Below are 57,671 nucleotides of genomic sequence, written 5' to 3'. Positions count from 1 at the left end.
GCGCAAGTTCGACGTGTCGATCGACCTGTTCGAGCAGCTGCCCGCGCCGTACGGGCTGGTCCGCTATGGGGTCGCCCCCGACCACCCCCGCATCAAGGGCATCATCACGGCGCTTCGCGAGGTGCTCGACCGTGGCGACATCCGCATCTTCGGCAACGTCCGCTTCGGCGAGGACATCACCCTCGAAGACCTCAAGCACCACTACAACGCGGTCATCTTCGCCACCGGCGCGATCCGCGACACCGACCTCGACATCCCCGGCATCGACGCCGTCGGATCCTACGGCGCCGCCGACTTCGTGAGCTGGTTCGACGGGCACCCCGATGTGCCGCGCGAGTGGCCGCTGGACGCAGCATCCGTCGCCGTCATCGGCAACGGGAACGTCGCACTCGATGTGTCGCGCATGCTGGCCAAGCACGCGGAGGACCTGCTGCCGACCGAGATCCCCGACAACGTGCACCGGGGCCTGGCAGCCTCGAAGGTCACCGACGTGCACGTGTTCGGCCGTCGCGGCCCCGCGAACGTCAAGTTCACGCCCCTCGAGCTGCGCGAGCTCGGCGAACTCCGTGACGTCGACATGGTCGTCTACGACGAGGACTTCGACTACGACGACGCGGCGCGCGCCGCCATCGCGAGCAACAAGCAGGTCATGGTGATCGACCGTGTGCTGCAGTCCTGGCGAAAGCGCGACTCGGTCAACAACAACGGCGGCACGGCGTCGCGCCGCCTGCACCTGCACTTCTACGCCAAGCCGATCGAGGTGAAGACGGATGCCGAGGGCCGGGTGTGCGCTCTCGTCTACGAGCGCACCCGCCCCGACGGGGAGGGCGGCGTCGTCGGCACGGGCGAGCTGCGCGAGGTGCCGATTCAGGCGCTGTACCGTGCCGTCGGCTACTTCGGATCGCCCCTGCCGGGCGTGCCGTTCGACAAGCGCCACGGCGTCATCCCGAACCGCGAGGGTCAGGTGCTCAGCAAGGACTCGAACCAGCGCGTCAACGGCGTGTACGCCACCGGCTGGATCAAGCGCGGACCCGTGGGCCTCATCGGCCACACCAAGTCCGACGCGATGGAGACCGTCCGTCACCTCATCAACGATCAGGGCACGTGGTGGCAGCCGGCCGATCCGTCGGAAGCCGCCATCCCCGCCCTGCTCGCCGAGCGCGGGGTGGCGTGGACCGACCTCGACGGCTGGCACCGCCTCGACGAGCACGAGATGGCGCTGGGCGCACGCCAGGAGCGGGCGCGCATCAAGGTCGTGCCCCGCGACGAGATGGTGACGATCTCCCGGGGCGAGTGACCGCTCGCCCTTAGGCTGAGGGGCATGGCCGGGCCATCCCTCACATGGGTCCCCGACATCCTCGGGAAGCCGTTCGAGCAGCTGACGCTGCCGCTCGGCGTGGACGGCGAGCACGGGCCGCTGGTCGCGACGCTGGTGCGCAGCATCCCGAATCCTCTCCTGACGCTGTTCGCCCCGCTGCGCGATGTCGACGTGCTGTACGTGCACGGCTGGTCGGACTACTTCTTCCAGCGTGAGCTCGCGCGCTTCTGGACGGGTCGCGGCGCGCGTTTCTACGCCCTCGACTTGCGCCGATACGGCCGGAGCCTGCGTGACGGGCAGGCGCCCGGGTACATCGACTCCCTCGAGGACTATGACGTCGACATCGCGGCGGCACTGCAGGCGATGGGACACGCGGCGGAGCCCGCCGAACAGGGCCTCTCGGCGGAGCCGGACGCGCGCGCGGGCCGCCGCAAGCTCGTGCTGATGGGTCACTCGACGGGCGGTCTCACGCTCACCCTCTGGGCCGACCGTCACCCCGGCCGCGCGCACGCGGTCGTGCTCAACAGCCCATGGCTTGAACTCCAGCTCGGCACCCTCGGCCGCCAGGCGCTGGCACCCCTGGTGGACATGCGGGCGAGGCTGGATCCGCGCGGGACGCAGCCCGCCGTCGACTTCGGGTTCTACACGCGAGCGCAGGACCGGATCGGCTCGCTGCCGCAGGACGAGCACCGCACGCTGTGGCGGCCCGACCGCGGCTTCCCGACCGCTCCGGGATGGCTGTCGGCCGTGATGGATGGGCACCGCCGCGTCGCGGCCGGTGTCGACATCGGATGCCCGGCGCTGGTGCTGCTGTCGGCGGCCTCGACCATGCCGCTGTCGTGGAAGGAGTCCATGATCTCGACGGACTCCGTGCTCGTGGTCGACGACATCGCCCGAGCGTCGACCAGGATCGGCGCGCTCGTCACGATCGCCCGGGTCGACGGCGCCATCCACGACGTCTTCCTCTCACGCCCGGTCTCTCGCGCGATCGCGTACGATGCTCTCGACCGATGGGCTCGCGCGTACGTCGCACCGGACGCGGATGTCCCCCGAAGAGGGGACAGCGCTCTTGTAGACAGTCGGGTTAAGCTGTAGGGGAGATGTCCCCAGCATCTCAGGGAAGGCCCTCCCCAAGAATCCTTCCCATCCGTCGTCACGCGCCGCTAACCGGGGGGTTGGTGATGCGAGAGCAGACGACGACAGGCCCCGGGTGTCCCCAGCACCCGGGGCCTTTATCGTTGCCGGGCCGGGGTCGTCGCCGAGACCCGCGGGTCACTCCGCGCGGCGGGCGAGCGTGCGCATGAGGAGCACGTACGTCGTGAGCGACAGCACGTATCCGAGCAGGTACACGACGAGCTCCTGCGCGAGGAACCGGCTGTAGTCGAGGGCGCCGTCGGTGACCGCCGGCGCGCTCCGACTCATGAGGTACGCCGCGGTCTGGCCCGCGGCGAGGACGGCCAGCAGCGCCAGCACCGTGAGAAGCGCGAGCCAGATGCGGCTGCGCCACACCCGGGCGGTCGCGGCCATCGCCGTCGACGACGTCCAGTCGGGCACCTCGGGGTCGAGCCACCCGTTCACCCTCGGAATCAGGATGATCGCCGCGAGGAACGCGGCATTGAGGATCGCGGTTCCGACTCCGGCGGCGGAGTCCCCCTCGACGTCGCTGCGCACGAGCGAGGGGATCAGCAGGACGATCAGCACCGGCAGGGTCGCGACGACGGCCGACAACACGGCCCGGAGGAAGCGCATGGCCCGAGTGTAGGGTCGGTTTCCACCGCCACCGAGGAGCAACGACGATGCCCATCATCCCGACGCCGGCCGACGCCATGACGACTCTCCGCCGGCGAACGAGCGAGAAGTGGGGCACCCACTCCGACGACGTGCTGCCGATGTTCGTGGCGGAGATGGATTTCCCGCTGGCGCCGGCGATCAACAAGGCCTTGCACGAGGCGATCGACCTCGGCGACACCGGGTACGTCAATCCTTCCGACCCGGGCGCTCGGACGGCGTTTCGCGACTACGCCGCGGCGGCATGGGGATGGGAGCCGGATCCGGAGCGGATGGGCATCACGACCGACGTGAGCGTCGTGATCGTCGAGTCGCTGCGCAGGCTGATCGAACCCGGCGACGGCGTCGTGATCACGCCCCCGGTCTACCCGCCGTTCTACGACCTCATCCCCGAGGCAGGCGGCGTGGTGGTCGAGGCGCCACTGCGCGACGACGGGTCCTCGTACGCGCTCGACCTGGATGGCATCGACCGGGCGCTGGCCGCGGGCGCGAAGGGCGTGCTCCTGTGCAGCCCCCACAACCCCGTCGGCCTGGTCCACGACCGGGCGACCCTCGAACAGCTTTCCCGCATCGTGGCACGGCACGACGGGTTCGTCGTAGCGGACGAGATCCACGCCCCGCTCACCCATCACGGCGTGGAATTCACCCCGTACCTCGCGGTCTCGGACGAGGCCCGGGCACACGGCATCGCCGCCGAGTCGGGGAGCAAGGCCTTCAACCTCGCCGGGCTGAAGACGGCGCTGTTCGTGTCCGAGTCGGACCGCATGACCGATCTCATCCGCTCGCTCCCGGAGGAGGTCACCTTCCGGGCCGGCCAGTTCGGACTGATCGCGACACGGGAGGGATTCGCCCGCAGCCGGGACTGGCTCGACGCAACGGTCGCCTCCGTGCAGAACAACGTCGACCATCTGCAGGCCGAACTCGCTGCGCACCTGCCGGCGGTGCGCCTTCGCCGGCCGTCGGCGAGCTACCTGGCCTGGCTGGACATGTCGGCACTGGGCTGGGGAGACGACCCCGCCGTCATCGCCGAGCAGCAGGCGAGGGTGGCGTTGTCCAGCGGGCCGGCATTCGGCCGGCAGGGCGCGGGATACGCGCGGATGAACCTCGCCTGCTCACCCGACACGATCACCGAGGCCGTGCGGCGGCTCGCCGCGGTGGACCCGAGCGGCGCCCCTCAGCGGTAGTTGACGAACTGGAGGTCGACGTCGAGGTCGGCGGCCTTGAGCAGCCGCTGCACCTCCTGCAGGTCGTCGCGCGACTTCGACTGCACGCGCAGCTCGTCGCCCTGGATCTGCGACTTCACCGACTTGGGGCCCTCGTCGCGGATGATCTTCGAGATCTTCTTGGCGTTCTCGGACGAGATGCCGTCCTTGATCGTGGAGACGATGCGGTACTCCTTGCCGCTCGCGAAGGGCTCGCCCGAGTCGAGGCTCTTGAGCGAGATACCGCGCTTGATGAGCTTCGACTGGAAGACGTCGAGGACGGCGTTCGCGCGATCCTCGGTGCTGGCCTTGATGAGCACGGACTCGCCGCTCCACTCGATGGAGGCCCCGGTGCCCTTGAAGTCGTAGCGCTGCTCGATCTCTTTGCGGGCCTGGTTCAGGGCGTTCTCCGCCTCCTGGTGGTCGACCTTGCTGACGATGTCGAACGAAGAATCTGCCATGGCGGGCAGTCTATCGGCGGGTGCCGGACCACGCGGGAGAACGGATGCTGCTGCAAGCGGTTCCAGTCGATGATCAGCGTGCAAGCGATTCCAAGCAGGAGCTCAAAGTCACGGCGAGATATCGATCCGGAGCCGGTGTTGCCATATGGCGTCTGCTGAGTTACAAATGTAAGCGCTTGCAATCGTGAGCGAGAGTCGAACCCGCACCGTCGCGACCGGCAGTGCGGCCGGACTCACTCAGCACTCCAGAGAGGCACTGCACCGATGAAGGTGAACAAGAAGAGCTGGCTCGCGCTCGGCGGTCTCGCCGTCGCGTCGATCGTCCTCGCGGGCTGCGCGGGGAGCGCGGACGACACCGCTTCGAGCGACGAGGGCGACGCCACGTCGACGCTGACCGTGTGGGTCGACTCCGAGCGCGTCGATGCGCTCAAGGGCGCGGCCGACGCATACAGCGAGAAGACCGGCGTCAAGGTGGACCTGGTGGGCAAGGACACCGGCAAGATCAAGGACGACTTCATCCAGCAGGCCCCGACCGGCAAGGGCCCCGACGTGGTCATGGGCGCGCACGACTGGCTCGGCGAGCTGTCGACCAACGGCGTCGTGGCCCCGATCGAGCTCGGCGACACCGCCGGCGACTACCTCCCGGTCGCGCTGCAGGCCTCGACCTACGAGGGCACGACCTACATGCTTCCGTACGCGGTCGAGAACATCGCCATCCTCCGCAACGCCGACATCATCCCCGAGCCGGCCACGAGCTTCGACGACATGATCGCGAAGGGACAGGCTGCCGGCCTCACCACCCCGTTCGTCGTCCAGCAGGGCGTCGAGGGCGACCCGTACCACCTCTACCCGTTCCAGACCGCGTTCGGCGCCCCCGTGTTCGGCACCGACGCCGAGGGCAACTACGACCCGACCGACCTGCAGATCGGCAACGAGGGCGGCTTCCAGTTCGCCACCTGGCTCGGCGCGCAGGGCGCGGCCGGCAATTTCAACACCGACGTCGACGGCGACATCGCCAAGACGAAGTTCACCGAGGGTGAGGCGGCGTTCTGGCTGACCGGCCCGTGGAACGTCAGCGCCGCGACCGACGCGGGCATCAACGTCGCGATCGACCCGATCCCGAGCCCGACCGACGCCGCCGCTCAGCCGTTCGCCGGCGTCAAGGGCTTCTTCGTGAGCTCCGAGTCCGACAACAAGGTCGCCGCGAACGACTTCCTGGTGAACTACATCGGCACCGAGGACGTCCAGCTCGACCTGTTCAAGGCCGGCAACGTGCTGCCCGCCCTCACCGCCGCTGCCGACACCGCGGCCGCCGACCCGATCATCGCCGGCTTCCAGACCGTCGGTGCCGACGCCGTCCCGATGCCGGCCATCCCGGCCATGGGTGCGGTGTGGCAGTACTGGGGCATCGCCGAGGCCGCGATCATCAACGGCGCCGACCCGACGGCGACCTGGCAGAAGCTCACCGACGACGTGAGCGCCGCCATCAAGTGACACCCTGCGGTCTCGCGACCGCGACAGGCGACCGGGACGGATGCCGAGGCATCCGTCCCGGTCCCGATGATGAGGATGATCGATGACCGATACTCTGTCGACCGCGACTGACGAGAAGGCCCCGCCGCAGACGCCGAGACAGCGCAGCGCCGCCCGCATGGCGGATGCCGCCGGCGGCCGGCTGCGCTGGATCGTGCTCAAGATCGTGATGCTGGCGATCGTGGACGCCGTCGCGCTGTACGCCGTCTTCGTCCTCTTCCTGCACAACGAGTGGCTCGTCCTCACGCTGGTGACGGCCGTGACGATCCTCGTCAACTGGATCTACTTCTCCCGCAAGCAGATCCCCGCGAAGTACCTGACCCCCGGCATCATCCTGCTGGTCGTCTTCCAGATCTTCACCCTGAGCTACACCGCCTACATCGGCCTGACGAACTACGGCACCGGCCACAACGGCTCGAAGGACCAGGCGATCGCCTCACTCATGCGGTCGTCGCTCGTCCGCGTCGAGGACTCGCCGACGTTCGACGTGACCGTCGTCGAGCGCGTCGGGGAGCTCGGCCTCCTGGTGACCGACCCCACCGACGGCGAAGCGTCGCTCGGCACCAACCAGAAGCCGCTCGAGCCGGTCGACGCCACCATGGAGGGCGGCAAGGCCGTCGCCGTCGACGGCTGGACCACGCTCACCTTCGCGGATGTGCTGGAGCGCAGCAACGAGGTGGAAGAGCTCGCGGTGCCGTACACCGACGACCCCAATGACGGGGCGATCCGCACCCAGGACGGCCAGAAGGGGTACCTGTACACCTCCACCCTCGTCTACGACGAGGCCGCCGACACGATGACCGACACCACGACCGGGACGGTCTACACCGACGACGGCGAGGGCGCCTTCACGTCCGCGTCGGGAGAGCAGCTGCTGCCGGGATGGCAGGTCTTCGTCGGCTTCGACAACTTCGTCCGCGCCTTGACCGACACGTCGATCCGCGGGCCGCTGCTGGCGGTCACCGCGTGGACGTTCGTCTTCGCGATCGTCTCGGTGGCCACCACGTTCTTCCTCGGGCTGCTGCTGGCGATGCTCTTCCAGAACAAGCGCATGCGGTTCAAGAACGGGTACCGGATCATGCTGATCCTGCCCTACGCGTTCCCGGCGTTCCTGTCGGCCCTCATCTGGGCGGGCATGATGAACAAGAGCTTCGGCTTCATCAACCAGGTCCTCCTCGGCGGGGCCGAGATCGGCTGGCTCACCGACCCGTGGATCTCGAAGTTCTCGGTGCTGCTGGTCAACCTCTGGCTCGGCTTCCCGTACATGTTCCTCGTGTGCATGGGAGCCCTGCAGGGCATCCCCGAAGAGGTCAATGAAGCCGGCGTGATGGACGGTGCGAGCCCCTGGCAGATCTTCCGCCGCATCAAGCTGCCGCTCCTGCTCGTCACGGTGACGCCGCTCCTGATCGCTTCGTTCGCGTTCAATTTCAATAACTTCAACCTGATCTACATGCTCACCGGCGGCGGGCCGCGGTTCGAGGACACGGCGATACCCGCAGGACACACCGACCTCTTGATCTCGATGGTCTACAAGGTCGCCTTCACGGGGCAGAACCGCGACTACGGTCTCGCCTCGGCGTTCACGATCCTGATCTTCATCGTGGTCGCCGTCATCGCGGTGATCAGTTTCCGCAAGACCAAGGCCCTCGAGGAGCTGAACTGACATGTCGGAATCTCAGGAGCGTCTCGCCCACCCCGGCAAGGCCGTCACGCAGAATGCGACGCTCGCCCTCGCCGGCGGCAGCGCCGCCGAGCAGTTCGAAACCGCCGCTGCGGGCATGGCGCCTTCGCCGCGGGCCGAGCAACCGGCTCGCCGTCGCCGATTCGGCAAGTGGTTCGCCGACACCGGCTGGCGCCACGTCGTCGCGATCGTGGTGTCGGCATTCGCGATCTTCCCGCTGCTGTATGTGCTGTCGGCGTCGCTGAACCCGAGCGGCACCCTCACCGGCACCAACCGGCTGTTCTCCGAGATCGGCATCGACAGCTACGTGCGCATCCTCACGGACCCGCAGATCCCGTACCCGCAGTGGTTCCTGAACACCATGATCGTGGCGCTGATCACCGGGTTCACGATGGTCTTCATCGGCGCGCTGGCCGCATACGCGTTCTCGCGCATGCGCTTCACGGGCCGCCGCGTGGGTCTCATCACGATCGTGGTGGTGCAGATGTTCCCGCAGATGCTCGCGGTCGTCGCGATCTTCCTCATGTTCAGCTCCATCAGCGACTGGTTCCCGGCGATCGGACTCAACACGCTGAGCGGTCTGATCCTGATCTATCTCGGCGGCGCGCTGGGCGTGAACACCTACCTGATGTACGGCTTCTTCAACACGATCCCGAAGGAGCTCGACGAGGCGGCGAAGATCGACGGCGCCGGCCATGCCCGCATCTTCTTCACGATCATCCTGCGCCTGGTCGCGCCGATCCTCGCCGTCGTCGGACTGCTGTCGTTCATCGGCATCGTGAACGAGTACATGATCGCGAGCGTGCTGCTCATCGATCCCGACAAGCAGACGCTCGTCGTCGGTCTCACCAAGCTCGTGTCGAACCCCCGCTACGCGGACTGGTCGGGCTTCGCCGCGGGCGCGGTCATGGCCGCGATTCCGGTCGTCATCGTCTTCCTGCTGCTGCAGAAGTACATCGTGGGCGGCCTGACCGCAGGCGCCACCAAGGGCTGATCGCGCGCAGCCCATCGCAGAGCGGATGCCGCAGCAGTCCTGGTGAGACTGGCGCGGCATCCGCTCTGCGATGATCGAGACGCACCGCCACCGCCCGCCTGACGAAAGGCCGAGCCTTGACGATCCTCCTCCCGCATCACGACGGCTCGCCGCTGTACGTGTCAGATCTCGCTCCCGAGCTCGGCGACGTGGTCACCGTGCGGCTGCGCGTGCCGGCCGGGTACGGCCCGCTGGCCGCGGTGCGCACGCGCTCCAATCCGGATCACGAGCCGGAATGGACGGATGCTGCGCCCCTCGGCGCGTCCGACGGCTGGGAGTGGTGGGAGGCCCCTGTCACGGTGCGCAATCCGCGTCACGGGTACCGCTGGGTGCTGGTGCACGACGACGGGCACGTCGAGTGGCTGAACCAGACCGGCCTTCACTCGATCGAGACGCTCGACGCCGAGGACTTCGCGCTCGTCGCGTATCCGGCGCCGCCCGCGTGGCTCATGGAGTCGGTGATGTACCAGGTGTTCCCGGACCGGTTCGCGCGGTCGGTGCAGGCCGACACGCACCCGACCCCCGACTGGGCGATCCCGGCGAAGTGGGACGACCCCGTCGATCCGGTCGTCCCAGGGCGTTCGCAGCAGTTCTACGGCGGCGACCTCGAGGGCGTCATCGACAAGCTCGACCATCTCGTCTCGCTCGGTGTGAATCTGCTGTATCTCACGCCGATCTTCCCGGCCGCGTCCAACCACCGTTACGACGCGTCGAGCTTCGACCGCGTCGACCCGCTCCTCGGCGGCGACGAGGCCTACATCCGGCTGATCGAGGCGGCGCATGCCCGCGGCATCCGTGTCATCGGCGATCTCACGAGCAACCACTCGGGCGATCGTCACGAGTGGTTCCAGGCGGCGCTCGGCCACCCCGGCGCGCCGGAGGAGGAGTTCTACTACTTCACGGATGACGCGAACACCCGGTACGAAGCGTGGCTCGGCGTGCCGACGCTGCCCAAGTTCAACTGGGCGTCGCAGGAGCTGCGCGACCGGTTCGTCGAGGGTCCCGACTCCGTCGTCGCGAAGTGGCTGAAGCCGCCGTACTCGGCCGACGGCTGGCGCATCGACGTCGCCAACATGACGGGACGCCTCGGGTCCGTGGACCTCAACGCCGAAGTGCGCCGGCTGCTGCGCCGCACGATGATCGAGATCAATCCCGACACGATCCTGCTCGGCGAGTCGACGAACGACGCTGCGAGCGACCTGCAGGGCGACGGCTGGCATGGCGCGATGACGTACCCGTCGTTCACGCGCCCGGTCTGGGGCTGGCTCTCCGAGCCGACCCACGCGCCGTACCTCACGTACGACGGCCGCGAGTCGACCGAGCCGTGGTTCTTCACGCAGCCGATCGGCGGCATCCCTCGCTACACGGCGCGACAGTTCGTCGACGCCGTGGTGCGCTTCACCGCCGGCATCCCGTGGCGCGTGCGCCTGGGCAACATGCAGCCGCTCGACACCCACGACACCGGGCGCTTCGCGACCAACGCGGCGCCCGGTACGGTGCCGGTCGCCGCGGGCCTCATGATGACGCTGCCGGGCATGCCCGTGATCTTCGCGGGCGATGAGTTCGGCCTCGTCGGCGTCGACGGCGAGGCGAGCCGCACGCCGATCCCGTGGGGGAGCGAGGGCGAGCCGGCGGTCGCCGAGCGGCTGGCGCTCTACCGCGAGCTCGTCGCGCTGCGTCACGCGCATCCCGTGCTGTCGACCGGCGGCCTGCGGTGGGTGCACGTCGACGACGAGTCCGTGGTGTTCGTGCGGGAGTCGGCGGAAGAGACGCTGCTGGTGCTCGCTGCGAAGGGCGACACGGATGCCGAGCTCCAGGCCGGCGCCGTGACGGGTGTCGCGAGCGCCGAGGCGCTCATCGGCGACGCGACCCTCGCGGTGGCCGGCGACCGTTCGGTGCTGCTGTCGGCCGACGGCCCGACGTTCGCCGTGTGGCGGCTCGCGGGTGTCGACGTGCCCGCCCCCGAGCCCGCGCCGGTGACTGCGGACGAGGTGTCGCGCGGCGTGGTGTCGGCCGACGAGACGACTCCCGCGGAGCAGGTCGAGTTCGCCTGACGACCCCGACGCCGCGCGTGGCGGGAACACCCGGGGTGGCGGCATCCGTCGTCCTTCGTAGACTGGGCGGGCGAGGAGGTGCCATGCGCCCACTGACCGAAGATGAGTTGCGTTCCGCATTCGTGAACGCCTCCGCCGACGAGCTGCGTCTCGTCACCCTGCCTCATGACTTCGTGCTCACCGACTGGGATCATCTCGACTTCCTGGCGTGGCGCGACCCGCGCACGCGCGGTCGGGGCTATCTGGTCGCCGAGATCGACGGCGAGCCCGCCGGCATCGTGCTGCGCGGCGCCGAGGGCTCGTCCCACGCCCGCGCGGCGCTGTGCAACCTGTGCCACACGATGCAGCCCGCCGACCAGGTCACCATGTACACGGCCCGCAAGGCCGGTGAGGCCGGCGTGCACGGCGACAGCGTGGGCACGTACATCTGCGCCGACCTGTCGTGCCACGAGAACGTGCGCCTGGCGCCGCCGCTCGCGCCGAACGAGGTGCGCGCGAGCGTCGACATGAAGATCGACGGCACGCGCCGGCGCACCGAGGCCTTCGTCGGCCGTGTGCTCGAGACCGCAGGAGTGCCGCGATGACCGTCGTCGTGGTGGGCGACGCGCTCGTCGACGAGCTGCGCGACGACCACGGCGTGAGGGAGTTCGTCGGCGGCGCCGCGCTCAACGTCGCCGTCGGCCTCGCGCGGCTCGGCGTGCCCGCCACCCTCGTCGCGATGCTGGGCGACGACGAGCCCGCGTCGCGCGTGCGGCGCTACCTCGCCGACTTCGGCGTGGGTCTGCTCGCGACGCCGTCGCCACTGGGTACCGCGCGCGCCGTGAGCACGCGCTCCGGCGCCGGCGAGCCGGTGTACGAGTTCAACGAGGCATCGCAGCGACGCCGCATCCGTTTCGGCGAGGCCGAGCGTCAGGCCTTCGCGGACGCCGACCTCGTGGTCGTGAGCTGCTTCGCGTTCGACGATGCCGAGCAGGCGGCCGAACTGGCCGATGCGGTCGCCGGGGCCGGGGCGCCCGCACCGGGCGAGGGACGAGCCGGAGTGTCCGTCGCCGTGGATCCCAACCCCCGCACGGGCATGCTGCACGACAGGGACGAGTTCGTGCGCGGCTTCGAGGCCCTCGCGACGGGTGCCGCGCTCGTGAAGGTCGGTGAGGACGACGCCGCGCTGCTCTACGACGGGCCCCTCGACGCCCTGCGCGCCCGCCTGATCGACCTCGGCGCTCGCGCGGTGCTCGCGACGGAAGGCGCCGCCGGCGCAACGATCGAGGCCGGCGACGTGGTGGTGACCCGGCCGATCTCGAACCTGCCCGGCCGCATCGTCGACACGATGGGTGCCGGCGACGCGGCCTTCGCCGCCGCGATCGCCGCGCTCGTCGGGGGCGCGCCGAGCACCGCCGAGGAGTGGGACACCGTGCTGGTGTCGGCGATGGACGCGGCCGCGGCCACCTGCCGCTTCGAGGGGGCGCTGCTGCGCACTCCGAGCGCGCTGGAGAGCCTGGATCTCGACCGCATCGGCACCTGAATCCGCTCGATTTCTGACCTTGCGGATCTACGCGTAAGATGGTGGATCGCGCCTCCGGTCGTCTGGAAAAGTCGGACGGGTGCGCACCTGGCGAGTTACCCAAGCGGCCAAAGGGATCTGACTGTAAATCAGCCGTCTTAGACTTCGGGGGTTCGAATCCCTCACTCGCCACCATTCGAAAGCGCCCCGCACCGCGGGGCGCTTCGTGGTTTCCGGGCGACTCTCCTGAGGCGAGAGCGCCTGACGCGCGCGGGGGTCGGCGTGTCAGGATGGGCGGTGCAGGCACTCCGCCCGCGTCACGAGAGGAACGCCATGACTGCGCCCGACCCGTATGCGACGCCCGTTCCGAGAGCAGAGGCAGGGCGGACGGATGCCTCGCCCTCGCCGTTGCTGCGAAGCGCCATCTGGGTCGCGATCGGCGCCCTGATCGCGGCGGCGCTGGTCTGCGTCGTCTGGGTGCTCATCGGGGGGCAGAACGGCCTCATCGGCCGGGCGTTCCTGACGATCCTGCTGCTCGCGGGGTTCGCCGGCGTCGCTATCCTCGACGCGCACCTGGCGCCCCGTCGGCCGGGGTGGTTCGCCCTGGCCAGCATGGCGTCCTGGATCATCGCACTCCTCATCGGCGCCATCATGATCTGGATGCCCGACCGCTTCCCGTGGCTCGGATTCTCGCGGGTCATCCAGTTCCTGCTGATCGTGCTCATCCTCCAGCTCGTGCTGCTGCACGTGCGCCTCTACATGAAGGCGTTCCAGCGCCACGACACGCCGTTCACCCGAACGGTGGTAGCCATCACGATCGCGCTCGTGGTCGGGCTCGCGGCCCTGCTGATCGTGCCGCTGGCGTTCTGGGAGTGGCTGTACTTCGCCGACATCTACTGGCGCATCGTGGTCGCCGTCGCGATCCTGGCGGCCGTCGGCACGGCGCTCGTGCCCCTCGTGAACGTGCTGTTCGCCCCGAAGAAGCCGCGTTCCGCCGCGGCGTATCCCGCGCTCGCGGGGCCGGTCGGCCCCGCCGCCCCTGGCGCGCCTTCGGCCCAGGGCACGCAGGAGCTGCTGCCCTGGCCGACGTACGTCGACGCCGTCACGCCCTTGCCGATGCTCCCCGACGGCTCGCCGGACTGGAACGCCTACTACACGGGCTACCCGTCGCCGGGCGCACACGTGTTCACGCGGGTCGATCCGGCGCCTCCCGCTGAGCTGCCCGCGCCGTCTCCCGCTCCCGCGCCTGAGCCGGCTCCCGCTCCCGCCCCTGCCTCCATCGCGCCACAGCCGCCCGCGACCGCGCCCGGGTACGAGGGTTACCCGCCGCCCCCGCCGCTGCCCCCGCGCCCCTGAGCGCCGAGCGGCCCCGACCGGGCGCATCCGTTCACATCGAGAACACGTGAACGGGACGCGCCGGTGTCAGCGCGCGAGGAGTTCGATCGCGGCCATCGCCGCGTTGTGCCCGCCCAGGCCGCTGACCGCGCCGCCGCGGCGCGCGCCCGAGCCGCACAGCAGCACGCTCGGATGCTCTGTCGCCACGCCCCACCGTCGAGCGGCCGTGTCGAGCGGCTCGCCGTCGCCGGCCCACGGCCACGAGAGCGGGCCGTGGAAGATGTCGCCCCCGACCATCCCGAGCGACTGTTCGAGGTCGGCGGTGGTCCGCGCTTCGACGCACGGTGTGCCGTCCGGCGCCTCGTAGACGCAGTCGGCGAGGGGCTCGCCCAGCACCGCGTCGAGCGAGCGCTGTGCCGCATCGAGGAGCGCCCTACGCGCGGCATCCGCCTCCCACCCGTCGAGGAGGCGGTGCGGTACCTGCAGTCCGAAGAGCGTCAGAGTCTGCGCACCCGAGGCGCGCAGCTCGGGGCCGAGGATGGTCGCGTCGGTGAGAGAGTGGCAGTAGATCTCGGCCGGGAGCGGATGAGGGATGCTGCCGCCCGCCGCCGCCCGGTACGCGTCGTCGAGCTGGGTCATCGTCTCGTTCACGTGGAAGGTGCCGGCGAACGCGGCTTCGGGTGCGACGCCGTCGTCGCGCAGGCGGGGGAGCCGCTTCAGCAGCATGTTCACCTTCAGCTGGGCGCCCTCGGGCGCCGGCGAATCGGCCAGCCCGGCACCGGCGCCTCCGGCGGCGAGCAGCCGCGCGAGCACGGCGGGGCCGACGCCGCTCAGCACCAGTCGCGCATGGACGGCAGCACCACCGGCGAGGGTGATCTCGCCGTCCGGCCTCACGGCGGTCACCTCCGTCCGGGTGCGCAGCTCGGCACCCGCCTCGCCCGCAACGCGCGCCAGCTCGGCCGTCACGCGGCCCATCCCTCCGACGGGCACATCCCAGTGGCCGGTCCCGCCACCGATCACGTGATACAGGAAGCAGCGGTTCTGGCGCAGGCTCTCGTCGTCGGCCGAGGCGAAGGTGCCGATGAGGCCGTCGGTGAGCGCGATGCCTCGGGCGATGTCCGTGTCCAACGACGAGCGGAGCACGTCGCCCAGGGGGCGCTGGAAGAGGTCCGACCAGAGCCGGTCGTCGGCGAGCGCGGCCCGCACCTCGTGTTCGTGACGAAGCGGCTGCGTCATGGAAGGGAAGAGGAGCCGCGCGACGGGTGCGATGCGGTCTGAGAGGGCGGCGAGGCGGCTCGCTTCACGGGGGCTTCCGGTGACTCGAGCGAACGAGTCGGCGGTGGCAGCAGCATCCGCCGTATCGATCAGGACCCCGCGCGATGGTCTTGCCGGATCGGGGGTGTAGGAGGAGTAGCGGCGTCGCACGAGACGGATGTCGAGCCCGAGGTCGTCGATGATGCTCTGCGGAAGCAGGCTGACGAGGTACGAGTAGCGCGAGAGCCGGGCGTCGACGCCCACCCACGGTCGCTCCGACACCGCCGCGCCGCCGACGTGGCCGAGGCGCTCGAGGACGACGACCGAGCGACCCGCCCGGGCGAGGTATGCGGCGGCGACGAGCGCGTTGTGGCCGCCGCCCACGACGGCGACGTCGTAGCGGGAGGGACGGGCGGCGGCGACCATGAGCTCCACGCTACCCAGGCAGGCTGCTCGCCTCCGTGATGTGGTCCATCGTTCGCCTGCCGGTTGCCGTCGGGCGTCGCCGCCGCGTTCGTTACCGTGGAGGCATGAGCCTCGAGCACGACCTCGAATCCCTTGCCATCGACATCGCCCGTGAAGCCGGGGAGCTCGCGCGGACGCGCCGCGAGACCGGCGTCGCCATCGCCGCGACCAAGACCGCCCTCGCCGACATCGTGACGGAGGCCGATCGTGAGGTCGAGGCCCTCATCCGGGCCCGGCTCGGCGCAGCGCGGCCCGACGACGGGTTCCTCGGTGAGGAGACCGGCGGCGACCGCGGCGCGAGCGGTGTGACGTGGGTCGTCGACCCGATCGACGGCACCGTCAACTACGCGTACGGCATCCCGTCGTACGCGGTCAGCATCGCGGCCGTGCAGGGCGAGCCGACGCCCGGAACCTGGGAGGCGCTGGCGGGCGTCGTCTACACGCCGGTGCTCGGCGAGATGTTCCACGCCGTCCGCGGCGAGGGCGCATGGCTGGGCGTGAACCGCCTCGCCGTCAACCCCGAGGTCGGCGGTGCCGGTGCGCTGCTCGCAACCGGCTTCGGCTACGACCCGGCGACGCGACCGGGCGACATCGACCTCATCGGCCGCGTCATGCCGGCGGTGCCGGCGCGCGACCTGCGCCGAGGGGGATCAGCGGCGAGCGACCTGGCGTACGTCGCGGCCGGGCGCCTCGACGGATACTTCGAGCGCGGGCTCGCCCCGTGGGACCTCGCGGCCGGCTCCCTCCTCGTCACCGAGGCGGGCGGACGATTCGGCAGGGCGGAGCCTGACGGCGGACCGCGCGCACCCCTCGTCGTGGCCGCGACCCCCGCGATCTTCGACCGACTCGCCGAGGCCGCCGGACTCGCGTGATGACGGCGTTCTCATCGAATCCTCACGAAACGCGCGTCGTGAAATCCAAGCCCCACATGGCATTCCCAGGACGCCCGGGGTAGGGTTTACCCGATCGTTACCTTCGCCACCCGAACGGCGGAGGGGTCCTTTGCCCGAAGACCGCCTCGTCGCGAACACCCCCCTCGCGGCACGACCTGAGAGCCCGCTTCCGCTTTGCCTTTCGACGCCCCCCAGGCCGGATCTGCGCCCACGCGCCGCTCCAGCCGACCCTCCGCAGCGCCTGCTCAGGCGACGTACGAGGCTCCCGGGGCGGGCCGTGCGACCGCACGGCGGCAGGCCGCCAGCACCGCTCCCGATCGCCCGGCGGTCGTGTGGGGTCGTCCGGTCGAGGCGAAGCGGACGGATTCTGCCGCCACTCCCACGGCGCAGGCCGACGCGACGACCTACCTGACGTCGGCCCCTGAGGCGCCGGCACCGCGGGCGGCCGCTCCGGCGGGCGCGGCACCCGTGGCTCCCGTTCCGGCCACGACGCCCGCCCAGCCGGTGGCTCCGGCGCCATCGGCGGTCGGACTCCCGGCCGCGCCCGGCCCGGTCGTGCAGCCCGTCGCTCCCCGTGCCCGTGCGCGTTCCTCCGCTGCTGCCCCGTCCACTGCCGCACCCGTCGAGCAGGTGAGCCGCCGCTCGCGGCGCTCCCAGACGGGTGCGCAGCCCGTCGCGGTCGTGCCGCCGATCGCTCCCGTCGGCCCAGCCGAGCCGGAGCGTCCCGCCGCGGCCTTCGAGGCTGAACTGACGACTCGCGAGGAGCCGGCTCCACTGCTCGACGCCGTGCTCGCACCGGCCGAGCCGTTCGAGCTGCTGGAGCCCGCCGCGACAGCCGTGTCGCCCGCGTCGACCACCCCCGTCCCGGCGCCCGCGTCGACCACCGCCGTCCCGGCGCCCGTGTCGAGTGCGACGCCCGCGGAGCGCGCCTCCACGTGGATGGCCGACAGCTTCGCGAAGCTCCTCGCTGCTGACGCCGCCGAGCCCGTCGCGACGACGGTGCCGGCCGTCGAGGCCGCCCCGCCGCAGCCGACCGCAGCGCCCGTCGAGTCGCCGGCGCCTGCCCAGAAGCAGGCCGAACCGCAGACCACGTCCGCGCCCCGCGCCGCCGCGCCGTCGCAGACCGCGACCACCGCGCCCACCGCGCAGGCTGCTGCCGGGGCGGGCGCCTCCGCGTCCACGGAGCCGCGTGCCTCGCACCCGCGCGCTGAGCGCCCCCGCACGGAGCGGATCGAGCCTCTCACCGGCCCGATCCCCGAGCCCGCAGCATCCGGAATCGACGAGTTCGAAGCCGCCTCCCGCCTGTTCGCCTTCACCGGCGAGACCCCGGTCCAGCAGCCCGCGCCCGAAGCCGAGGCTGAGGCTGCGCCGCACGCGGCGCCCCGCCGCCCGCAGACGCGTCGTGGCTCCGCATTCAAGCGCGTCGCCACCGCGTCGTTCTCGGTGGGCGTCTTCGGCATCGTCGGCCTCATGGCCGTCGGCATGACCACTCCCGCTGAGGCGGTCGCCGCCGTCAACGGGACGGATGCCTCGCTCTCGGTGCTCGCCGCAGGCGACGACTCCGTCCCCGTGATCGACGAGGCCGAGATCCAGGCTTACGTGGCGCCGGGGGACGCGCAGAGCGACACCCTGCAGCGCACCGAGAACTACTCGACGACGACGACGGCTCAGCTGGCGTCGGAGGCGGGCATCCGCAACTTCTCGAACCTGTTCCACAACAACCCGAACTCGAACATCCAATGGCCCTTCGCGGTCGGCGTCACCATGTCGTACGGGTTCGGCATGCGCTCCGGACGCATGCATGAAGGCATCGACTTCACGCCCGGCAACGGCGCGCCGGTGCAGGCGATCGCCGACGGCACCGTCCGCGTGGCCTCGGAGGCCGGCGGCGCGTACGGCGTGCACGTCATCATCGACCACATCGTCGACGGGCAGATGGTCTCGAGCCACTACGCGCACATGCAGTACGGGTCGCTGCAGGTCAGCGCCGGTCAGCACGTCACCGTCGGCACCGTCATCGGCCGCACCGGCAACACGGGTCGCTCTTACGGCGCCCACACGCACTTCGAGATCCTCAAGAACGGCACCACCGCCATCGACCCGTGGCCGTGGCTCCAGCAGTACACCGACGGGACCCACACGGTGGGTTGAGTGGTTCGGAAGGATGCCGCGGCTCTGGTATCCTCTTCTAGTTGCCTGTTTGCAGGCAGCACGCCCCGATAGCTCAGTGGCAGAGCACTTCCATGGTAAGGAAGGGGTCGTCAGTTCAATCCTGACTCGGGGCTCGCAGCATCCATTTCGTGACCGTTGGATGCGTACGGCAGGGTAGCTCAGTTGGTGAGAGCGCACGACTCATAATCGTGAGGTCGCGGGTTCAAGCCCCGCTCCTGCTACAGATCAGAACCCCCGCACCCGCAGAATCACGCGGAAGTTGCGGGGGTTTCTCATGTCGACGGATCAGCACGATCAGCGTCCGTGGTCCACTTTTGGTCCACTTTTGACCTCGTCGGACGATGCTCCCGGAACCTTGGTGCGGTTGCTACGGGACAGGTTCGTCCACGACCCGCTTCGCGCCGCGCATGTGGTGGCCATGAGTGAAGACAACCAGAGTAAGTTCGGTTCCGGGGGAGCGGCCTCACGGCTCCTCACCACGGAGGAGGTCGCTGAGTACCTCCAGATTCCCGCGCGCACCATAGAGGACTGGCGCCACCGTGGCTACGGCCCGAAGTACGCCCGGATGGGCAAGCGGGTTCGCTACCGGCAGGCAGCCGTGGACGCGTGGCTCGCCGAGATTGAGGCCGCCTGATGGCTGGCCGAGATGCGCTGGAACCCGGCGAGCTCGGTTCGGTCGCAATCGAGCAGGTGGGGCCACGCTTCCGAGGTCGTGCGCGCACACGCGATGCCGGTGGAACCCTCCGTCGGCTCTCCGCCACCGCGGACACTGCTGAGGAGGCGGCCATCCAGCTTCGGCGCCGGGCCGACGCCCTCGCATTCACGGTCAATCGAATAACCGCGAACAGCACTGTGGGCCATTTGCTCGAGCGGTGGCTCGACGAGGCCCGGGGGCGCGTCAAGCACCAGACACACCGTGTGTACGCGGACACGATTCGCTGGCTCGTCCCAATGGTCGGTGCGTTGCGTCCAACGGACCTGGACGCGCAACGTCTCCGGGAGGTTCTCAACGTGATCCGGACGACGCGATCCAGTTCGGCCGAGAATCACGCGCGCGTTGCATTGAAGGGAGCACTCGCACTGGCTGTAGAAGTCGGCGTCGTCGGCTTCAATCCGCTCATCGGGCTTCGCAGGAACAAGGAGCGTAGGGCCATGCCAATCGCCCTCAACGTCGACCAGGTCGCCGCCCTGCGGGCGGCGATCCACCGTCGGGAGGAGCAGATCCGGCACAACGCGGGACCGACCGCCGGCAACCTGCGGTGGGCGTTCGAGGTTCAGATCGGGCTCGGACTCAGACTCGGAGAGGTGCTGGGCTTGCGCAACATGGACGTGGACTTCGGTTCCGGCCGCGTCTCGGTCAACGGCACACTCGTCGACGATGTGGGCTGGCAGGTCGTCCGGCAGGCTGAGCTGAAATCTCGGGACCAGGCGCGCATCATCCAAGCGCCCCGATTCGTTCTGGCGGCGCTGGCCGAGGCCCGTGCGGTCCGGGACAGCGTCACCGGGCGCCTCCCGAACGCTCCGGCGTTGCAGAGCCGTGCCGGGACGTGGATCGCTCCCCGCAACCTCCGGCGCGCTTTTCGTGAACTACGTGACGACCCCGAACTCGTCGATGCACTCGAAGCGACGGGCATCGAGCCCCGGGCGCTGACACACCATGTCCTTCGACGCACGGCAGCCACTCTGCTCGCCAAGCACGACGGCAATCTGCGCGGAGCGCAGGACATGTTGGGGCACTCCGACATTCGGACGACGAGAGACTCCTATGCAGGAGAGGCGTACCGAGTCGTGGGCGACGCCACGGTTCTGGACGAGATCCTCGGGGACGGGAATGCAGCTTAGCGTCCGGTCGCCTGTGCTGTGCAGGGGCCTTGCGCGGCGTCGGCGAGCCGTCTCTCGAGCATCAGGGCTCCGGAAGGTCGGGTGCCGCCGCGGGCAAGATCTGGGAAACTTCGACTGCAAGAATACGAGCGACCGTGACCAAAGTCCTGAGGGTCGGGTTGGCCGGAGCTCCCGGCCGTGCGATACCGGACTCAAGCTTCTGATATGTGTATCGGCTCAGATGTGACCGATACGCGACTTGTTCCTGGCTGAGCCCCGAACTGATTCGCGCACGCTGCAGGTTTCGCCCCAGTTCGGACACATACTCGTCCCACGTGGGCGAGGGCGACGGCTTGTTGGCCACCCCTCAACGTTCGAGTGAGGGCTAGCTTTAATTGACCTCTTATAGGTGGCAACTTTGCTCGGTTGCAGCAGCGGGTACATCGACCGACACCCTGTCCGGTCCCGGAGCCCGCGGCCGCTTGCGTTGAGGACGACTGCCGCCCGGTAGACGATGGCGTGCTCGTCGTCCGGGGTGGGTATATCGGGGAGGACTCGAGATTGGAGTCGACACCGCCAGCCAACCGCCCTCAGCATAGAAATACACATGACGTGTATATTTCTATGTACTAACCGAGAAGGTGGCGATGGCAGAGGATGTGGAACTGCTCCGTGCTGTCGAGCGTGCACCGCTGCGCACACTCCGCTTGAAGGATCTCGACGGCTACACCGCGCACCCGTGGCGGGTCGTGAACCAGCTTGTCGAGCGGGGTGCGCTCACGCGGCTCGCGCACGGCATCTACACTGCGCCTCCCGACGGCCGTGACGGCCGCACGTGGAAGCCGCCGCTCGAACCTGCCGGACTCGCTGTGGCGGCAGCGCGATTCGGTCATAGGAACGTCGCACTGACCGGGATCGGGGCTGCGCGTCATTGGGCAGCGATCCCGCGTGCGATCGGCGTCACGACGGTGGCGGTTCAAGGCCGTAGCTACGTGCCGGTCGGCCTCGACGCCGGCGGCACCGTCTTCTTGCTCGGGCGAGATCTTGAGCGCGTCGACCTCGTCCTCGAGCGGACGGTCCTGGGGCAGGGCCTGGTCACCACGCCGGCGCAGACGCTGTACGACCTCTTGACGCGGCCGGGCCAAGGAGGGATGCCGGCTGAAGCTGGCGCGGCCGCCACGAATCTCGCCGCCCGCGTCGGCGCACACGAGCTCGAGCGGGTAGCCGAAGCTGCCGGGCGCGCCAATGCCGCCGTGCGAGAATCGATCGACCATCTGAGAGAGCGCGATGCCCGAACGCAATGACGGAAGGCGCGACCGACCGGCTCCCGGGGTGCTCGACGCAGGCGAGCGGCAGGAGATCGAGCGCAGATTCGGCGTCGACTCCGAGCAGGTTGTCCGCGACCACGTCATCTCCCACGCGCTTGCGGCTATCTCGAGTGTCGGAACCGATGACATCGTCTTCTTCGGCGGGACCGCGCTGTCACGAACCCACCTCACCGAGCTGCGACTGTCGGAGGATATCGACCTCATCGCGCTCAGCGATCGACAGACGCTCGGCGATCGAATCGAGTCGGCTATCGCGGGGCAACTGCAGCGGACGCTCGGGGCGGTGACTTTCGTGCCGCGACTGCGGGACACGCGCCATCCTGAGCCGAGCGTGATGCAGGTCGGCGATACTCGCGTCCAGATCCAGCTGCTCACGTCCGCTGGATACCCGGCGTGGCCGACGGAGGTAACCGAGGTCGAGCAACGTTACAGCGATGCCGCGCCCGCAAAGTTGCGCGTCCCCACCTCTGCAGCGTTCGTCGCAGCGAAGCTGTCCGCGTGGAACGATCGCCAGGCCCCTCGCGATCTCTACGACCTCTGGGCGATGGGGGAGGCGCACATGATCGACAGTGAAGCGGTCGACCTTTTCGGGCGGCTGGGGCCGTACACCAGCGCGGCGAAGGTTTCGTTTGCGACCCTACCCACGGATGTCGAGTGGGAGTTGGCTCTCGGGCACCAGGGGATCATTCGGATTGGTCCGCGGGATGCTGCGAACTCGGTGCAGCGCGTACTTGCTGCGGCGGTCGAGCGCTGAACCATCTCGACGCCGTTCACAGCAGCCACAGGGGCGACACCTTCCTCTCTCCGAGCGGATGGCCCTAGGCTTGGCGTGAAAGCCCTTCGGTGGCGCGTATCCGACCGTGGATCGATGTCGCCCGGGGATCGGGCGGCAATGACACCTGTCCGGGATGGCAGTTGTCGCGGATCCGGCAGCAGCGGCGTGTCAATACGTGAAACCCGGCAACAGGTGAGCCCGAGGGCTACCTTAGCTAGCAACAGGGGGCGACATGGGGGAGCGTCAGGATGACAATAGCGACACGCTGCATGCCTGCTAGCGTTGATTCCCTGGTGGTGGTATCCACATCGCTCGCGCATCTCGCTCGCTCCTTCACCGCGTGGCAGACGTCGACGACAACTGGCGATTCGAGAGCGACCATGCGCAAACGACGCAATAACGCGGGGTTGGCGAAGAGCCGTCCTACAGCGACGGTCGCGGTTCCCGAACGCCGCCGGACACGAGATGGAATCAATGCCTGAGACAGCGGAAGCGTACCTCAGAGAAGTCGCCACGAAGGCCGCCCAGGAGGCGCCGGCCGGGCTCGAGAAGAGCCGAGCGGTCGACGCGGTGATGGCGGTGCTCGTGGACTGGAAGAACATCAAGTCGGATCTGTCCGACAGCGCTGCCGGCTCCGCGATCTAGAAGTCTCGTCGAACTTGTCCATGGAGCTCGTTCGCAGTACCACTGAGTTTTCGAGACAGCCGGTATTCCGGGAGACCGTCAAGAAGCTGGCGTCAGCCGAGAACCTCGTTCTGTACTGCGGTGCCGGCGTCACGATCGACTTCACCGGGCTGGACTGGGGTGCGCTGAACTCGAAGCTCTTCGAAGGTCTGATCGCGGGATTGCCGCGAGAGGAAGAGGCAAAGCGACTGCTCGGCGTTCTCGGCCCGATTGGGCTCTCATCGATACTCGAGGAGGCCTACGCGAGGGCGAAGAACGGCGATGCCGCCGTAGGACGCAAGGTCCGCCATGATCGAATGCGAGATCTCCTGTATCGCACCGACCACTGGCAGACGGGGCGACTCGCTGACTCCATATGCCGCCTGTCGGTCGCGTTCTTGAGGCGCGGGAGGAGCGTGACGATCCTGACCACGAACCAGGACACCTTCCTCGAGATCACCTTCAAGAAGTACATCGACGAGGCTATCGCCGACGGACATGCGCTGAACCTGCCACCCGAGCCGCATATCACCGTGCTCGGAGAAGAGCCTGCTCAGGCCTCTGAGCCGGCGAGCACGAACCAGCTGAAGGTCGTCTACCTGCACGGTCGGATCCCAGATCATGGCGAAGGCGAGGTCCAGGGGTTCGTCCCAAACGGCGAGGTCGACTTCTCGACACGTCATGAGATCGTGCGCGACGAGATCCTGAGACACCTTCGCGACCAGGAGGGTGCCTTCGTCGCCGTGGGCACGAGCCTGCGGGATCAGCCGATCATCGAAGCACTCGCACTAGATCGCGACGGCACGATGGACAAGTCCTGTCTGATCCCCGTGCCCTTTGGGGAGCTGTCGATCGACACCGCCGAGGCCCAGGAGCGGCTCTTGACGTTCCTGCAGTTTCGCGCCTCGCACCTCGGGTTCACGTTCGTCTTTCCCGACTTCTACTCTCAGTACCCGCAGTTCTTCCAGGAGGTGGTGTCCGAGCTCAATCACCCAGGCGGGTTGAGCCACGGTGGACGCCTCGACCTCTGGGAGAAGACATGGCGGGAGGGCAAGTTCGCCAGTGATCCGTCACACGCGCACGCCTCGACTGCCGATCTACTGGCAGCGGTCAGGGCTGAGCTGAACGGCGCGAAGAGCTCGTATGCCGCGCCCGCAGAGGAGCGATTCCGACTTGAGGTCTGGCGACGAGATCCCGGCAAGCGGCGTCTCGTGCTTCACGCCCAGTCGTCTGGAGAAATTCGGGATCCCGACGTTGCCCGCTTCGCGGAGATTGCTCATTACTCCGGGAACTGCTCCGTCGATTCCTTCATCGCGGGTCGCCCTCTGCTCAAGCGTGCCGATGACTACGAGCGTTCACGCAAGGACCAGCGGCCGTGGAATCCGAGATGGAAGCACTACCTGTCGGTGCCGATCGCCATTCCATACAAGAACGGTGTCGTGTCAGTCGGGGTGCTCACCCTGACCACCATGTCGGAGGACTCGACCCTGACGTTGGTGCGGGACGGCTTTCCCCACATCCTGCTCTCGATCTGTACGAAGATGCGGTCGTACGGGGCCCAGTTCCTGGGCATCGACGAGGACACCGCCGTGACCACGCCCGCCGACTCAGTGTCGCTGGAGACGCAGGCTATCGACATCGTCACGAGCTTCGGGATCGGTTCGTCGACGGATCGGTGAAATTACACGGACCCGAGCCACGCCGCAGATCGCCCCGTGCATTACCTCACCGGGAGGGTCGCCCCCGCCATGGACGTGCTCGTCGCAGTCGAGCAGATCGCTGAGGAGTACAGGGCGACGTCACTCGCTCACAACCTAGTCCTCGCGTAGTCCGACGTGGATCCAGCCTGCCGCCGATCGCTGAGGCGAACCCGGCGTCTCGCGGAGGCAGATGACAGGGCGGTCTGGAGTTGCAGCCAAGCCCCCGCGGGCGTGCCAGAGGAGGCAGTCGTGTCCCCGACTCGAGCCGCGAATGTTGGGGGGCAGGTGAGCGGAGGCCACCGACCAGCTGATCGGGGGCCTCCGCGGTCGGCATCTAGAACGTGATGTGGATCAGGTAGGCGCGTGTGCCCGGGGTTGCGCTGGAGATCGGTGCATCGTCAGACGCGGACCAGTTCCACCCCTTGTCGATGTAGTCGTTTTCCTTCTGAGTCACGAGAAGCGTCCCGTCCGCGGCCACGCCGGTCACAACCGCGACGTGATCGATGACTCCGGGCGACACGCCGCCCCAGTCGTACATGATGAGATCGCCGAGCTCGGCGCCGGGGTTCTTCGAGCCGAGCGAGACTTCCGCGATCGTGGCGATCTTGCGCTCCTTGACGAGGTAGTTCTTCAGGAAGTCCGCGCTCGCCCAGCGCTTCGTCGGGCCGACCTTGCCCTGCAGTCGGTACAGCAGCTTGCTCGCCTGATCCGACTTCGTGGTGCTCTCCGGAGTCCACTTGCTCTCCGTGTTGATCCCGCCGGCCTCCAGGACTGCCGAAGCGAAATACGTGCACTTCGGGATGACGCCGACGTTCAGGTTCGTGTAGTTGCCGCGAGCGTAGTCCACGGCAGCCTGACGGTTGTAGGACGACTTCGAAGACGGTCCCTGACTACCGGAGTCGCAGCGCGGGACACCCGGGGTCCATCCGTCGGCTCCCGTCTCGACGAACGAGTTCGGCACATACGTGCCGTCGCTCAGCCTCTCCCAGATCTTGCTGGTCCCGGCATCGCTGGTGACGGAGTCGCCCGTGGTCTCGCACGCGACGGCGACCCATGCGCCGTCGGGAAGCGCAGCTCCGACCTTCGAGGCGGTCATGCTCGGGGCGGAGCGAGGGTAGATTCCGATCCCCGTGAATGCGATCTGAAACTGGCTGTCGGCTCGTGCCGGACTGACATTCACCACCGTCAGGCCTGCGGTGAGGATCAGCGTCATCATGAGGGCGATGAGGGCTGTGGGGCGGCGAATTGCAGCTGTGGTTACGTTCAACTGTCGTCCCTTTCGATGCGGAGCCGGTCGGCTCACTTGAATCCTTCCCTACGCGAACCTACGGTGGAAGGTGAGCATGGACGGTCCTGGTGACGGATTCATACGGATAGGGTGAAGCTGTGTTTGAAGCGCCGTGGGAGAAGTTCAGGGCGGCGCTGGTGACGCAGATGAGTCGCGCTCCGGCGATCACCGTCGCCGAGCTCACTCGCCGCCTGAACGAAACCCATCCCGACATCACCGCCGAGCAGATCTCGAACTGGCGGCGCGGTAGATCACGCCCCGACCTGACGTTGTTGAACGACATCGTCCAGGCGATGAACAGGGATCGGCCGGACGACTCGTTGCGACCGTTCTCGATCCAGACGCTCCTCGAGGACATGTCTGTCGTCCCGCGCGGGCCTGTCAGCGATGACCTTTTCGGCACCGCTTACCGGCTGACCAAGCTGCAGCTTCGCCTTGAGGATGCGGAGGTGGAGCTGAGCACCTCCGGCCGCCGCGGCGGCGCCGCGAAGATCGTTCAGCGGGCGATCGACACTCAGGACTGGGCGGTCGCGGTCACGCCTGCGATGGAAGGTCCCAGTCCCCAGACACGCATGCACGTGGCAGACCGGCTCACCATCGTTAGGGTGGGCGGCGAGCCCACCTCGACCAATGCTGCAGCAGACATCTGGGCCGACAAGCGGATGAAGCAGGCGATCCGTGGCACGTATGCCGTGCCGTCGACCGCGGGTCGGGACGTGCGCTGGAATAAGCCGCCCGCGCACGCGATCGGCAAGCCGACGCAATGGTCGATCTCGTACATCAGCTCGCCCAGGAGTGCAGTCGCCGCCGTTCCATGGGAGGGTTTACGGTCCCTGGCATTCGTCGCGACGTCCCAGACGAGCTGGGTCAAGAACGTAGCATCCTTGGTAGCTCTCGCCCTCGGCTATGGGTTCACGACGACGTCGGACGTGGCTATGGCCGCGACGGGTCGCGCGATCGACAGGACCACGCACACCGCTCGCGCCTCGGCACACAGATTCCTGATCAGCAGACTCCCGGAGCGAAGAATCTGGGCGCACTACGGCCTGCCCGACGAGGACGACCGCGGCTTCGGTCACCATCGTCGGCCCGACCCCGCTACTGCTCCGAGATTCGTGTTCCTCGACGAATCCGATGATCGTCTCGCTCATGCTCCGGACGAGGTCGACGAGCTGAAGGAAGCTCGTTCGATCTATCGGTCTCAAGCGGCCACGTTCCCCGACACTGTCCTCCAGATCCCGTGCGAATACGTCGAGGAGCGGACCGAACGTTGGGCCCAAGCATTCGACCATGCGCTCGCGACGCTCGAGTGGCTTCGTGACGGGCCGCATCCTGTTGTCTTCCCGGATTCCAAGCTCGGGGCGATCCATGAACAGGTCCGCGCCCGCGAATCCGCGATCGCGATACCAGCGCTCAAGTGGTTTGCCGACCGAGGGTGGCCCAAGTAGTGGGCGGACGGTCCGACTTCGGCCTGGGTACACGACCATGCTTCCCTGTGTCGAGCGGCAGCGTCTCAACGCGTCGAGGGTTCCTGGCCATAGCCCGGCCGGCGGGGCTGTGGGTGGTCGTGCCGCGGGTGATCTGGTGCTGCTCGCCCCTGCCCGACTGGGACCGGGTCGCCTGTTCGGTGATCGCGGTGGCGGACGGGAACGTCCACCCCTGCCCCACCACGCGACCCGCGGGACCGCGGGAGATGCTGGCGAGCTTCGGCCCTCCCAGATACGCCACGGACGCGAGCTCCTGGCGGCGGTGTAGGTCGGGTTGGCGACGTTCTGTCCGCTGGCCTTGACCTGCGTGATCTTCCCGTCCACGTGGTAGGTGTCATCGGTGAACACGGTCGTTTGTCCGACGGCTTTGGTGGAGCTGGAGGTGAGCCGGCTGGTGAGCGCCTGGTAGGTGTTCGTCCTGACGGTGTCTCACACGTCGGTGCACTTCGTCACCCGACCGAGCAGACCCGTCTCGGTGGTGAGCGTGGACCAGTTCGGGGACCCGGCGACCGGGCCGTCCAGGACCTGCGCCCCGTGCCCCGGTGGTGAGGACGGTGCAGGTGGTGGTGACGGTGCGGGTGGCGATGGTGGGGCCGCCGATGGTCTGACCGGTGATGCGCCCGCGGGTGACGAACGTGGTGCAGGACCAGGCCGTGTCGCCGGCGGTCTAGGCGCCGACGACGCGGCCCCACACGTCGTACGCGTAGTCAGTGGCCACGCGGGTGTGGGGCCGATGGCGGAATTCACGGCCCCGGACTGGGGGGTGTCGGTCGGGATGCCGCACACCGCGGGCGCGGTCTCGAGGTCGGCCGTGGTAGGCGGTGCTGATTTCGGCGGCAGAGACGGTGGTTGCCGTGGTGATCGCCGCGGGGAGTGCCCGTCCTTCGCGGCGCAGCCATCCGGCCGCGCCGGGGTGATCACGTCGTTCAACCAGACGCGGACGCCGTCGTCGCTGTTGGTCTGGTGCCAGTGCTGATGTTCGTCCCGCGGTACCGGACGATCTCGTCGCCGGTCTTCACGGTGCCGTCGAAACGAACGTGCGTGATCGCGATTGCTATGGTCTTCCTCTTCTGCGTGGGAGGGGTGAGTTGAGAAAGGTGTGCGGGACGTGTGCGTCGCTCACGTCCCGCACACCGGCTCAGCAGGAGGTGGACAAGGCGCTCACGCAGCTGGTCACGCTGAAGGTGCTCGCGAACAGCACGTCCTGCTTCTGGCCGTCGGCGCGGTCAAGCGACTGAAGGGAGAGGAGGTACCCCATACATCTCACCTCCTCCACTCGGTCGAGCTGCGGGCAGCAGCGGCTGGTCCTCGACTCCGAACGGCGTGAGGAAGGGAAGGAAAGTGCGATTGTCGTCCGTGCCGCGCGCCACGTGTTCATAGTCGATCAAAGTGGCCAGCACTCCGGCGGCGCCAGTCGCGAGATCGCAGGAGGCGCGCAGCAGACCGTTGCCCACGAACCGGAGTTCGTCGCCGCGTCGCAGTTGATGCAGCCGCAAAGCGGACACGTGATCATGAACCGCTGCCGATGTAGTCACGGTAGCAAGCTCGGTCCGACCGACAGCGAGGAGGAACTGGATGAGGCCGGCCCGGCCCTGGAACAGCCCGCTCTGGATAGTGAAAGGCGTGGACGCGGCGCGCACGATGCCGTCGAGGATCTCCAAGTAACGGCTGTTGCCGGGAAGATGGTCGAGGAGTTGTGCGATTACCAACCCGATTCCCGCGGAGCCGTTGCCGAGGTAGGGGAGCAGCCGCCATCCCTCGTCGACGTGCAATGAGCCGTCTGGGGCCGCGCGGAGTGAGCGGAGGTCGTACTCGATCGCCTCGGTCGCGAGCCTCAGATGCTCTGAATCTCCGGTGATCTCGTGCAGCCGCAGTGCGAACAGCGCGGTGCCTGTAGCGCCGTGCAACAGCCCGCCCCTGCCGGTGACGACGTGGGAGGACGGTTCCGCGTCCTGCCACCGTTCCTTGAGGCGAGTCGCGATGTCGACCACGGGCTTAGCCAGGTGAGGCTGAACGCCGCTTTCGGCGAGGAGTGTCAGGCCGACGCCAGGTAGCCCGCCATATAGGTCAAAGCCGAGCCGGTCAAGTGAGACGCTCGACAACCGCGCGAGGTGCCGGTCGGCGGCCGCGGCATGTCCCAACTGGCGGTATGCCCACACTGCGCCGGCAATTCCGTCGAACAGGCCGAACCGTCTCGGGGATTCCGACCTCGCCTCTGCTGCGTCTACCCACGCGTGATGCTGCGCGAGGCCGGCAACTCCCGCGTGATGCAGCGCAGTGAGTACACCGAGTGCGCCGTGCGCCAGGCTGCCGACCGGTTCACTGAACTGTGCTGGATCGCCCGGCCAAAGCCGGTCCTGCCGGTCAAGTGTCGCATCGGCGAGCAGCGTCTGGGTGAGGGCTGCGATCGTGGTGAGCGGAGTGGTGGCGGTCGGCGACGTCTGGGGCGCGGCCTGCCCGAGTAGCGGCTTTCTGCGTGCGAGCGTCGAGAGTCGGTCGTTCGCCCACGAGGAGTCGAGGTCGAACTGGTTCGCCGCTTCAGCGACGAGCTCGCCGGCCTTCGCCGGGTCGACCTGCATCAGAGGTACCAAGGGGACGAACATGGACAGCTCGATGCACGCGAGGGCGTAGAGGTCCTGATCGGCGGCGTTCCTGCCGTCGGTCGCGACGAACCCGGCGGCACCGATGACCGACGGCTGCGCGTCGTCGATCGGCCGGGACATCTCGAGGTCGATCAAGACGACTGTGGCGTCGTCGTTCACGAGAACGTTGCCGGGGTGCAGGTCACCATGCACCTGGCCGGTGGCGTGCAGATCCGCTACCGCTTGTCGCAAAGAACTTGCGACGGCGACTGCCCAGTCCCGGTATGCGCGGCGCGCAGCCATTGAAACGTCAGAGCTGACAAGCGGATTGCGGGCGACGACGGCGGCGTGCAGCGACGGAGCGTCGATCCGTTCCATTGCGAGGTATGCATGGTCGTACGCGCTGAACGCCGTGATCGCCACCGGCACCGGGACATGTTCGCTCAGCGACTGCAGCAACACTGTTTCGTCGTGCAATCGCTGCACTGCGTCACGCCCGTCTGGGGTCCAACCGACATGTGGGCGGGCCTCCTTCAGGATCACCCGCCGGCCGTCGAGCTCGGCTTCGTACACGCCGCCTGCGTTCGAGAACTGCAGCGCACCCTGCACTTGCGGAAACTGGTCCGGTGGCGCCGACCCCAGCTGATCGAGTTCCGCTTGGAGGAAAGCGGGAATCTGCACCCAGGGCGGGACATGAAAGGAGGTCGAGCGGACGTCGGGGACGAGAGTGCCGGTGTGGAGATCGCGCACGGCGGGCACGTCGACCCCGTTGTCGCTCACGAACTGCCGTGTGAAGGCGCCGTAGCGCACGTACACGGGACCCTTCTTCCAGCGCAGGTCAGTGAGCACGTAGGGTCCGGGCAACCCCGCGAGGGCTGCGTCCAGTTCGGTCAGGTGCGACTCGAGATCGTCAGGGAAGGTCGGGTAGACGGTGAGGAACTTCCCGGAGACGCGGCGGTCGCCGTCCTTGCTGAGTGTGGCTCGCAGTATTCGGTGGTCCCGTAGGAACTTGAAGGGGAGCCTGGTTCGATGGCAGTACAGCGACACGGCCGCCAGGACGGCTTCTGCCGTCCCCGGGGTGGCGCTCACGTGAATCTTCCACCCCTGCTCGGGGACAGTGACGTCGGGGGGCGTGCAGAACGACCAGGAGTCGTCACGGGTTTGCGTCCAGGTGACCCAGGACGCGGTTGCGGCGGGAGCGAACTGCTCACCTGCCGTCACGCCGCGGCGGTGCGGCCGGTCGTAGAAGAGCGGGTCGGATGCTGCGTGCAGCGGGTAGGTTGCGTCCACAATCCCCATCAATGTCGGCGCGGAAGGTGCACGACATTCTGTGTACGGATGCGGACGACCGATTACCTGAGCCCGGGCGGTCCACGCACGCGCGGGTCAACGCGCAACCGCTGATTGACGCGGCCCGAGCGCGCGCCGCGGGGTGTGACCCGCCTGCTGGCCGCGATCTTTCACCCCGAAAGTTCACTCAAATGAGTGAATCAGTGTCGCGATCCAGATGGTTGCGGGCGCCCCACAGCGCGAGTTGGGTGCGGTCTTCCACGCCCGCCTTCTTCAGCGCGGACTGCATCTGAGACCGAACGGTGTGCACGGACACCTGGAGGCGTTCGGCGATCTGCTCGTTGCTCGTGGTGCCGCTCGACAGCACCGCAACCACGCGCCGCTCGGCTGCCGACAATCGTGCGACCTCTTCGGAATTCGCGGCGCCGCGCCGAACGAACTCGCGCAAGACGGGTGCGGTGACCACGCCGGAAAGGAGGGCTTCGCCGCGCATCGCGGCCCGGATCGCCGTCAATAGCTGATCTGTATCGTGGCTCTTGAGCAGATATCCGCTGGCGCCGGCGTCCAGGGCGTCCGTCACGTAACTGTCCAGCGCAAACGACGTCATCACGATGACGGCGATCGGTGCCTCGGTCGTCGACCGTGCAAGTTCGCGCGTCGCCTCCACGCCCGTCAGCTCCGGCATCTGAAGATCCATGAGCACGACGTCGGCCCGCTCTCGGCGTGCCACGGTGACAGCATCCACCCCGTTGCCGACCTCGCCGATAACCTGCACGCCTCCGGCGGACTCGAGTTGGAGGCGTAGGCCCTTCCGCACCGAGCGGTTGTCGTCGGCGATCAGGACGCGGATCGGAGTGGGGCGAACGGTCATTGTCTCAATCTCAGTCTGGTTGGGCGACGGGGATCACGAACCGGACCACCCAGCCGCCCTCTGGAGTCGTTCCGAACACCAGTGTGCCCCGCAGGAGATCGATGCGTTCGCGCATCCCACTGAGTCCCCACCCCAGCCCCAGGCCTGCGATGGGAGCAGTCCCGGATGGCGGCGACCCATTCGTGATGGCGACTTCGAGACGGTCCGGTCGCGCGTTGATGTCCACGTCGACGGCTGAACCGGGCGCGTGTTTGGCGGCATTGGTCACAGCTTCCTGCGTGCACCGGTAGGCGGTCGCCGAGACGACAGCGGGGAGCTCCTCCACCGGCCCCGATGCGGCCAACTGGATCGTCATCCCCCGCTTGTGCCAGTACTCGATGAGCCCCTTCGCCTGCCGCAGGTCTCGTGTGGTCTCCCGGGGCTCCGTGCCTACGGCCCTGAGGTCGGTGAGAGCGCCCGCCAGGCTTGCGGCGGCGAAGCGGCCTTCGTTGCGCACTTCTTCGACGAGGCGCAGCGCTTCTTCAGGGCGCGCGGGCGCGATCGCGAGTGCGCCGTCGGCGAGGGTGATCAGGCCAGCGAGGTGCTGTCCGGCCACATCGTGGAGTTCCTGTGCGATTCGTGCCCTCTCCTTCCGCTCTGCCTCCTCGACGCGGTCGTCGTGCTCCCGCTTGGCGGTCTCCGCCTGGATACGAGCGAGGTTCACACGCCGGGTCTGTACTCCCCACCATGCGCCGAGCGCGGTTGCTGCGATCGCAGGCGCCGTGAGCCGCATTGCCTCCGTCGTGACGAAACCGGCGGCAACATTAGGCGTCAAACCAATCGCCAGCGCCCACAGGAACAAGGCGCCCGTGACGACCAGCACGACACCCACCAGCCAGACGATTGACACGGTGAGCGACTTCCGTGTCGCGAGTAGGAACATCGCCAGGGCGATCACCAGGTACATGCCGATGAGCCATCCCGGCACCGACAACCCCGCCGCGAGGCCGATGTAGGTAACGGTGGTGATCACCACCGTCGCCTCCGGCCAGCGGTCCGCCAAGAGGAAGGCGCTGGCCTGCGCGGCGCACCCCAGCACGAGCAGGGAGAACAGCACCGGGGCGGAGACTGGGAGCGTCCACTCGATTCCCCCCTGGACGAGCACCGCCAGAGGCTCCGCAAGAACCTGAATCGTGGTGGTCACGAAGACAATCGATGCGAGGACGAGGGCAGATCGTCGCGTGCCGAGGATCCGAGTGACGTTTGCCGGCAGCTCGGCAGCGGCATCAGACGGGCTCACGCCGATGGCTGGTGATATGTCGGTCGCGGTCACTCACACGACACTAGTTGTCGACATCGATGCAAGGTGAGGAGCGCCACCTTGCTAGGGCACCGCGCACCAGCGATGGACCCGCCCGCTGCTGCTGATCTCGTCCGAATGAATGAACTTTGTCGACTGATGTTCGGCCTCGGTGGGATGAATTAGCTCCATCTGGCGGCGCGCACGACACCAAGATTTCACGGCAGCAAGGTTTGACCTGTGCTTTCTAGCGGCGCACAGGGCTCACCGGGCGGGCAAATCGCAACCCGCCTCGAGGTGTGGGTCGCCTCGTGGCGTACAGACGCTCAGGTGACGAGTCATGCGCGGTGACAGCGTGGTGGACGGCTGCGGCGATGAGAGTGTGCGCTGCCTGTTGCGTGGCCTCCGGGTTGCCGGAGCTGCCCTCCAACGAGGGCTTCCCCGGTGCAGGGACACGACAGACCCAACTCGGGCGCCGCGGATGTCGCAGCCGAACAGATCGTCCCACCGCGCCGATGAAAGGAATTGACCATGAGTTCCATCGCTGACCGGTTCGTCAAGAAGTCCACCCACAACACAGGCGGGAAGCAGGTGCGCCTCCGGCTGGTGTACGTCGACTTCTGGTCGGCGCTGAAGCTCTCCTTCCTCGCCGCCATCGCCATCTCCATTGTCTCGGTAGTCGGTCTCGTGCTCCTCTACCTCGTGGTGCGAGCGACGGACACCTTCGCTGAGGTCGACGCAGTCGTGGCGGGACTATCCGACGGAAGCATCCTGTTGTCGCGGTTCCTGAGGCTGCCGCAGGTCCTGTCGTTCGCCGCGATCGTGGCCATCTTGAATCTCGTCGTTTTCACAGTCCTCGGCGCTGTCCTCGCCAACATTTACAACCTCGCCGTCAAGGTGACCGGAGGGTTCCCGGTGGGCTTCACTTCGAGTTGAGCGCCGTACAGCCCGCTGGTCTTGACATGTGTGCAGCCGCGAGAAGAACCGTGAACCACGGCATAGACCTCGCTCACCAGACTTCACCGCAATCCGGAGTGATCCGGCCGGAATCGGGAGCCCTTCCTTCCTCGGCGGCCCTAGTTCATTTGAATGAATTGTGAGCGTCGATCCAGGCGGCTACACGCAAGCCTACGCGCACCCATCCGGGATCGCCCCGCCCGGGATTTCCTAGGCGCGAACTGCCGTCGCTGCCCGGACTGCGTTCGCGGGTCGTGTCGCAGGAAGGCGTCACCGGTCGTTTCCTCGCGCACGAGCGTCTGACCTGCAACTCAATGCTCAACTACGTTCCCGAACAGTGCACCACGCAGAACCAGACCGACCACATCCCCGAAAGGAACTCCGGAAATGTCCGATATGCAGCGCACACAGAAGAAGCCACGGCGTCGAATCGGCGCGATCATCGCAGCGGCAAGCTTGCTGGCAGCAGGTCTCCTTGGTGTTACGTCGCCGGCCCAGGCGGCGTCATCCGACTGCGGGTCGGGCCGCGCCTGCGCCTGGTCTGGGTACGACTACGGTGTTGACGGCTTCTGGGGCTGGACGTCCTGGCAATACTGTTACAACGACTTCACCGGTGGCTCGCTGTCGAATGACAAGGCTTCATCCTTCTACAACAACGGCAATGCGCAGGTTGCGCGGATGTATCAGTACCTGAATGCGGGCGGCCCGTACATCAGCCGTCCGATCAAGTCAGGCTATCCAGACCTCAACACCGTAAGCTTCAACGATCGTGCGACCTCCGGGTACTTCTATAACTACATCGGGAGCGCCGGGACTTCGTTTTGCAATTGAGGGGAACATCGCGCGTGGGGTTGCTGACAGGCGGATCTCGATACGTGCTGGCGGCGGCGCTGAGCACCGTTGCCGCCCTCGCCTTGACGTCCTGTAGCGCTAGTGAAGGCGAAGATGGCGCGTCCAGTGAGCCGACTCAGCTCGTTCAAAAGAATCAGCAGCAATGGGCGATGCCTTTGGATGAATTTGCCGTCGCCTCGATGGAGTTGGGGAACTACGCCGAGCAACTCCTGCTGGGGAAGTGCCTGAACAACAAGGGGTACCAATGGGACGTCCCTTGGCAGAATACCGATTTCAAGCCGCCAGCGAACTTCAATCGAGTCGGCATCAAGCTCTTCGACGTGGAAACCGCTCAACAGTGGGGCTACGGCCTCGCGCCTCCCGCCGACGAAGAGTCCTCGGAGAGGTGGACTGAGTTCACCCAGTTCGCGGACGCCTACCATCCCGACGCGAAGTTCGAGGACGAGTTCCTATCGTGTCTACAGGAGGTGCGAGACCCGGACACGATGAGGGATGCGGAACAGCTTGACTACATCATGAGTTTGAAGATCCAGGCCACGGACGTCGCAAGATCGGACCCTGTCGCCCGGGAAGCCGCGAAGAAATGGAAGCAGTGCGTCGCCGACCAGTACAGCTTCGATGTCCCGAACGTTCCGCAGGAGATGCCGCCCGCATCGCTCATGGAACAGTTCGGACTAAGCGGGTCCGCGCGTGTCGTGGCGTCGGCTGGAGAGATCGATATCGCGGTCGCTGACGCGAAGTGTCAGGAATCGAGTGGATACGCGGCCGCCCGCTATCAGGCGGAATGGGACGCAGAGGTTGAACTGCTGGTCGAGAACCGGGACAAGCTGGAACGGATTCGAGCAGAAGCCCTGGCGCATCGCGAGGAGTTGTTGACGGTCGTCGCATCGAATGCTCCGCGTTCATGAGAGCCGGGGGAACCCTCGGTTGCCGGGGTGCGGCGGCGCCAAGGGGGTTCTGAAGCTTGCGTGATGAATCGGATGAGCTGCTCGCAGCCGCGCCCCGGGAGTCGCGCCAGCGACGTGTCCGATGGTTGCTTGGGATCGCCGTGGTGGTCGGTGCGATTGTCGGGGGCTGGTGGCTGGCATCGTTCTTCCAGTCATCTGACCAGCGAGAGGCGAACGCGGCGGCACCGTCACCGTCGCCGATAGTCGCGACCGTGACTTCTGGGACACTCGAGTCGCAGAGTTCATTTGCCGGACAGGTCGAGGCCTCAACCCAACTTGCGTTGACATTCACGCCGCCGGCGGAGGCAACGGTGGCTGTCGTCACGGGGCGCCCTCTCGAAGTGGGCGCGACCCTGAACGACGGGGACATACTGACTGAGGTGAACGGCCGTCCGGTATTCACGGTGGCCTCACCGTTCGCCTTCTATCGAGACATCGGTCCCGGAGACTCCGGCCCGGACGTCATCGCTCTCCAGACGACGCTCGCGCACCGCGGGTATGGGGTGAGCGCCGACGGCGTATTTGGTGCTCGAACCGATCAGGCTGTGCGGGCCTGGTATCGAGACAGCGGGTACAACGCTCCTACTCGAGCGCCCTCCCTGCCCGATGCAGATGCGGCGTCCGAAAGGGGCGATGGCACCGCTGCGCCAGCTGAGGTCGCGTACGTTCCAGTGTCAGAACTGCAGGGCATTAACTCACTGCCTATCTCCGTGGTACGTGGCATCGCGGTAGGTGATCCCGTGGGCGTGGAAGGAACATCCGACGTCATGCTCGGGTCTCCGGAGAAGGTCGTCGTCGTCGCAGCAGACCCTACGCAAATGGCCGACATCGCTGAGGGGGATGTGGCGACGATCGCCATCGATTCGACCGAGGTCGAAGCGCGTGTGAGCGGGCTCGCCCCACGCTCGACGGAAGAGGAGGGCTCCGTCGGCGATGGCGACAACTCGTCTGCGGAGGACGCCGCTCGGGCAACGGTGTCGTCGTTCACTGTCACGCCGACCACCCCGCTCGTCGACCTGGCACCGGGTACCCCAGTGCGCGTGCTCATCACACGCCACATCGTTTCCGAGGAAGCGCTCCTGGTCCCGGTCATTGCAGTGACGGACCGGGGCGCGCAGAACAACGTCATCCTTGTGCGCAGGAGTGACGGAAGTTTCGTCGAGGTTGGCGTGACTGTGCTCGGAGCCTTGGACGGACAGGCTGCTGTCGCTCCCGACGAGGACGGCGCAGTGAGCGTCGGAGACGAAGTGAAGGTCGGCTAGGTTGCCGCTCATCAGCCTGCGTGACGTCTCCCGGTCATACTCGTCCGCGGAAGGGCCGCCCTTGCACGCGCTTCGGGCGGTGAGCCTCGACATCAACGAGGGCGAGTTCGTCGCGATTGTTGGCCCGTCCGGTGGCGGCAAGAGCACGTTGCTCAACATCCTCGGACTGCTGGATGACGCAACATCGGGACAGTACATCCTTGACGGTGAGATCGTCACGGCGAAGCTGGGCACGGTGGCTGCTCAGATTCGCGCGGAGAAGATCGGATTCATCTTCCAGGCATTCCATCTGCTGGAGAGGCGTCCCGCTACCGACAGCGTAGAACTGGGGCTGATCTACCAAGGGGTTAGTCGCAACTCGCGACGGATCCATACGAAACGCGCGTTGGAGTCGGTCGGCCTTTCTCACAAGGCTGGCCAGAGCGTCTCGACAATGTCAGGCGGGCAACGTCAGCGCATCGCGATCGCTCGGGCTGTTGCGACGGATGCCAGGCTTATCCTCGCCGATGAGCCGACAGGAAACCTCGACTCGCAGAGCGCGGGCCTTGTGCTCGATGAACTCGAGCGGATCAACCAACAGGGAGCGACGGTCGTCGTCGTCACCCATTCACCCGAGGTCGCGGCGCGCGCGGGCCGCACGATCCACATCGTGGACGGCGAGATCCGAAGCGACCTGCCTCGACCTTCAACAGTTGCGGTCGAGGGCGCAACGGCGCTTCCAGCAAACACCCATGCTCCGGCGAACACGCCGACGGCAGAGCACATGGGGAGGGCGGATGCTGTCCTCAAACTCGGCCGTCTCCGTGTCACCGATACGTTCCGTGATGCCTGGGCTTCGGTCATGTCGCGTCCTGGTCAGACAGTGGGTCAGGCGGTCGCCGTCGCGATCGCTGTTGCATTGATGGTCACCACACTTGGGCTTTCCGCGTCTGCAAGCTCACAAGTTTCGGCCACTTTCGACGCCCATCTCAATCGGGAAGTGTCCGCGCGATGGTCTGGTGATCTCGCCCACGCACCGCCGTTGAACCAGATCGTCCCTCACGCATCGGCCGTAGCTGGCGTTGAAGCCGCGGCCGCTGTGGTTGACTTCGGGGCCCAGACGGTCGCGTATTTGGCTGCGCAGCGAGAGGTTCAGCCGCACCTCGTCGTGGGGGACATCGAGGCGGCGGCGCGCCTGACCGTGGTCGAAGCAGACTGGCATGACGGTGAGCTCGCCTCGGGGGAGGCATTCGTTGGCGATCTGCTCGCCGAAGATCTGCAGCTGGGCGACACTTCTCGTGCGCCCTCGATCACGGTGAATGGTGAGCGTTATGTCGTGGCCGGCATCATCACCAAGTCGTCGCGACTACCACTACTTCGCGGCGAACTGCTGGTGGGCGCGTCCCCAGAAACCGACATCCGAAGCGCGTCAGATATCACTGCGCTCGTCTTGACGGCGGCCGGAGCGGCGCCCCAAGTCGCTCGCCAGCTCCCCATCTCTCTCAACCCATTCCTTCCAGAACGTCTCGTCATGACCGCGCCGACTGATGCGACCCAACTTCGCGGCCAGATTGAAGGCGGCGTCCAAACCACACTGACAGCGTTCACCCTGGTCGCGCTGATCGTGGCCGTCGCCGCCCTGATCAATGCAACCCTGCTGGCGCTCAACTCCCGCCGAGGCGAGATCGGCATGCGGAAGGCGTTGGGAGCTCGCGACGTGCAGGTCGCCTATCTGGTCACCGCGGAGTCGGCCTACGTCGGTGTTCTCGGGGGGGTTGGCGGCCTGCTCATCGGTATGACGGCGATTCTCGCTGTGACGATCAGCCAACACTGGGCGCCGGTGTTCGACCTCGTGCTCTTGCCGGCCGCGATCCTCGTCGGCCTGTTCGTCGGCGCCTGTGGCGGTGCGTTCGCTTCGATCCGCGCTTCACGACTACGGCCTGCCGAGAACCTGCGCGCGTGAATGCATCCATGAGCCGCCGAATCATGATGCCGGTCTCACCGCCCACTGAATGGTGCCGCCTGCCGTGGACGACAACGTGCGCGTTCGTTTCTCGGGCAATGCTGGGGTCGCTCGATGCCAATCCGGCGGCTCCGCTGAGGCAGCCGCGATGCGGGAGTAGTCGTCCAATTGGATGAAAAGTCGGCGAGTGTTTGACGGCTTGCTCCGCGCGCTGACGAGCACCGATGCGATTTCGGCGCAGTCGCATGGGTGCTCGCTCTACGCGACCCGGCATCAGACCGCACCGCTCCGGTAGGCACGGGCGGAGCCCGGGCGGACCAGTCACACAGTTCCCGCCGCGACGGTCGCTTCCCGCCTGCCACAAGGCCTCCAGGGCCGAGCGATGCGGGCAGCGATCCTGCACGCGTCAGCGCGACGACGCATCCCGGCCGGGGAGCTCGCATCAGGGACCGTGGCGTGTCTCCCGCGTCGGGGGGAGTGGCACGAATCCGGCGAGCGCTATGTGCGAAGTGGGCGCCGGCGCCACGCCGCGTGCGCGGACGGGCCCATGTCACCCGACTTGCAGATTCCGGTAGCTTCCAGTCAGCCGGTCTCGAGCCCGTCTAAGCCAAAGCTGGCCCCACACCGGGTCGGCCTCCACGGAGGGATGCCCAATGCCCAACACAGATCCAGTCGCGATCTCACGGCGCACACTTCTTCAGGTCGCTGCAGTCGGATCGGGGATCGTCCTCGGAGCGTGGATTCCGAGCGCTGGTGCGGCAGCGGCACCAGCCGGGGCGGCCGCGGAAGGCTCCGGGCTCGAGGGCTTCATCGATATCGATGGTGTGCATGCGGAGTATCGCGCCGCGATCTCCAACTTCAGACTTCCATTGCCTACGGGATGGTCGTTTCCCGCGGAGTCTGCTGTGCGCGAGCCGGAGCCGAACGTGATGTGGGAGCAGGGGACGGGTGAGTTCGAGGCCTATCTCTACTGGCAGCGTGCCGTCGCGACCGCGGCGCAGGACGCGCACCTGCGAGGCGACGACGCGGAGGCCGATCGCTTGCTTGACGCGCTCGAGTCCGGGTACAACAGCTCGACGCGTCGGGGGCTGATCGATGACCCCGACAACCTGTTCGTCACCGTGACCATCGGTCCAGCCCGCGGCGGTAACCCGACAGCCCGAGGCGGCGTGGCGGAACGTGACTTCAGCCGCCTGATGGAGGCGGTCCACCCGGCATGACCGCCACGGCGCCCTCACGTGGTCTTGCGCCCAACCGTCTCGACCCAGACGTCCGCTCAAGACGTCGGTGCGCAGCCCGATTGCCACGCGCAACGACCATTCCAGCAACGGTTGTCGGGGTGACGCTTGCCGCCGCCGTCCTTAGCGGCTGCGCGTCGCTGGCGCTCGATTCGGCGACTGTCGATGACAGCGCGGTGTCATCTGCAACCGCGACGACGAACCCGTTCGATTTGACGACACGTCAATGGGACGCAACCCACTCGTACGTTTGCGGGGCGGGCGCGATCTCCGCGGATCCCGACGACCCGAACCGCTATCTCGGTTACGCCGTGCCCGAGACGCTCGTCGACGGAGGCTCGCAACCGGGGGCGACGGGAACAGCGACATACGACGAGGACGGGCAGCCGGTCGCCTACATCGTCGCTGCCGGCGATGACTTCACCAGCATCGAGATGCGGTTCTGCACGCCCGGGTTCTATCTGCAGTTCGTGAACAGCATCAGGCGCGGCACAACGGACCTGTATGTAGGAGACACCATCAATCTGTCCGCTGACACCATGACAACAGTCGGGGACGTGAATGGGGTCGCTCAAGACAACCCGCCTGGATATGGGGCTGGGCACATCCCACCCCAGCGCTGACCGAGCACCGTCAAGAATCTCGCCTCGGGCCACCGCCGGGGTATTCGATGCTGCCTAAACAGGCACGAGAACGACAGGAAGGAACACGCATGGCCGCAATCGCCTATGACATCCAGGGAGGCACCTTCTGGTCGACCTCCCCCGTCATCTACTTCGCCAACCCGCGACTGTTCATGGGATACAGCAAGTTCCGCTTGGACAAGATCTTCGCTCCCGACACTACGACCGACAACACCGACTGGACCTTCCATATCGCCCTCCATCAGAGCGGAACGCTGGTCACGCAATGGATGGTCCTCAAGAAGGCGAACATCGGAACGTGGTACAACTTCCGTCAGGCCAACGGGAATCTCCACCATCCCTACAATGTCCAACTCTCCGTCGCCGCGCGGTTCTACCCAAGCACCCAACTCGGCTACGGGAGGTTGTTCCAGGGCGACCTTCAATATCAAGACTGAACGCTTCTTAGCTCGCTGAAGCGCCGACGACGCAGATCAGGGCGGGTAATCGGAACGACCGCTCCACGTTCGTCCTCGGTCTACCTGTGGGTGCCACCTGGTAGCCCCCAGCGTGGTGGTTTGCTTGGGTCTCCTCCCCCTCATCGGAAAACTCGGGACAAGACCCAGTGATGCTCCCCGTACTGCCGATCGAGAAGCGGCTGCTTTTGCTGACGATAACCTGCGGACTCAGTTGAGCGCCGCAGCTGGAACATCAGGCGCCGGAAGCGACGGAGTTGTCACCGTCGGGAATCTGCTCTCGTCCGTGACCGGAGACTAGGTGGTCGGCTCGTACCAAACGATCGGAGTGGGCAGAGGTTTCCGGCGGCGGTCTACTCGTACCGGAGGACAAGTCGTTCTTGAGACATACGCCTTACTACGGCGGTGAGTGCCGCATCTACACAGCCGATGCTCGAACGGTCACCTTCAAGACCATCGTCTGCTCGACGAGCGTCCTGTTGACGATGCTTGAGATCTAGGCCAAGAGGACGGCCCGCATTCCAGCGGTCGTCGCAATGGCCGCCTTTCGAGCGTCGCCGACACGTCCGGGACCAACCCAACGTTCGAAAGCTGACTGACGAAGGGTGGTTTTAGGGCTGACCAGGTGTACGGGCGTGAGTCTCCGGTGAGCGGCTGTGCGGCGCGCTGGCGGTTCGACACCGCAAGTCCCACTCACGACCAAAGCTGGGCGGCAATTGATCGGGGCACTCCGTTTCAGCACGGGTGGCTTGCGAATTGCGGTTCGAGGTCCGCTTGACGCCGGGACCATTTTCGGACACCGCGTCGAACGCGGAATCATCGAATCCAACAGCATCGGTGGGGCCGTGGAAGGCAACCCATACCCGAAACACTACGTGCTGCGACCGAGTCGGCGTCGGGCATGTGTATCGCGACGAGGAATTCGGCCGTCACGGGGAGACACCGACACCGTGGCACTTGGGACCTGTGGTCCGGGTAGTGCATTTGGATGAAATCTGACTGAGGTTTTCTCAACCCGGCGCACGGAAGTCCCGACCAGGTTGAGGCGCATAGTTGGGAGACGCCGAGCCGGAGATTCCTGCTGGCAGAGGCCGACGCGCCAGGACCTACAACCCGCAGCACCGATGGACCCGTCCGAACCATCCCAATCGGACCAGGTAGTCCGGCATCCGCTGACCGTCGTCGCTGGCTACAGTGCTCCCGATGACGCTCGACCCCGACGCCTCTCGCATGGACACCCCGCTGATGGCAGGCGTGCTCGTATCTCACCTGCGCGACAACGGCGACTGGATCTAGCCGGCGCCGCACTATCGCAATACGAAGGAGTCCTGATGCCGAATCCCTGGGCGAACCGTGTGCGGGAGATCACTTTTTCTCGACGCGGGTTTCTTGTCGGGGTTACAGGGGCGGTGGCATTTGTTAGCGCCTCCGAGGTCGTGTCCCCGTCGCCTGCAACCGCTGTGCAACCAGCAACGCCGCCGGGGCCACTGGCGGGAATGCTCGCCACTCAGTCGTTCAGTCCCGATTGGACGAGTCAGTACACCACGAACTTCCCGCGGAGTTGGTCGGTGCCTGCGGACGCCCGGGCGCACGGCTTTCGCGCCTCACTCGCCTGGGATCCGCGGTTGTTCGACGTTTCCGGTCGCGCCCTCGCGGAGGGCCGTGATGGCCTCCGAAATCTCGAGCTCAAGCCGTCGTCCACCGGAGGAGCCGAGTTCGACGTGGACGCGGGAACGGAGACAATTCACTTCTCGCCCGGTGTCAAGGCGCTGTACCCGCAGGAGAACATCGGCGAAGTAAGGGCGACGACGCTGTCCGGCAGCGGTACTTTCGGCACTTTTGACACCGATTTCGGCTCCGTCGTGGAGCCCGCCGCCCCGTGGGGCGCGGTGCTCGCTGTGACCTGGGGCGAGGTGGACGGTACTGCTACCCCCCATCTGATCCAGGTGAGCAGCGTAGGGCCCTACCCGATTCCCGACGGGACCGCGATCGTAGCGACGCTGCCCTCGGCGGCCGCCGCCAATTTCCGAGCGAGTAGTCGCAACCTGTCAGAGACCCAGTCCCGGCACGGGCGACACTCGGAGATCGTCATCAAAATGACCGAGCCTGTTGCTCCGGGTGACGTCGTGACCTTGGAGCGACCGCTCGCTGGAATCGGTTTCGGCAAGCCCAACTTGCAGGCACTGCCTACAGTGATCGTTCGTCCGCCGGACGGCGGCCTCGTCGGCGTCCGCGGCACGGGTGCGATGCAGTGTGCCCCGGTGACAGCCTCTGGATCCCCGCTCAGCGATTACTCCGCTTCTCAATTTTCTTAGGAGTGACCAATGTTTGATGATCCTCAGGTCCGCACGACTCAGCAGTGGCTGAACACCGCGTACTCCTCGCACCCGCAGTGGGTGACGGTGCAGGTCGACGGGCAAACAGGCTGGGGCACGATGAACGGGCTGGTGCGCGCCCTCCAGATCGAGCTCGGAATCACAACGTTGTCCGACAACTTTGGCCCGACCACGCTTTCTCGGTTCACGAGTCAGATCGGTTCGGTCAGCGCGTTGACCACGAACACGAATGTCCTACGCATCGCGCAGGGTGGGTTGTGGTGTAAGGGGTACCACGGCGGGTTCACCCGAGGCGTCTTCGACTCGGATGTGGCGGCCGGCATCAGCTTCCTTACGGGCGATATCGGCTTCTACCCCGTGCAGTCCATCTCACCAAAGGTCATGAAGGCACTCCTCAACATGGACGCGTTCAAGCTTCTGCCCGGAGGAGGCTCTTCTCGCCGAGAGGCTCAGCAGTGGCTGAACAACAAATACGTCGGTCGTGCCGATTTCGCTATCTTGCCGTGCGATGGGCTCTACTCGCGAAACACGCAGCAGGGCCTCATGTACGCCATCCAGTACGAGGCGAACATGGCCGACGGAGTCGCCAACGGCAATTTCGGACCCGGAACCCGTTCGGCTCTCCAAACCCAGGCGCTGGTCAGCCTGGGGAGCGTGGACGGCACCAAGAACTGGGTCCGCCTCTTTCAGGCGGCATTGCGTTTCAACGGGTACGACGCACCATTCACTGGCCAGTTCGACGCTGCCACCCGCAACTCGGCGCTGAGCTTTCAAGGATTCGCGGAACTGTCTGCCACTGGTTCGGGTGACTTTCAAACCTGGGCGTCGCTGCTCATCAGCACGGGTGACGAGAACCGTCCGGCCGCAGCCAGCGATATGGCCACGCAGTTGAACAGCTCGCTCTGTGCAGCTCTCTACGCGAACGGGTACCGCACGGTCGGTCGATACCTGACGGTCGCCAGTAAGCGGTACTCGCCAGGGGAGCTCGAGGCGATTTTTGGTGCCGGCCTGAAGACGTTCCCGATCATGCAGGAAGCCAATACGTCGGCCGCCGACTTCACGGAGACGAAGGGGAGGGATCACGGATTCCAGGCACTGCGCCGCCTGCGTCAACTTGGCTTCAAGGAGGGCGCGACCGTATTCTTCGCTGTCGACTTCGACGCCACTGACGCTGCAATCACCGCGAGCGTCATCCCATACTTCGAGGGCGTCAAGAGCAGTCTCAACTCCTCCCGCACACCGTATGCAGTGGGAATCTACGGAACACGCAACGTGTGTGCGCGTGTGATCAACGCCGGCCTCGCATCGGAAGCGTTCATCGCCTCCATGTCCTGGGGATGGAGCGGAAACCTGGGATACAGTCTGCCGCCGTCCTGGTCCTACGACCAGATCAAGAACACCATCCTGGCAGGCACCACCATGGAGATAGACCGGAACGTGCAGTCGTCGCGGGCGGCACCGGTCGGACAGGCGGGGGTCTTGAAGACGCCGGTGCGAACCGTCCCCGGCATGGGAACGACCTTCGACGAGGACTACTTCTGGTTCCTCACGGAACAGTGCATCTTGGCCGAGCAGTCCGCCCGCCTCAGCCCCTACGCCGAGGGAAACATCAACGAGTACGTCCTCCACCGGATGCAGCGCGAGCACTACTGGCAGCCCGCGGTGCATCCGACGGGCGACTCCGACGCGCTCTGGAACGTGTACACGCCGCTGCCAGAACTTGTCCCTGGCCTACCGGCTGCAGCGGCGAGCGGCATTGCACTTGGGCGTGGCGACTACGAGTCGAAGGCGTCATCACCACCGGACAGCTCGCGCACCCGGATTAGCCACTGGGCCGCATCGACTCGCTCCTACATGACTTGGGGCGTGCCGCAAGCCGACCCTTCCATCACCACCGGCGATCTCGGCGGCTGGGGCCTCGATCTGGCGACGCTCTGGGAAGACTTCTCCAAGACTCTGTTGCCCGGCTTCACCGGATCGGTCGCGCAGTGGTTCCGCGACAACGTCGGGGCCGCGGGCACGAGTTTCGATGCCGAGGACCTTGTCGCAGACGTCGATGCCTACCTCTGCGCGCGACGGATCACGGGTGCCGGGTACCGCGCGGTCTCGGACGTCGTAAGGGAGATCGAGGTGGGCGCGATTCCGCGGTTCGGCACCTTCGCGTCCGAGAGGTTCGGCACGAAGGCCAACGCGATCAGCGCCGCGACTCAGCTCTTCGGCTCAGGTTGGCCGTGGATCGACTTCCCGGTGTCTCTGAAGGTCTCGGTGCCGAAACCGTTGGGCCAGGTCGCCATCGATGTCGCGACGGGCTTCGCCGATGCGATCTGGGACAGGATATGACGGTGACAATGCGATCTCGGCCGCGCTGGCGCCACGCGGTGACAGCGGCCGCTTTGGTTGCGTCGACGGTGACGGTGATCGCGCTCGACTGGTTAGGCGCCACCGGACATGTGCCATGGGGTTACAACGCGGCCGATCGCTGGCCAATCTGGAGTCAGTACCTGGTGTTGTCAGCCGTCGCCGTTGTAACGCTTGGCGTGGTGATCGCGACCTGGACAGATGAATCGGCTGGCGTTCGTCCCCTTCGTCGGTGGCTCCAAGGCGTCGGAGTGGCGCTTTTCGTCGTTACATTCATGTGGGGAGTAGCCCTATGGGGATTCGCGGTCTGGGGCGGGCAGCCCGTGCGTGGCGTCGCCTTGTCGGTCGCCTCAACGGCTCCCGGATTCGCCGTGGCATCCGGGCTCTTTACGCTGGGTTTCTCGGGACACCGCTGGACTGCACTCGTCCCGGCGGTAGCTCTGCTGTCGGTCGGAGTGCTAGCAACTGCGCTGGCCTTCTCGTAGCCTCGGCGCGGTGGCACGCTGCATCGGTACCGCGTCCGCAATCTCGGCCGCTTCCCGATCCCTCTGGGCAGTTCGATCGCAGGTACCGTCTCAGAACAGCTGGATTGCGAATGCCCCGGCACACCTAACCTGCTCCGCAGAATCCTCAGGCGCCGCCGCGCACGATCGCCCATCCCGCGGCCATCGCAGCCCAGCCGCGCCTGCGACCCACGCGAACCCAATGAGGTCAAGGCGGCAGCGCGGAGTCAGGCCTAACCCGTAGCGACCCGTACCAACATGCGGCGAACCATTCAAGTGCTCCGCCCGGGTAGAGCTTCCGCGGAATTCCGCGGTGAAACGGGGCATGCATCGTCCACCGCGACGGGGCCGATGTCCAGAAACTCCAACAAAACTCCTCGGCTGAGGGGTTGCGCTGTGGTCGGATACGTCCCACCACGTTTTCCTGCGCGCGAGCTACGACCTGGCACGTGCGGCCAACGACTTTGCACGCGCGGCCTACGACTTGGCACGTGCGGCCAACGACTTTGTACGCGCGGGCAGCGATCTTCTGCGGCAGTAACGCTGACCACGACCACATCGCCGCACATCGCCTTCAACGGCTGAGCCTCGCGCACGGGACCCCGTCCATCCGGCTGGGCAGCGCCGGCGCCGAACTGCGCGCGCTCACCGCGTCCACGGTGAGCGCGCTGCAACGGATCACAGTGATGAAACGGCGCCTCCTTGGCTCCAGCACGCCGCCGCTTGGCTGTTCCCGGCTGCCCGGCACGGATCACACATGCTGCCCTTCAGTCGGAGCTCGAGCCCGAAGCTCAAGAGCCCTCGGCATGTCACAGGTTCATGTCCACCAGGCAGCCGCGGGCACGGGCTCCGTCGAGGGTTCTGGTTGGCGGCGTCATCCCTGGAGGAACCGGAGATAGACCTCCGTGAGAACGCGGAAGACTCCTTCGTCGCCGGCCTCGAACATCGCCTCCATCACCTCGTCGCTGTAGCCGTGGATCTCCTCGGCTTCATCCGCAGCGATGGCGCCTGACCGCATGACGGCGACACCAATCGGGATCGGAAACCGAGTGGCTAGCGCATGGTCGACCCCGGGGCGGCTCGCGCGTTCCTGACGACTGCCAACGCGCAACCGGTCAGTCGTAAGCGGACGCCTAACCCACCCGGTGTTGACGACCGAAATCACACGGCCGTCTGGTCCATCGAGCTTGAAGACGAGTCCTAGCGGGTTCACCTCCCCGCCAGGGATGTCGCGGTGATCGTAGCCGGGCTCGATGACTATGGTCGTGATGAAAGTCGTGGTCATCTGTCCCTCGCACTGGTTCGGCGAGCGCGCCCGCTCGGATTGTCTTGGCGTGTGTGGCCAGCGGACGCTCTCCTCGTCTCAGCGGCGCGCCATTCTCGGAGAATCGCATCCCGCGCGAACTCATCATCGGCTCACCACGAGCGTATTGCGTGTGTGGGTCGGGAGGAAACGACCGATAGGTGCAGCCAAGGTGGTCAGGGCAGCAACCGCTCGGGTCGCACGATCGACCCGAGCGTATTGCGCGTGAGGTGGCGCCGAGGCCAGGCGGCGCCGCCCACTGGGCTGCCGATGGATCGGTCGGTTCTGTTGAGACGATGGAAGAGCGGGCGTAGATAGTCGGCTAAATCTTGTTCTAAAATCGCACACATGGCTGACAGTTCCGCCGCGGTCGGCGCACGGGTAGCTCAGGCGCGGGAAAGCGCAAACATGACGCAGCAGCAACTCGCCGTGGAGTCGGGGATCGAGCGCACCGCTCTTGCGAAGATCGAACGCGGTCTGCGCCGCGTGGGTGCATTGGAACTCGTCGACATCGCGGGTGCATTGGGCGTGAGAGTCGAATGGCTCCTCACTGACGCGCCTGCGGCCGTGGTCGCTCACCGCACGCGACAGGACCCAGACCTCGAGCTGGCTTCCATCGACAAGCATCTCGAGCGCATTGCACGCGATGTCGCGGTGGTGTGCGGGCTTGTGCCCTCGTTGACCTCTGACCAGTTGGACGCCCGCGATCTGCCCAAGACGGGCTCCGAAGCTGAGGCGCTCGCAGAGTCCACGCGCAAAGCCGCCGGACTCAACCCCACCGAACCGGTCCCACACCTCGTAGACACCGTTGCACGGGTCGGTTTGCTCGCCTTCAGCATGCCGCTGGGTGCGGAGACCGCCGACGCCGCATCGACTCTCCTGGAATCGGGCGCGGTCGCACTGATCAACTCGACGAACAGTGTTGGGCGGCGCCGGTTGGCTCTCGCTCACGAGCTCGGCCACTACCTCGTGAAGGACGATTACACGGTCGACTGGAGCGTTGCGGACCACGCCGGATCAGACCGGACGGAAATCCTCCTCGACAGATTTGCTCGGGCGTTCTTGGCTCCCAAACTCGGGTTCACGCGATTCTGGAATGACGTGAGAAGCCGCCATGATCTGCGCACGGCGGCTGTGCTGACGGGGAGCGAGTTCAACATCGACATGTCGACGATTGCGCGGCGGCTCCTCGAACTCGAGCTGGCAAGCTCAGACGATGCGCAGAACATTCGATCCGTGCGCACGACCAAAGCGGACATCGTCGAGTACAACCTCAAAGTCACATACGAACTGGACGGGACGACACTGTCGTCTGCCTATGTGAAGAGCCTCTTGGGGCTCTACAGCAACGAGCGGCTGTCAGCCGAGCGCACGCTTCAACTCTTGCTCGGCACATTCGATCGAGACGATCTCCCGCCACTCAGGACTGTGCGCGACGACGAACTCTGGTCACTGCTGCAGTGAGCGCTGAGTCGGATGAGCCCTACATCTTCGACGACGGACCGCTCAGTCATTTCGCCGAAGCGGGATGGCTGGGGATGTTGCAACTCGTCGTGGGCGAGCGGCACGCCTGGCTGCCGGAGACGGTCCGCCGTGAGGTGGGGCTGGCGGTTGACACCTACCCGCACCTCAGGGCTGTGCTCGAAGCAACGTGGCTGACGCACCGGTCAATCCTCACGGACATTGAACAGACGGCATTCGGGCACTACACATCCCGGCTGCTGGGGCCGAACGGCGAGAATCTCGGCGAATGCGGCGTTCTCGCACTCGCCGAAGCGAACAATGCGGTCGCAGTGATAGACGACGGGTTTGCGCGCACGGTGGCGGCAGAGCGGGGCGTGGCCGTCAAGACCACGGTCGCGTTGCTGTGTGATCTCGTCAACGGCGGCCACATCAGTCTCGATGTGGCGTCCACCGTTGCCGACAATTTGTTGGCCACGGAGTACCGGCTCCCGTTCTTGCCTGGAGGGTTCAAGGCCTTCGTCCTGATGGAGGACCTGATCATGCCTCCGTACGACGAGTACTGAGGCCAGGCGTGCCCGCAGTCGCGCTAAACATCCGACGTGCATCGTTGCGGGCCGCCGCTCCGCTGGCATCCGGCGCAGGCGATCGGCAGTGTCCGGCATGCTCGAAGAGTGACAGATGGCCTGGTACGCATGCGCTTCATTGCGCCGGAAGCGTGGATCGAGCTGGAACTGCTGGGTGCCTCCTTCGAGGCTCGGCGCGAGGGGCGCCGAGTGCGGGTGGTGCTGCCCGATCACCCCGAGGCCTTCTCCGCACTTCCGGATGGCCTCGAAGATGAGTGGCGCCCGTCATTCCTCCCAGCTGGGCCCGTTTTCGACGAGCCTGGACGAGATACGCGCACCGCGAGTCTGCTCATCTTCGAGGTCACCGTAGAGGTGGACAGCGAGGTGCCGACGCCGAAACCCGAGCATCTCACTCCGGATCTGCGTCGAGTCGTCGAGCGCGACCTCGATGTCGGCGTCGTCATCGCAACACAAGTCGCGGGCTTGTTCCTCCGGCATCTGCGCGCCGCAGCCCCTCAACAGTCCTGGCTCGGACTTGCGACGCACGCACCTGAGCAGTACGGCATCGCTTGCCTTGAGTATCTCGACACGGGCGAGTTCATCTTCGGGCGTGGACGGCCGCAGTCGACGACAGTACGTTCGTCACAGCTCAGGCTCGACGTCGGGAGCCTCTCCGAGGTCGCCAAGAAGGTGATCGCCGACGAGGAACCTGGCGTGGCGGAGTCGCTCCTGGCTGACACGTGGCACCTCAGCGACGCCAGTGGAGCGAACGATCGCGACCGCGCCTGGATCGTCGCAGCCGTCGCGTGTGAGGTGAGAGTGAAGCGTGAACTGCGGGAGCGTGCCGGGAACGATCGAGGTGGCATGGTCGAGTTGTTGCTCAGGCGCCGGTCGAACCTACCCGACTTGCTGGATGAGGTCTGGTCAGCTGTGCTCGGAACCTCGCTCCGTGTCGAAGCCCCGGAGCTCTTCGCCAATGTGAGGTCGCTCAGCCGGCAACGGAATCGGATCGTGCATGCCGGCATGCGGGATCCCATGGTGCCGCTGAGTCTCGACCCCGCACAAATCGCACGCGACCTGTTCGAATGGTTGGACGAGCCCGTGGCGGTTGAAGCATGAATCGCAGCCATTCTGTGGGTCAGCGGATTTCGAGGATCAGAAGACATCCGTTTCGATGTTCGCGATCCCGACATCCACGGTCGCCACGACTGGCAGCGGAGTGAGAACAGTGAACTCGCTCTGCACGTCTGCGTAGACCGGGAGCCCAGTCGTGGACGAGATTGTGACGATGAGGCTGAATTCGATGTCATCGGTATCACTCGTGATGCGCCCGCCTTCGCGGGTCAGATGATTGATGTCGATTCGGGGCCGCAGCAAGCTGGACGCGTACATCGAATCCTCTGCACGCCAGACTGACTCCCATTTCCCCTGATCGCGTCTAGCCGCTTCGCTGCGTGAGTGTGTCTTTGGCTGCCTCGTCACCGGATTCTTGCTGAGCCTCCAACCGGCTGCCTGCAAAGCAGTCACCTTCGCCGTATCAGTGATCCTGACAACCTTGTTCTGTTCGCGGTCAGTCCCGGGCTTCTTTCGCCTCATCGAGTGCTTCTCCGCGTGAGGACGGAACTTGACCTCGAGACCTGCGTTTGAGTAGTCCCCAGCCTCAGCACTATCCGTTGCAGTGGTAAATGCCAGAGTCCATCGGACATTCACTGACCCGCTCGTGAGCGTGCTCGGAACGGGGAGCGCGTACGCACGCACCTCGTCGCGAGCAATGAGGCCGTGGTAGACGACCGTGACCTCGTTGCCGGGACACCGCAAAAGCGCGTCAACATCATCCCTCAGTCTGCCGTGCCCAACCTCGGTCGCGATCTGAAGGTCGAGCTTCTCAGCGAAATGGACGGCTAACGCTCGCAGAGTGTTCGCGTCGGATCGTCCGCCGAGCTGTGTCGACACTCGTGCGAGCACGTTGGTCACCAACGGAGCCGCGTAACTCGTGCCGAAATGATCGTGGACGACGCTGCCGTCCGGTCGCATCCGCCCGAACCTCCGCTCCGGCGTACCCCCGAATGCGAGCACCGCTGGCTGTGTGCGTGCACCAGGGCGTCCAGGGCCCCGTCCCGAGTATTCGGCGGCGTTCCATTCGGTTTCGTTGGCGGGTCGGTCGGCGGCACCGACGCACAATCCATTGACCATGTCGCCCGGTGTCTGCACTCGGTTCAGCCCCGTCTGCGAGTCAGCCGCTCCGTTGTTTCCTGCGGCTGTGACGAACAGAATCTGACGGTTGTAGGCAAGTTTGTCGAGCACCGCAGTCCATCGATGTGGCTCTCGGTCTTCGACGGGGGCGTGGGGCCCAAGGCTGAGGTTGACGATGCGCGCATCAGTCTTCTCGACGACCTCCCGGATCTGACGCAGAATCCATGGGTATTCAGTGGCGTCCTCAGACGGACCGGGCGCAATCTGGTAGTGCGTCACGTGTGCAGCAGGGGTGAGCGGACGCCCTGTGTGCGCGACATCGCCGTACAGGATCGCCGCCGTCACTGCGCTCCCGTGAAGAGCCTCCCGGTGGTGAAGACCTCGACCCGTCAGGTCGACTGCGGTCACGTTGCCCGCGAAGATGGCACCGGTCTCGTCCACGCCTCCATCGAACACCAGGACCTCGGGGAGATCGGCACCCTTCGCCGGCCGCTCGAGCAACGCGACGGCACTCTCGCCGGGTAGTTCGTCGTCGAGGAGGGCAACTCGTGGCGTCGGCGTGAGGGACCGCAGCGGATTGAACGCTGCCACCTCGCCGACCTTGCTCGGCGGCAGTTCGAGAGCAACGAAGGTAAGCCCGTCGACAACGTCGTTCTCGCTCAAGTGAACTCTGCCTCCGACCGACTCAACCAGTGCACTGAACTTGGCAAGAGTGGGCGCCGACGCTGCCGCACGTTCGTCGATAGACGACGCATCGGGGTCCGGGTGAAGCACAGCTTCGAAGGGGAGCATCTCCGACTCCACGCCCGCTGTGCTGGCGACGTGAGCCGCCGACACAGCGATCCTGTTGAACTGGCGCAACTCGTCCGCGGCCCCCTTGCTCGTGCTCGTCCCGGCCAGAAGCGCCTCCATACCCTGGACCGCCTTGGCGTCTGCAGACAGGAGAAAGGACTTGGATGTCGCCTCGGTCTCACCAGTGCTCGGGAGGCTCTGCACGCCGTGCTCCACGGTCCTGGAACCGAGCGGGCGCAGCTGCAGCTGCTTCACGAGATTCTCCGGAAAGTAAGAGTTGGCGAGATAGTTCGCCCACACTTCGGCCTCGATCACGACTCGCTCGGTGCGCAAATGCTCCGGGATATCGTCGAGAACCGCACGAACAATTGCGAGCTGCGGAGCTAGGAGCGCCCGTGCCTCGCCGAGCGTCTGCGGGTGGTGCTTGGGGCCGCCACCTTGGACTCGCTCGGTTGGCTGCGAGAGTTCCTCCCCATTGACGAGAATTCGGCCGCCATCCCCGTCACGCTTCACCTTCTCGCCTGCCATCGCGTTCCCCTCCCGCTCGCTTGACATCCTTGCCGATGGTTACATGACTCACGCCTAACCAGTCCGCGATTCTTCGCTGTGACCAGCCGAGCCTTTGAGCCGCGAGTCGGGACAACTCCGAACGCTTCTCAACGGACTTGGCACTCCAGTTGCGAGCATGCAGCTGTGCTGACCGCAGCAACGCATCGGTGATATCGACGTGCCCTTCAGGGCTCCCCATCACCGCCGTTCGCGCGGCATGGTTTGTCCAACTCTTGAGGTCGGCGAGCGACCACCCATCGCTGATTAGCGCGACGATTTGAAGTGCAGCGTTGTCGCTTTCGCGGAGGGCGGTGATGTTGCTGCTTTCGAGAAAGCGCACGCGCTCGTCAAATCCGGGGAGCGTGAAGTCGATCGACGAATCGAACCGGCGGTGAACGGCGGGGTCTAGCAGTTGAGGGTGATTAGTCGCAGCAACAAGCAATCCTCCAGGCGGCCACTGATCCAACTGTTGGAGGACGACGTTGACCAATCGCTTCACTTCGCCGACGTCCGATGCGTCGACTCGCCTTTTCGCGATCGCGTCGAACTCGTCCAGGAACACGATGCAGGCCTCGGACGCGGCTCTTGCGAGCACGTCTTGGAGATTCTTCCCGGTCTGGCCCATAAGGCTCGACATGAGCGAGGCGAGATTGAGCGTGATGAGAGGCAGATGCAACTCCGACGCGACGTAGCTCGCGGTGAGGGTCTTGCCGACGCCGGGAGGCCCAGTGAAAAGGATCGCACGGGAGGGTGCGAGGCCGAACTCCTGTAGGCGTTCGGGCAGGGAGTGCTCCGCGATGATGAGCGACACCGCTTCGCGAACGTCGGGTGTCAGCACAGGTGGGGCGACACCTGACGGGTGCTGCACCCAACTCATCTCGTCGGAGGCAGCAACCTGACCGCGCAGCGGCGAGATGTCGGGCTGCGGTGCAGCCGCCATCAACGAGAAGAGCATCTCTTTGAGGGCAAGGGGATGGAGGGCATCGGCAGGGGGGCGGCGTGCAAGCCGTCGACCGAGTTGGCGAACCCCGTCGGCGTCTCCACTCAGTGCGACTCTGGTGACATCGACGAGAGCTTGCTCTAACTGTCCCAGCTCATCCGCACCCATGGCGGAAACATTACCAGGTGTAGTCCCCAGAAAATCAATGATGATCCAGGTTTCGGTAATCGAATCTCCGAAGGGCAGTGAAGAGTTACCGGCTCAGGCGTTTGGTTTCCAGCACACGCGTACGGTAAACGTCGCCTCACCGGAGGCCTTCGTGACCAAGGAAATCCCGACATCGCCCCGCAGCGACACACCGAACTGAAGTTCGATCTCCTCGGGCGCGAGGTCGCCAAGGCCGTCCCGCATGGCTCCGAGGATGTCGCTGCACGACTTCGCGATCACGTCACCGACATCCGCGAGGCTTTCGGCGGCGTTAGCTGCCGTGTCAGCTACCCCACGCAGAGGGCTTGTATCGTCGTCCACCTGAACGGCGAACCAGGGTTTGCCGTTCTCGTCCAGAATGAAGCGCGTCATGGTCCCCCCCGTACACCCGCCTGTTCAGCAGACATCCTATGGTTCGGTCCACACTCCACCAGCCCTCGCCTGACGGCCACGAAGGGTTTCGTCATGTTTAGCGCCAGAGAGTCAGCTGCGGACGAGGCTCGTATGCGCACTCGGCGACGGCCGGAGTCATCGCCGAGCGCGCGTCTGTGCAGCTGATTGTTCCTGCCCCGCGTCCTCATCAGTCCTGCCGTGGTAGATGCGACTGGTAGCTCACCGTCGCGTTGGGGGAACGTCCTTGGAACGCTCGCACGACAAGGCTGACATCGGCACGGCGCTGGATGTCGGCGACACCGCGGGCGCATCGAACGTCTCCAGCCCGACATCTTGTCGGGCTGCAGCCCGACAAAGCCCGACACGTGTTGGGCTGGAGGTTTCCCTACTCGCGACTGGGATCGGAGGGGGTTCGCGACCTCCAGCCCGACATATATCTATACCTCTACCTAACGGAGATAGAGAGATAGATAGGGATGGGTGTAATTCTGTCTCCCCGTATAGGTCGCTCGGCAAACGCCGACTTGTCGGGCTTGTCGGGCTGGAGGCCCGCGATCCCAGTCGGGAGTAGGGAACTCTCCAGCCCGACATCACTCGAATCTGTCGGGCTGGAGCCGGGCTGGAGGTCGGGCCGGAGAACGGGCCCCGCCTTGCCTCTCGACGCACGGCGGGCTTCGCGAAACCGATCACACGGAGGCGCGCGGAGAGGTTCTGCCTGGCGGCCCGGTCCGGGTATCGCCACCAGCCGACGAGTGCGCGTCCCAGCACCCTCGTCGTTCGCGGCCTGGCGATCTGCCGCAGGGGTGGAACACATGAACATCCCCGTCATTCCTTCGTGGCCCCGTTTCAGGGCTCGTGCGATGTCCACGGACCGGTCGCCGAGCCCGGTGTGTCCGGGGTGGCGTCTGGGCGCGGGGTGGCACGGTCGATCATCGCTGTCACGTGTGTCGCATGAATCCACGAGCCAGGGAATGTCCGCTCCCTCGCACATCCGAGTGGCTCTCCGAAAGAGGATGCTGGGGTTGCGAACGGTCACCTATTATGGGTCTCCTTTAGATGGCATCGATGGACTACGCTGTTGGTCGTCTCGATGGTCACCGCCAGCGCAATGGAGCGCGGTCGACGTGAGAGCGAACCGAGTTCTCGAACGGTGGGTCGACCACGAGGTTGTGCGCGCCGTGCATGTGGTGGGTATGGGGTGTGCCATTCGCGCGATGTCCTGGGCGACGTCTGCTGTCGAACAGTTCCCCACGGCTCGACGGCGGTCGGCCCGTGGGGCCAGCTGTCGGCCGGTGCTGCGTCTCCGCACGCCCGGGCACGGTCTCAAATACCGCCCGCGTGTCGCCCTGTCGCGGGTCGGGTCTCTCGCGACGCGGGAATCGGTTACGCGATAGTGGGCCGGCCCCGCAAGCAGCCGGGCGACCTCGGCAAGGTGAGCGTCCGGTCCCTCGGCGATGGATTCCGCGCGCGAGCAATGGTTCGCGATGGTGGCGGTACCGCCCGGTACCTGTCGGCCACCGGCCCCACCCGCGAAGCCGCCGAGGAACGCCTGCGTCGGAAAGCCGACCTGCTGTGGAACGAAATGTTCGTCACCGTCGACCCGTCGTCGACTATCGCCGAGGTCGGCGCTCTCTGGCTCCAGGATGTCGACCGGGATCCGTCCCTCGAGCAGAGCACCAAGGAGGGCTACGCGCAGATGTTCCGAAGCGTCATCCTCCCGCGTCTCGGTGCGGTCCCGCTCTCGCGATTCAGTCCCGGAGTATGCCACCAGGTTCTCCAGCGCATCGCGCTCGATCGCAACCCGGCGTACGCCCGATCGGTGCGTCGCGTGCTGTCGCTGCTCATGACGTTCTCCGTCCTGCACGGTGCGATCGATCGCAATTACGTGACACAGGTCCCAAACATAAAGGGGTCGGGCCCCAAGTACCTCGATCTCGAGTTCGATCAGATCGTGGTGATCCTGAACCTGCTTCGTGGCTGGCGGGGGGCGGGTCCCGAT

45 protein-coding genes and 3 tRNA genes (1 of these 48 running past the window's edge) are annotated in these 57,671 nt (G+C 66.4%); 36 read left to right on the top strand and 12 right to left on the bottom strand.

Features of this window, described 5'->3' with window-relative positions; all coding sequences use genetic code 11:
- Together JNB61_RS10445 and JNB61_RS10440 are read left to right on the top strand one after the other, a co-directional pair.
- A protein-coding gene (locus JNB61_RS10445) for an FAD-dependent oxidoreductase (RefSeq protein ID WP_220339577.1) crosses the window boundary here: on the top strand, positions 1–1,297 show its 3' portion. Its footprint begins 77 nt before the window's first position; 1,297 of the gene's 1,374 nt are visible here — the last part of the coding sequence; the start codon falls outside the window, past its left edge; its stop codon occupies positions 1,295–1,297.
- Positions 1,298–1,321: 24 nt separating this feature from the next.
- Entirely contained in the window at positions 1,322–2,413 is a 1,092-nt protein-coding gene (locus tag JNB61_RS10440) for an alpha/beta hydrolase (protein WP_220339576.1), read from the top strand.
- Between the two features lie 177 nt (positions 2,414–2,590).
- Here JNB61_RS10440 and JNB61_RS10435 read toward each other — a convergent pair whose 3' ends face one another.
- Positions 2,591–3,067: a hypothetical protein gene (locus JNB61_RS10435; RefSeq protein ID WP_220290454.1), complete on the bottom strand. Its 477-nt coding sequence runs from the start codon at positions 3,065–3,067 to the stop codon at positions 2,591–2,593.
- A 47-nt stretch (positions 3,068–3,114) separates the two neighbouring features.
- Here JNB61_RS10435 and JNB61_RS10430 point away from each other — a divergent pair, with 47 nt between their 5' ends.
- On the top strand, positions 3,115–4,290 hold the full coding sequence (locus tag JNB61_RS10430) for a MalY/PatB family protein (protein WP_220339575.1): 1,176 nt from the start codon (positions 3,115–3,117) through the stop codon (positions 4,288–4,290).
- Here the strand turns inward: JNB61_RS10430 and JNB61_RS10425 are convergent.
- The gene (locus JNB61_RS10425; protein WP_159842269.1) at positions 4,281–4,769 is read right to left on the bottom strand and encodes a YajQ family cyclic di-GMP-binding protein; all 489 of its coding nucleotides are present in this window, start codon (positions 4,767–4,769) and stop codon (positions 4,281–4,283) included. The two genes, JNB61_RS10430 and JNB61_RS10425, sit on opposite strands and share 10 nt — an antisense overlap.
- Before the next feature lie 264 nt (positions 4,770–5,033).
- Here JNB61_RS10425 and JNB61_RS10420 point away from each other — a divergent pair, with 264 nt between their 5' ends.
- The 8 genes from JNB61_RS10420 to JNB61_RS10385 all read left to right on the top strand — a co-directional run bounded on the left by JNB61_RS10420 (position 5,034) and on the right by JNB61_RS10385 (position 13,927).
- The gene (locus tag JNB61_RS10420) at positions 5,034–6,263 is read left to right on the top strand and encodes a sugar ABC transporter substrate-binding protein (RefSeq protein WP_220290401.1); all 1,230 of its coding nucleotides are present in this window, start codon (positions 5,034–5,036) and stop codon (positions 6,261–6,263) included.
- Between the two features lie 82 nt (positions 6,264–6,345).
- The gene (locus tag JNB61_RS10415; protein WP_220290399.1) at positions 6,346–7,965 is read left to right on the top strand and encodes an ABC transporter permease subunit; all 1,620 of its coding nucleotides are present in this window, start codon (positions 6,346–6,348) and stop codon (positions 7,963–7,965) included.
- Between the two features lie 115 nt (positions 7,966–8,080).
- Positions 8,081–8,977: a sugar ABC transporter permease gene (locus JNB61_RS10410; protein ID WP_220290599.1), complete on the top strand. Its 897-nt coding sequence runs from the start codon at positions 8,081–8,083 to the stop codon at positions 8,975–8,977.
- A gap of 116 nt (positions 8,978–9,093) precedes the next feature.
- Positions 9,094–11,070: a glycoside hydrolase family 13 protein gene (locus JNB61_RS10405; RefSeq protein WP_220339574.1), complete on the top strand. Its 1,977-nt coding sequence runs from the start codon at positions 9,094–9,096 to the stop codon at positions 11,068–11,070.
- 83 nt (positions 11,071–11,153) lie between these two features.
- Complete coding sequence (locus tag JNB61_RS10400) at positions 11,154–11,654, top strand: FBP domain-containing protein (protein WP_220290395.1); 501 nt, start codon at positions 11,154–11,156, stop codon at positions 11,652–11,654.
- Positions 11,651–12,592, top strand: coding sequence for a PfkB family carbohydrate kinase (locus tag JNB61_RS10395; protein ID WP_220339573.1), 942 nt, complete (start codon positions 11,651–11,653; stop codon positions 12,590–12,592). Before JNB61_RS10400 ends, JNB61_RS10395 begins: the two co-directional genes overlap by 4 nt.
- A gap of 89 nt (positions 12,593–12,681) precedes the next feature.
- Positions 12,682–12,766, top strand: a tRNA-Tyr gene (locus tag JNB61_RS10390).
- Between the two features lie 138 nt (positions 12,767–12,904).
- Positions 12,905–13,927: a hypothetical protein gene (locus JNB61_RS10385; RefSeq protein ID WP_220339572.1), complete on the top strand. Its 1,023-nt coding sequence runs from the start codon at positions 12,905–12,907 to the stop codon at positions 13,925–13,927.
- A 66-nt stretch (positions 13,928–13,993) separates the two neighbouring features.
- Here JNB61_RS10385 and JNB61_RS10380 read toward each other — a convergent pair whose 3' ends face one another.
- Complete coding sequence (locus JNB61_RS10380; protein WP_220339571.1) at positions 13,994–15,586, bottom strand: phytoene desaturase family protein; 1,593 nt, start codon at positions 15,584–15,586, stop codon at positions 13,994–13,996.
- 104 nt (positions 15,587–15,690) lie between these two features.
- On the opposite strand from JNB61_RS10380, the gene JNB61_RS10375 reads away from it, so the two are divergent.
- From JNB61_RS10375 to JNB61_RS10350, 6 genes are all read left to right on the top strand, one after another.
- Positions 15,691–16,497, top strand: coding sequence for an inositol monophosphatase family protein (locus tag JNB61_RS10375; RefSeq protein ID WP_220339570.1), 807 nt, complete (start codon positions 15,691–15,693; stop codon positions 16,495–16,497).
- Between the two features lie 351 nt (positions 16,498–16,848).
- Positions 16,849–18,669, top strand: a complete 1,821-nt coding sequence (locus JNB61_RS10370) for a peptidoglycan DD-metalloendopeptidase family protein (RefSeq protein WP_308291249.1) — start codon at positions 16,849–16,851, stop codon at positions 18,667–18,669.
- Positions 18,670–18,731: 62 nt separating this feature from the next.
- Positions 18,732–18,803: transfer RNA gene (locus tag JNB61_RS10365), tRNA-Thr, on the top strand.
- 34 nt (positions 18,804–18,837) lie between these two features.
- Positions 18,838–18,911, top strand: a tRNA-Met gene (locus JNB61_RS10360).
- A gap of 53 nt (positions 18,912–18,964) precedes the next feature.
- A complete protein-coding gene (locus JNB61_RS10355) occupies positions 18,965–19,324 on the top strand; it encodes a helix-turn-helix transcriptional regulator (protein WP_220339569.1) in 360 nt (119 codons plus the stop codon).
- Positions 19,324–20,532 (top strand): site-specific integrase, encoded by a 1,209-nt coding sequence (locus JNB61_RS10350; protein ID WP_220339568.1) that lies wholly within the window; start codon positions 19,324–19,326, stop codon positions 20,530–20,532. The genes JNB61_RS10355 and JNB61_RS10350 overlap by 1 nt, the downstream gene beginning before the upstream one ends.
- A 61-nt stretch (positions 20,533–20,593) precedes the next feature.
- On the opposite strand, the gene JNB61_RS10345 is transcribed toward JNB61_RS10350, so the two are convergent.
- Positions 20,594–20,833 (bottom strand): helix-turn-helix domain-containing protein, encoded by a 240-nt coding sequence (locus tag JNB61_RS10345; RefSeq protein ID WP_308291257.1) that lies wholly within the window; start codon positions 20,831–20,833, stop codon positions 20,594–20,596.
- Positions 20,834–21,158: 325 nt separating this feature from the next.
- Here JNB61_RS10345 and JNB61_RS10340 point away from each other — a divergent pair, with 325 nt between their 5' ends.
- The 4 genes from JNB61_RS10340 (at position 21,159) to JNB61_RS10325 (ending at position 24,956) form a co-directional block, all read left to right on the top strand.
- Positions 21,159–21,815, top strand: a complete 657-nt coding sequence (locus tag JNB61_RS10340; protein WP_220339566.1) for a hypothetical protein — start codon at positions 21,159–21,161, stop codon at positions 21,813–21,815.
- A gap of 28 nt (positions 21,816–21,843) precedes the next feature.
- Positions 21,844–22,593, top strand: coding sequence for a nucleotidyl transferase AbiEii/AbiGii toxin family protein (locus tag JNB61_RS10335; RefSeq protein ID WP_308291248.1), 750 nt, complete (start codon positions 21,844–21,846; stop codon positions 22,591–22,593).
- A gap of 495 nt (positions 22,594–23,088) precedes the next feature.
- The gene (locus tag JNB61_RS10330; protein WP_220339564.1) at positions 23,089–23,259 is read left to right on the top strand and encodes a hypothetical protein; all 171 of its coding nucleotides are present in this window, start codon (positions 23,089–23,091) and stop codon (positions 23,257–23,259) included.
- Between the two features lie 20 nt (positions 23,260–23,279).
- Positions 23,280–24,956: a hypothetical protein gene (locus JNB61_RS10325; RefSeq protein ID WP_220339563.1), complete on the top strand. Its 1,677-nt coding sequence runs from the start codon at positions 23,280–23,282 to the stop codon at positions 24,954–24,956.
- Positions 24,957–25,311: 355 nt separating this feature from the next.
- On the opposite strand, the gene JNB61_RS10320 is transcribed toward JNB61_RS10325, so the two are convergent.
- Positions 25,312–26,193, bottom strand: coding sequence for an amidase domain-containing protein (locus JNB61_RS10320; RefSeq protein ID WP_220339562.1), 882 nt, complete (start codon positions 26,191–26,193; stop codon positions 25,312–25,314).
- Between the two features lie 170 nt (positions 26,194–26,363).
- Between JNB61_RS10320 and JNB61_RS10315 the strand changes: the two genes are divergently transcribed.
- Entirely contained in the window at positions 26,364–27,713 is a 1,350-nt protein-coding gene (locus JNB61_RS10315) for a hypothetical protein (protein ID WP_220339561.1), read from the top strand.
- 1,265 nt (positions 27,714–28,978) lie between these two features.
- Here the strand turns inward: JNB61_RS10315 and lanKC are convergent.
- From lanKC to JNB61_RS20480, 3 genes are all read right to left on the bottom strand, one after another.
- Positions 28,979–31,624 carry a class III lanthionine synthetase LanKC gene (gene lanKC, locus JNB61_RS10310; RefSeq protein ID WP_220339560.1) on the bottom strand — a complete coding sequence of 882 codons (2,646 nt, stop codon included), beginning with the start codon at positions 31,622–31,624 and terminating at the stop codon, positions 28,979–28,981.
- Positions 31,625–31,811: 187 nt separating this feature from the next.
- On the bottom strand, positions 31,812–32,495 hold the full coding sequence (locus JNB61_RS10305) for a response regulator transcription factor (protein WP_220339559.1): 684 nt from the start codon (positions 32,493–32,495) through the stop codon (positions 31,812–31,814).
- 10 nt (positions 32,496–32,505) lie between these two features.
- On the bottom strand, positions 32,506–33,807 hold the full coding sequence (locus tag JNB61_RS20480) for a sensor histidine kinase (protein ID WP_220339558.1): 1,302 nt from the start codon (positions 33,805–33,807) through the stop codon (positions 32,506–32,508).
- A gap of 498 nt (positions 33,808–34,305) precedes the next feature.
- Between JNB61_RS20480 and JNB61_RS10295 the strand changes: the two genes are divergently transcribed.
- The 10 genes from JNB61_RS10295 to JNB61_RS10250 all read left to right on the top strand — a co-directional run bounded on the left by JNB61_RS10295 (position 34,306) and on the right by JNB61_RS10250 (position 46,747).
- A complete protein-coding gene (locus JNB61_RS10295; protein ID WP_220339557.1) occupies positions 34,306–34,710 on the top strand; it encodes a DUF3566 domain-containing protein in 405 nt (134 codons plus the stop codon).
- 408 nt (positions 34,711–35,118) lie between these two features.
- A complete protein-coding gene (locus JNB61_RS10290; RefSeq protein WP_220339556.1) occupies positions 35,119–35,562 on the top strand; it encodes a peptidase inhibitor family I36 protein in 444 nt (147 codons plus the stop codon).
- 14 nt (positions 35,563–35,576) lie between these two features.
- Positions 35,577–36,491, top strand: a complete 915-nt coding sequence (locus tag JNB61_RS10285; RefSeq protein ID WP_220339555.1) for a hypothetical protein — start codon at positions 35,577–35,579, stop codon at positions 36,489–36,491.
- A 350-nt stretch (positions 36,492–36,841) separates the two neighbouring features.
- Positions 36,842–37,792 carry a peptidoglycan-binding domain-containing protein gene (locus JNB61_RS10280; RefSeq protein ID WP_220339554.1) on the top strand — a complete coding sequence of 317 codons (951 nt, stop codon included), beginning with the start codon at positions 36,842–36,844 and terminating at the stop codon, positions 37,790–37,792.
- A 79-nt stretch (positions 37,793–37,871) separates the two neighbouring features.
- Positions 37,872–39,734, top strand: a complete 1,863-nt coding sequence (locus tag JNB61_RS10275; protein WP_308291247.1) for an ABC transporter ATP-binding protein/permease — start codon at positions 37,872–37,874, stop codon at positions 39,732–39,734.
- Positions 39,735–40,387: 653 nt separating this feature from the next.
- Positions 40,388–40,954 (top strand): hypothetical protein, encoded by a 567-nt coding sequence (locus JNB61_RS10270; RefSeq protein WP_220339552.1) that lies wholly within the window; start codon positions 40,388–40,390, stop codon positions 40,952–40,954.
- A 119-nt stretch (positions 40,955–41,073) separates the two neighbouring features.
- A complete protein-coding gene (locus tag JNB61_RS10265; RefSeq protein WP_220339551.1) occupies positions 41,074–41,595 on the top strand; it encodes a hypothetical protein in 522 nt (173 codons plus the stop codon).
- Positions 41,596–41,684: 89 nt separating this feature from the next.
- Positions 41,685–42,053: a hypothetical protein gene (locus JNB61_RS10260; RefSeq protein ID WP_220339550.1), complete on the top strand. Its 369-nt coding sequence runs from the start codon at positions 41,685–41,687 to the stop codon at positions 42,051–42,053.
- 1,514 nt (positions 42,054–43,567) lie between these two features.
- Complete coding sequence (locus JNB61_RS10255) at positions 43,568–44,386, top strand: hypothetical protein (RefSeq protein ID WP_220339549.1); 819 nt, start codon at positions 43,568–43,570, stop codon at positions 44,384–44,386.
- A 9-nt stretch (positions 44,387–44,395) separates the two neighbouring features.
- Positions 44,396–46,747 (top strand): glycoside hydrolase domain-containing protein, encoded by a 2,352-nt coding sequence (locus JNB61_RS10250; protein ID WP_220339548.1) that lies wholly within the window; start codon positions 44,396–44,398, stop codon positions 46,745–46,747.
- A gap of 1,395 nt (positions 46,748–48,142) precedes the next feature.
- Here the strand turns inward: JNB61_RS10250 and JNB61_RS10245 are convergent.
- The gene (locus JNB61_RS10245; RefSeq protein WP_220339547.1) at positions 48,143–48,553 is read right to left on the bottom strand and encodes a hypothetical protein; all 411 of its coding nucleotides are present in this window, start codon (positions 48,551–48,553) and stop codon (positions 48,143–48,145) included.
- A gap of 366 nt (positions 48,554–48,919) precedes the next feature.
- Here JNB61_RS10245 and JNB61_RS10240 point away from each other — a divergent pair, with 366 nt between their 5' ends.
- The 3 genes from JNB61_RS10240 to JNB61_RS10230 all read left to right on the top strand — a co-directional run bounded on the left by JNB61_RS10240 (position 48,920) and on the right by JNB61_RS10230 (position 51,717).
- Entirely contained in the window at positions 48,920–50,035 is a 1,116-nt protein-coding gene (locus JNB61_RS10240) for a helix-turn-helix domain-containing protein (RefSeq protein WP_220339546.1), read from the top strand.
- Complete coding sequence (locus tag JNB61_RS10235) at positions 50,032–50,598, top strand: nucleotide-binding protein (RefSeq protein WP_220339545.1); 567 nt, start codon at positions 50,032–50,034, stop codon at positions 50,596–50,598. Before JNB61_RS10240 ends, JNB61_RS10235 begins: the two co-directional genes overlap by 4 nt.
- 108 nt (positions 50,599–50,706) lie before the next feature.
- Complete coding sequence (locus JNB61_RS10230; protein WP_220339544.1) at positions 50,707–51,717, top strand: hypothetical protein; 1,011 nt, start codon at positions 50,707–50,709, stop codon at positions 51,715–51,717.
- Between the two features lie 36 nt (positions 51,718–51,753).
- Here JNB61_RS10230 and JNB61_RS10225 read toward each other — a convergent pair whose 3' ends face one another.
- The 3 genes from JNB61_RS10225 to JNB61_RS10215 all read right to left on the bottom strand — a co-directional run bounded on the left by JNB61_RS10225 (position 51,754) and on the right by JNB61_RS10215 (position 55,651).
- Positions 51,754–54,111, bottom strand: a complete 2,358-nt coding sequence (locus tag JNB61_RS10225; RefSeq protein ID WP_220339543.1) for a S8 family peptidase — start codon at positions 54,109–54,111, stop codon at positions 51,754–51,756.
- Complete coding sequence (locus JNB61_RS10220; protein WP_220339542.1) at positions 54,086–55,240, bottom strand: AAA family ATPase; 1,155 nt, start codon at positions 55,238–55,240, stop codon at positions 54,086–54,088. Before JNB61_RS10220 ends, JNB61_RS10225 begins: the two co-directional genes overlap by 26 nt.
- 93 nt (positions 55,241–55,333) lie before the next feature.
- Complete coding sequence (locus JNB61_RS10215; protein ID WP_220339541.1) at positions 55,334–55,651, bottom strand: CU044_2847 family protein; 318 nt, start codon at positions 55,649–55,651, stop codon at positions 55,334–55,336.
- A 1,414-nt stretch (positions 55,652–57,065) separates the two neighbouring features.
- Here JNB61_RS10215 and JNB61_RS10210 point away from each other — a divergent pair.
- The coding region (locus tag JNB61_RS10210; RefSeq protein WP_220339540.1) for a hypothetical protein at positions 57,066–57,671 on the top strand (606 nt) is incomplete at its 3' end.

The organism is Microbacterium ureisolvens (genome assembly GCF_019511645.1).
GTDB classification, from domain to species: domain Bacteria; phylum Actinomycetota; class Actinomycetes; order Actinomycetales; family Microbacteriaceae; genus Microbacterium; species Microbacterium ureisolvens_A.
This window is presented reverse-complemented; position numbering and strand designations above follow the sequence as displayed.

Coding starts and splice junctions, on each gene's coding strand:
- JNB61_RS10330 (WP_220339564.1), top strand. CDS start 23,089: ATGCCTGAGACAGCGGAAGCGTACCTCAGAGAAGTCGCCACGAAGGCC.
- JNB61_RS10340 (WP_220339566.1), top strand. CDS start 21,159: ATGGCAGAGGATGTGGAACTGCTCCGTGCTGTCGAGCGTGCACCGCTG.
- JNB61_RS10245 (WP_220339547.1), bottom strand. CDS start 48,553: ATGACCACGACTTTCATCACGACCATAGTCATCGAGCCCGGCTACGAT.
- JNB61_RS10440 (WP_220339576.1), top strand. CDS start 1,322: ATGGCCGGGCCATCCCTCACATGGGTCCCCGACATCCTCGGGAAGCCG.
- JNB61_RS10380 (WP_220339571.1), bottom strand. CDS start 15,586: ATGGTCGCCGCCGCCCGTCCCTCCCGCTACGACGTCGCCGTCGTGGGC.
- JNB61_RS10325 (WP_220339563.1), top strand. CDS start 23,280: ATGGAGCTCGTTCGCAGTACCACTGAGTTTTCGAGACAGCCGGTATTC.
- JNB61_RS10250 (WP_220339548.1), top strand. CDS start 44,396: ATGTTTGATGATCCTCAGGTCCGCACGACTCAGCAGTGGCTGAACACC.
- JNB61_RS10305 (WP_220339559.1), bottom strand. CDS start 32,495: ATGACCGTTCGCCCCACTCCGATCCGCGTCCTGATCGCCGACGACAAC.
- JNB61_RS10220 (WP_220339542.1), bottom strand. CDS start 55,240: ATGGGTGCGGATGAGCTGGGACAGTTAGAGCAAGCTCTCGTCGATGTC.
- JNB61_RS10215 (WP_220339541.1), bottom strand. CDS start 55,651: ATGACGCGCTTCATTCTGGACGAGAACGGCAAACCCTGGTTCGCCGTT.
- JNB61_RS10385 (WP_220339572.1), top strand. CDS start 12,905: ATGACTGCGCCCGACCCGTATGCGACGCCCGTTCCGAGAGCAGAGGCA.
- JNB61_RS10420 (WP_220290401.1), top strand. CDS start 5,034: ATGAAGGTGAACAAGAAGAGCTGGCTCGCGCTCGGCGGTCTCGCCGTC.
- JNB61_RS10435 (WP_220290454.1), bottom strand. CDS start 3,067: ATGCGCTTCCTCCGGGCCGTGTTGTCGGCCGTCGTCGCGACCCTGCCG.
- JNB61_RS10395 (WP_220339573.1), top strand. CDS start 11,651: ATGACCGTCGTCGTGGTGGGCGACGCGCTCGTCGACGAGCTGCGCGAC.
- JNB61_RS10290 (WP_220339556.1), top strand. CDS start 35,119: ATGTCCGATATGCAGCGCACACAGAAGAAGCCACGGCGTCGAATCGGC.
- JNB61_RS10410 (WP_220290599.1), top strand. CDS start 8,081: ATGGCGCCTTCGCCGCGGGCCGAGCAACCGGCTCGCCGTCGCCGATTC.
- JNB61_RS10350 (WP_220339568.1), top strand. CDS start 19,324: ATGGCTGGCCGAGATGCGCTGGAACCCGGCGAGCTCGGTTCGGTCGCA.
- JNB61_RS10415 (WP_220290399.1), top strand. CDS start 6,346: ATGACCGATACTCTGTCGACCGCGACTGACGAGAAGGCCCCGCCGCAG.
- JNB61_RS10260 (WP_220339550.1), top strand. CDS start 41,685: ATGGCCGCAATCGCCTATGACATCCAGGGAGGCACCTTCTGGTCGACC.
- JNB61_RS10320 (WP_220339562.1), bottom strand. CDS start 26,193: ATGATGACGCTGATCCTCACCGCAGGCCTGACGGTGGTGAATGTCAGT.
- JNB61_RS10255 (WP_220339549.1), top strand. CDS start 43,568: ATGCTCGCCACTCAGTCGTTCAGTCCCGATTGGACGAGTCAGTACACC.
- JNB61_RS10375 (WP_220339570.1), top strand. CDS start 15,691: ATGAGCCTCGAGCACGACCTCGAATCCCTTGCCATCGACATCGCCCGT.
- JNB61_RS10295 (WP_220339557.1), top strand. CDS start 34,306: ATGAGTTCCATCGCTGACCGGTTCGTCAAGAAGTCCACCCACAACACA.
- JNB61_RS10240 (WP_220339546.1), top strand. CDS start 48,920: ATGGCTGACAGTTCCGCCGCGGTCGGCGCACGGGTAGCTCAGGCGCGG.
- JNB61_RS10400 (WP_220290395.1), top strand. CDS start 11,154: ATGCGCCCACTGACCGAAGATGAGTTGCGTTCCGCATTCGTGAACGCC.
- JNB61_RS10355 (WP_220339569.1), top strand. CDS start 18,965: ATGTCGACGGATCAGCACGATCAGCGTCCGTGGTCCACTTTTGGTCCA.
- JNB61_RS10425 (WP_159842269.1), bottom strand. CDS start 4,769: ATGGCAGATTCTTCGTTCGACATCGTCAGCAAGGTCGACCACCAGGAG.
- JNB61_RS10225 (WP_220339543.1), bottom strand. CDS start 54,111: ATGGCAGGCGAGAAGGTGAAGCGTGACGGGGATGGCGGCCGAATTCTC.
- JNB61_RS10270 (WP_220339552.1), top strand. CDS start 40,388: ATGCCCAACACAGATCCAGTCGCGATCTCACGGCGCACACTTCTTCAG.
- JNB61_RS10430 (WP_220339575.1), top strand. CDS start 3,115: ATGCCCATCATCCCGACGCCGGCCGACGCCATGACGACTCTCCGCCGG.